Raw genomic sequence first — 56,946 nt, forward strand, 5'->3', positions numbered from 1 at the left:
ATCATTCCAAATACGTCTGTTTGGAAATGGAAGTCCAACCATTGGAAGCAAAACAAGGCGAATCAATCAATGTTGTGAGGATCTTCTTCCCGTCGGCTATATAAGATGAACTTAAAATTTTCCTAATTTGCGCTGTTGATTGTTGTTTTCCATTACAGGCGGATGCTTGTAGTCCAGACTATAAGTGCAACATCGGTGTCCAAAAGACGCCCACCGTGTTTTCTTGACACTCTAGAAAATAATGGTGGCACGGTTCACGTTTTTGTCTACTGGTTATGTTGGGGAAAGAAGTCCAAATGTCTCATATTTTCATTAATGTGACACTTGAGAAAGAAAAATCATCATTTTAAACGTGGATGCGCACATAAACGGAGTCAACTGTCACAAATCGTGCGATTTGTGACAGTTGCGTACTGAAAGTGCCCGGATTGAGGGCTGAATTGTCACATACGTGACAGGTCATAACACGACTTTCTCCAAGTGATGGCCACCGGTCACGTCTTGGTACCCTACGGCAAACGCTCTTCGTGTTGCCCGCAACCCTATCAGTGACGAACAACGTTCGGCAACGAAGTTGTCGAAGTGAGATGAACTTCAAAAGACGATCGGCAGGCATTCACGTGCAAACAGCGATCTCGATTATCAGATTCAGTGAGTTCCCTTCGTTCAATTTGAAAAATACTCTCCGCTAGGCAAATCATTGCTCTATCCAACGATCACTATTCGCTAAATGTATCAGCTTTTGCGAACGACGTGTTTAGAATGAACGCAAAAACGACGGCGCATACGACGGGCGCTTTGCTGCCCGGGCTCGTCCCGTTGATCTTCTTATGAGAAGTATGCTATTATAAGATAAGGACATTTACGGGTTACAGAAGAAATGAACGGCATTTCTTCTGTGTATGAGATAGACTGCCGTTTTTATGGAGGTGCGAACGTGATGATCACTACTGTTTTAACGATATTGTTAATTATTAACGCAATTGCATTGATTACTGTTGTACTGCTTCAATCAGGACGTAGTGCTGGACTATCGGGAGCGATTTCCGGTGGGGCAGAGCAACTAATGGGGAAACAAAAGGCGCGGGGAATCGAAGCATTCTTATCGAAATCCACCGTCGTACTGGCGATTTTATTCTTTGTAATTACCGTTTTATTAGCGTATTTCATCTAAAGGCAGTAGGGGGTCACACGCTCCCTGCTGTTTTTTTGTTTTAATCACCGAAAGAACGGGAATTCTACGATCGTCAGGTAAGAACGGAGGCGCATCACGATGATCGGATGTTTATGCTTACACGGCTTCACAGGTTCCCCCGCTGAAGTCGAACCGATTGCTGAACGGTTAAGAAGGAAGAAGGGATGGCTCGTCTATACACCGGTCCTTCCAGGTCACGGTGAAGATGATGAGCTGAAAAACGGAGAAGGATCGACTTGGATATATACCGCAGATCGCGCCGCGAACGAAATGCTCAAACATGTGGATGAACTGTATGTGATCGGCTTTTCAATGGGTGGAATGTTAGCCTGTTATTTGGCGGCGAAATATCCGATCAAGAAACTGGTGCTTGTGAATGCTGCGGCTTATTACGTAAATCGTCCACAAATCATCGAAAATGTCCGAACCTCCATGCGGGAAGGGATGAACGACCCGTGGATGGCGCTCGTTAATGATAAAGCAAAGGAAACATCAATACGTTCGGTATTTGAATTTATGAAAACCGTCCGAACCGTAAGGCCGTACGTTCGAGAAGTGACCGCCCCTGTCTTGATTGCCCAAGGAGAGAAAGACATTCTCATCCCGGAGAAGAGTGCGGCCTATTTATATGATAATATCGGATCGAAGCATAAACGACTGTACATGTATGAGCAGTCCAACCATTTTGTGTTTCAAGATGTGGAAAAGCTTCAAGTTATACGAGATATCGAGCATTTCTTGAAAGGAAACGAGACAACATGAAAATTAAAGCTCCAAAACCGTTTACGTTTGAAGGAGAAAGCAACCGAGCCGTTCTTTTGCTCCATGGGTTTACGGGCTCTTCAAATGATGTACGCATGCTCGGAAGGTATTTACAAAAGCAAGGGTATACGAGTCATGCTCCTGTATTCCCAGGGCACGGCGTGCCACCAGAACAATTGATGCAAACGGATTGGCACGACTGGTGGGCGGCTGTTGAAGAGGGGTATCAGCATCTCGTTGACCGAGGGTTTACTACGATTGCGGTTTGTGGACTGTCCCTTGGCGGTTTGCTCAGTTTGAAAGTCGGCTATACTTTTGATGTAAATGGCATCGTGCCGATGTGTGCACCTGTCATGCAACAAGGCATGAACGACAGGCTATACCAGGGCGTTGTTGATTATGCTAAGCAATACAAACAGTTTGAAAAGAAAGATGAAGAGACGATTGAAGAAGAAATGGATGAATTTGAAACGATGCCTCTTGATACATTGGCGTCGATTGATGAACTGATCTTTGATGTGCGCGACCGGCTCGCAAACATCAAACAACCAATAAAAGTGATACAAGCCGGACAAGATGACCTCGTTCCACCTGAGAACGCGGATGTGATTTACGAAGAAGTCGGCTCGAAACATCGAGATCGAGTACTTTACGAAAATGCCCCACACGTCATTACACTGTGGGAAGAGAAAGAACGTTTACATGAAGAGATCGTTGCGTTTTTAGATTCACTAGAATGGTCATCTTAAGAGAAAGGAGAGAAAACATTGAGAGAACAAGTACTCACGTTTATTCGCGATGAAGCGAATAAACCACTAAATGTAAAAGAATTGCAAGAGGCACTCGGTCACGGAGAGAGTGCCGATGAGCAAAAACAGCTCGTAAAAACGCTGAACGAACTTGAGGATGAAGGCGCACTTATCCGTACGCGCAATAATCGCTACGGATTACCCGAAAAAATGAATCTACTCAAAGGTCGTGTACAAGCTCACGCCAAAGGGTTTGCGTTTATTATTCCTGAGAACGAAGACGAAGAAGATGTGTATGTAGCTCCTGGCGATCTTGCTGGAGCGATGCATCAAGACATCGTATTCGTGCGGGTTTCTTCTCGCACGGGTGGCAATAAAGGAGACCGCGCGGAAGGTACGGTCGTACGTATTCTTGAGCGTGGGGTATCGACGGTCGTCGGCACATATCTTGATTATGAACGGTATGGCTTTGTGAAACCGGACGATAAGCATATGCAAGGCGACGTATTTATTCCAGAAGGAAGAAATCACGGTGCCGCAGAAGGCCACAAAGTTGTCGTCGAACTGACGAAGTATCCGGAGGGCCGACAAGGTGCAGAAGGTGAAATTGTACGTATTCTAGGCCATAAAAATGACCCAGGAACCGACATTTTATCGATCATCTTTAAACACGGCCTGCCTGGAGAATTTCCTGAAGAAGTTACGGAGCAAGCAGCAAACACGGCTGACACGATTGATCCAAATGAAGTAAAAAGACGACGTGACTTGCGTGAAGAAACGATTGTGACGATTGACGGTGCCGATGCGAAAGACTTAGACGATGCGGTGACGGTTGAAGAATTGGACAACGGAAATTATAAGCTCGGCGTGCACATCGCTGACGTGAGTCACTATGTGACGGAAGGGTCTCCGATTGATGTCGAGGCTGCAGACCGTGCAACGAGTTCTTATCTTGTTGACCGTGTGATACCGATGATTCCCCATCGTCTATCGAATGGGATTTGCTCGTTGAACCCACAAGTCGATCGTCTAACACTCACGTGCGAGATGGAGATCACTCCGAGTGGCGACGTCGTGAATCATGAGATTTTTGAGAGTGTTATTCGCACGAATGAACGGATGACATACACCGCTGTGAACGAGATTCTCGCTGATCGAAACGAAGAGACACGGGCGAAGTACGAAAGCCTCGTCCCCCTCTTCGAACGGATGGAGAAGCTCGCTGCCATCTTACGTAAGAAAAGATTTAAACGCGGTGCGATTGACTTTGACTTTAAAGAAGCAAAAGTGCAGATGGATGAAGAAGGGCGTCCGACGGATGTGGCGGTAATTGAACGGTCGGTGGGCGAGAAGTTGATCGAGGAGTTTATGCTTTGTGCCAACGAAACGGTCGCTGAACATTTCCACTGGTTGAAGTTGCCGTTTATCTACCGAATTCACGAGGATCCAGACGATGAAAAGCTTCAGAAGTTTTTGGAGTTCATTACGAGTTTCGGGTATGTGATGAAAGGTCGTGGCGATGCGATTCATCCCCGTGCGCTTCAGGAAGTATTGGAGACGGTGAAAGGGGAAGCGGAGGAAACCGTCATTAGTACAGTGTTGCTCCGTTCGATGCAACAAGCGAAGTACGACCCGACGAATGTCGGTCACTTCGGACTTGCGGCTGATTTCTACACACACTTCACGTCCCCGATTCGCCGTTACCCAGACTTGATTGTGCACCGTTTAATTCGTACGTATCTTGTGAACGGGCAGACGGGCAAGAAGACGACCGATCATTGGCAAGGGAAATTGCCAGAGATCGCGACGCACTCATCAGAAATGGAGCGACGAGCGGTTGATGCGGAACGTGACGTTGATGATCTGAAAAAAGCGGAATATATGCGTGACAAGATTGGTGAAGAATTCACTGGTTTTGTAAGCGGAGCGGCGAACTTCGGATTGTTTATCCGTCTGGATAATACGATTGAAGGGATGGTGCACATTAGTCACCTGACCGACGATTATTATCATTACGATGAGCGGCAATACGCACTCATTGGTGAGCGTACGGGCAATATGTACCGCATCGGTGATCAAGTCGATGTGAGCGTGTTGGAAGTGAATATGGACGAGACGACGATTGATTTTGAAATCGTCGGGATGCCAAAGCGCAAGCAACGCGCGCGTACTGCACCGAAAGTCATCCAAGGTGAGCGTGGGGACCGCCCTGGCGGCAAACGTGGAAATAACACAAAGGGCAAAGGCGGAAAAGGCCAAAAGAACCCGAAAAACAAAGGCTTCCGCTCTAATCGAAAGAAAAAGAAAAAATAAGCAGAAAGGACCGTCCGTGAGTGGACGGCCTTTTTTTGTGAATGGAGGGGACAAGCCCCTTTATTAATAAGGTCCGTAACCGATTATTTGAGCAACAATTAAAAAGATGCAGCCGATTGTTGCGTTAATCAGAACGAGTGGGAGCACCCAACGGACATATCGCCCGTATGGTATACCGGCAATGGCCAGACCAGCCATGAGTGTGGCAGAGGTTGGGAAGATGACTTTTGAAACACCGTCACCGAGCTGAAAGGCGAGTACTGCAGTTTGGCGAGTGACACCAATCATGTCGGCTAAAGGCGTCATTAGAGGCATTGTAAGTGCCGCTTGACCACTGCCTGAAGGTACAAAGAAATTAATCATCGACTGGACGGCAAAAAAACCGATTGTGCTAAGCAGCGGGGGTAACCCTTCCAGCATGTTGGCACTATAGTACAAGATCGTATCAATAAGGTTGCCTTCTTCTAGGATGACGAGTACACCGTAAGCAATACCGATAATAAGCGCTCCTTTAATCATATCAGCACACCCACTAACAAAATGATCAGCAATCTCGTTGGGCCGTTTGCGCACGATTATGGACGCGATAATACTTAGCATGAGGAAGATGCTTGCGATTTCTGTGATAAACCAGCCTAAGCTGATCACACCATAAATCATAATTATAAATGTAACGAGTAACAGAGATAAAATCGCTTTATGTGGCACGGTTAGCTTTTCAACGGTCGTGCCTTTCCCGGCGATTGCGCGTTCTTCCTCGTTACCAAACACCCCAAGGCTAGGGTTTTTCTTTATACGCATCACGTGTAGGTATATGTAGCTTACCGTTGCACCATATAAAGCAATGAACAAAATGATCCTTAACCCCATCCCTGAAAATGTCGGAAGTTCTGCGACGGTTTGCGCCACGCCAACGTTAAACGGATTCGTGATGCCCGCGGTAAACCCCATTGACATGCCGACAAACACAATGGCAAATGCCGTCAGTTTGTCAAAACCAAGCGCAAGCACGAGCGGGGTAATAATTGCAATATAGACGAGCGCGTCTTCCGCAGACCCGATCATCGCTCCAAGCAAGGCGAAGACGAGGGTCATAATTGGGATTAACAGCAGTTCTTTATTTTTAAATTTTATCGGTACGTATTGAATAAACGCATTGATGGCACCTGTACCGTTAAGAATCCCGAGTGCCCCTCCGAAGACGAGGACGAAAAAGATAATAGGAGCCCCTTCGATCATCCCAAGATGAATGCTATTAAAGATGTCCAGCAGTCCGACAGGCGTCGATTCAATAAATTGAAAAGAGTTCGGGTCAATAACAGTTCTGCCGTCTTGCTCTGTTCGCTCATATTGACCCGCAGGAACAATGTAGCTCAAGACCGAAAAAATAATGATAATCGAAAAGAGAAGAACAAATGGATTAACGCCTTTTGTTCGACTGTACATGGTTGGCTGTATCTGTTCTGGGTCATGATTCGTTTGAGGGCTGCTCATGCTTGGTTTATCCTCCTAATGGTTATACGCGTTGCATTCAATCACTTTTTCTATGAGGCGCTCAATGATGAAGGGAACTTCAACGAACGCACTGTGCGCATGAAGACGTTCTGTTTTTTTGTGTGCATCTTTTCCTCGGGGGCCGATATTAAGTACCGGACCTTGAAGCTGGCTCATTCCGTGAAAAGGAATGGTATAACTCGTTCCAAACACAGGAGTGTTCGCTTCATACGCTCGCCAGCCATCGCCGCCCGCGTCTCGGTAGGCAACATAACTCAAATCAGAGATCCCGTTGAAATATTGAATATTCTTTACAGGCAATTGATGAGCGCGTTGGGATTCAGTTTTGATGAAATCAATCCAGGCGTCGAATTGCACCGTTCTTTTTGATGACACGGCTGGATAGTAAGGCGGGGCGAAGAATGAAATAATTGCTGGACTTAAGTCATTGCAATGCCTCGCGAGCTTATCCGCAGTCAAGATTGACTTTTCTCGATCGTCAAGGTCGGTACGAGTATGAATTTCTTTTTTCCACTCGGCTACTTTCGTCTCGCCATGACGCTGTATTGCATAGGATTCCAGTTGTTCGTAATCAAGCACTTGAACGTTTCCTACCCCTTGCACGCCTTCGTCGTTACATAATGTGCGGTACGCATCATTGAGCCGTTCTGTGGCTGTATGCACTTCTTGCTGAAAGATGTCAAACACCTCATTGGCTGAGCGCTTAAATAAGAATACATTGAATAATGCAGCGGAACGATACGGTGTTTTTACGGAATACTCTTGCTTTAAATCTTTCTGATAGAGAGAAACGGGCAATGGTGTTTTCTCCTCGAAGACCGTTTCTCGTAACCGCTGGTTTAATTCCAAGTGATTCATTAAAAAAGAAGCCATATAGTTTGAAGATATACCGGCTAATGGCTCCCCGACATGGGTTTCTTTCCCATAAAATAATAGACCTGGCATAATCTTACCAATCGACCCAGAGTAGATATAATAATTGTCATCATCGGGTTTTTGCGTAAACACAGGTTCTGAGTTTAGGAACAACGTATAGGAGAAATTATACTCCTCTTTAATACGGTTCAAGTAGCCGACAGCTGCGCGCATCCCTGTAGAATTTACTTCCTCATCCGGGACGGTGAGAAGAACGATGTTGATCGGCCAACGATTGATAATCGCTTTTTCCAGGATACTTATGTGAATGGTCAGGCCGGCTTTCATATCCATCGTGCCACGTCCAAACAAATATTCCCCAGACTGAATGTCTTTTTGCACCGATGGGTGGAACTGTTCAGCGTCGCGTACAAATGCTTCGGTTAGTTCATCTACACGGAAAGCCAACGATTCATACTCCCCGTATTCCTCAACACCGACAACATCAAAGTGACTAATTAAAACAATCGTCTCTGTTGCTGATGTGTGTTTGTAATGCGCAGATAGAAATGCCTCATCTCCGGTTCTGGCACCGTGGTGCAGGTGGGAAGGGTTTGTTTTGAAATACTCCCATTGAGAGAGTAGGCTGTAGACCGCGTCGGGGAAATGTGTTTCCCCCTCGCTTTCTGAGATGCTTGGAATGGCGACGAGGTCGGTAAGTAATTTTCTTCGTTGTTCAGGTGTCCCGTAATGTTGAACAGTCATAAACTTCTCCTTCTACACTCGTAATATCGGACATGTCAGGCACGTCGGACCTCCAGTTCCTTTGTAGGAAATCTCGGCACCGCTGTATTCTATGACCGTTGCCCCTGCTGCTTCAAGTTTCGCTTTCGTCCGTGAATTCCCAGCAAGAATCACACATTTTCGAGGTGCAATCGCCAATAGGTTAGACCCTAATGTCTCGTATTCTTCATCGTCTACCTCGATCAGGGTAATGCCTTTTTCAACAAGCCACTTCCTAAACGTGACGGTCATGTAGCGGGAGTAGACAACAGCCAGGTCGTGGTCAACCATGCTGATGATTGACATTAAGTGTAAGCATTCATCGGCACCATCAGCGTGAGGAAGGTCAACGATGATGATCTCACGAACGATGTCTTGGAGTAACGTTTGCAACTGGGCAATACCTTCTTGATTCGTCCGGTACCCTCGGCCAATCGCCACAGTTTGTTCGTCCAACCAGACGATATCACCGCCCTCTGCTCGGGCACTTCCAGTGAGAGAACCGAGGATGGGAATCTTCTTCTGCTCTAAAAACCGTTGAATGGCTTCGGGTTCCTTGGCACGAGCTGTCTTGCCAGGGGATAGAAGAAGGGCACCGAGGTGAGTAAACTTGACAGAGTCGTGTGTGTAGATCGAATCCAAGCCGGTATGTTCGCTTTCAGGCAGAAGATGGACGTGTGGAACGTGTTTTCGAATTAACTGCTCAAAAGCTTCATATTCTTCCGATGCTTTTTGGTAGTTCGGCGCTGCTGTGTAGTTGTATGCTTGCCATTCTCTGTCAATGTGTGTTTGGTTGCGAAAGGCTTGTTCTGGACGTTTCAGCAAAATATGTTTGATGGGATTAACCATCGATTGAGCACCTGTTTGCATAGTTTAGGCCTCCTTTCTTTAACTAATAGCGAAGCGAAAGGCAGCTGAGACCGCCATCTTGCTTACGGAACTCACTCATCTCCACCTCGATCGTTTCATAGCCTGCATGTTCTATTTTTTCTTTCGTCTTACGATAACCTTTAGGCAGGATGACGTAATCATTCACGCGGATGCAGTTCGCTGCATAGTGTTCCTCGTCTGGAACTGTAATTTGGTTCAAATGGGAGAAATGAGCGTTGTTAATGAACTCACCAGCAACGAGGATGTTCCCTTCGCCGAGATAACTAATGCCTGTTTTTAGGTGAAAGAAAACGTCCAATGGAATAATGGTCCCGTTATAGCCGTACTTGCCGAGGATTGTTAAGAGTTGCTCGGCGCCTGTCCGATCAGTTCGTTCAGACAACCCAACATAGAAGTGGTTGTCCACTTGAAGAACATCTCCACCGTCAAGACGGCCAGGCGCTTGGATATGTTCTAATGGTCGGTCTTCTTGTTTGAGAACACGTTCAATGTGACTTGTTTCTCCGTTTCGGCTTGGTGCTCCTGGGTTGGTAATGACGATGCAAGCTTTTGTGATTACTGCGGTGTCTTCTACAAATGTGGAATCTGGGAACGATTCACTAGCTTCAAGGAGTGTCACCTCAACCCCACACGTTTTTAAGGCACGGATATAAGCAGCATGTTGATCTTCAGCGGTTGTATAGTCAGGCACTCCTAAGTCTGATGTTGTTAAACCTCCCACAAAGCTCTTTCCGATTCGTTTAGCAATGGCTTGTTTGAACATACTCGTGTCCCCCTTAGGATTGATTAAATCGCAGAACAATTTGTATGAAAGATTCAATGGCGTCTTTCATTACCCTCTCATCAATGTCGAATTTCGGATGATGGTGACCGTAGGCGCTCTTCTCTCCGCCCATTCCGATGAGAAAGTAGGATCCTTTCGCGACTTCAAGATAGTGAGAGAAATCTTCGCTACCCATCATCGGTGTCATTTCTGTGATTCGCTCTTTGGAAAATGTCTCCCCGAGGATCTTCTCCAATTCATCGGTCATCCCGGAATCATTCACTACAGCCGGTGCGCCCCATCCAATCTGAACCGTACTTGTCCCATCAAAAGACGTACAGATGCCTTCGACAACGGTTTTCATTCGATCTGCGACACGCGTGCGTGTGTCTTCGGAAAATGTTCGAAACGTCCCGCCAATCGTAACTGTGGATGGAATCACATTGTACGCTTGCCCTGCGGCTAAATGGCCAATGGAAATGACGGACGGTTCCTGGGGGTCCATTTGTCGACTAGGTATGGCTTGTAACGCCTGAATCACATGGCTTGCGATATAAGTAGGGTCTACCGCTTCGTGAGGCATTGAGCCGTGTCCGCCTTTTCCGTGTATCGTAATCGTAAAATCGTCGGCAGTCGACATGAGCGGGCCATGAGCAATGCCGATTTTTCCTTTTTCTAACGGCTGGTACAGATGAAGGCCAAAGACGGCGTCAACCCCCTCCATAACGCCTTGTTCAACGAGAATTCGGGCACCGCTCGGTAAATCCTCTTCCGAAGATTGAAAAATGAAGAGGAGGTTGTGACACACACGATCACGGTTTTCTGACAACCATTTCGCCGCGGCGAGCAAGACGGCTGTATGGCCATCGTGACCGCACATGTGCGAAACACCCTCAACGGTCGACATATAGCTCTTCTCTCCCTCTTCTTGAATGGGAAGAGCATCAATGTCTGCGCGTAATGCAATCGTTTGTTCCCCAACCGTCCCTTTCAGTCGAGCGACGACGCCGGGTTCTTTATAATCAAGGATTTCAAGGTCTAACGCTTTTAACTGTTCTTTTAAGTAGGTGGTCGTTTCATATTCATCTCCGGAAATCTCGGGATGTTGATGTAAGTACCGACGTTTTTGGATTGCCCAATGCTCTAAATGTTCTGAAACAAATGTTGTCATCTATAGTCGTCCTCCTTATTTTGTGTTATTATTCCGTATATCGGAAACAGATTTCTTTATTAGGAAATATATGCGCTTGATTTTAAAGAAAATTGTCGGAAATGTCAACAAAACTGGAGGGTGTTTGGATGCAAACGATTGACCGCGCGATGAAGGTCGCGCACAGATTATCATCTGCAGATACAAAAAAGTGGATGTCGATTTCTGACCTTGCGAGTGCGTGTGAGTTGCCAATCAGCTCGATGCACCGCTTACTCGCATCGATGACGCTTCACGGGCTCGTCGTCCAAGATGAGGTGACGAAGCATTATGCGCTCGGCAACAAATGGTTGGAGTACGGTTTACAACTGTACGATACGATGGATGTGGTCTCGTATGTCCGTCCTGAGCTTGAGCGACTCATGCAAGTGACTGAAGAAAGTGTTTATTTTAGCCAACCTGCTGGCGCGGAGGCGCTTATTATTGAAAGAATTGATTGCCCAAGCAATTCGATCCGCATTCATGATCAACTCGGAATTCGTATTCCGTTGAACATTGGTGCAGCGAATAAAACGATGCTTGCGTACATGTCAGATGAGAAAACGAATCGTTTCGTGGAGCAGCTCGTGGAGGAGGGTGAGCGGGCGCTTTTTTGTGAACAGTTGGCGCTCATTAAAGCACAAGGGTATGCGGTAAGCCACGGTGAGCGAACGGCGGGGACGACATCTTTTGCGGCACCGATCGTAACGGCTGCAACGGGGTTGGTCGGAGCGATTAGTATTGGGATTGTTAGCTTTCAATTGACGAAAGAACGGGAACGGTTTCTCATTCATCACGTTCAACAAACAGCAAAAACAATATCGAGTAAAATTGGAGGGCGCGTGTAGTGCGAAAAAGCGCAAAGGAGCCAGGGGATAGTCCCCTGGCTCCACTGTTTAATAATTGCTCAGCCAATCTTGAGCGGTGTTGGCCGCATGTTGAAGGTCAGTGAAAAACGTCGCGGCATGATAGCCATCCGCAACCCCGTGATGCACGTGCAGCGAAACGGGCATGAACAGTTGGTGCTCGCGTTCTTCGTATCGTCCTGCCGTTACAATCGGGGCGAGATAATTTCCGGCGTTTCCAACGTGAAGTTGGAACGATGAGTAGGTTACCCACGGAATCATCGATAGAGGAAATACGTTTTCCGGGATCGGTGTTTTCGGGAACATGACTCCTTTTTTGCTGTGCGCGTACACGTCTTGGACATAGGCTTCGTGAAACGAAGGGAATGACCGAGCGCGCCGCCTTGTCCAGATGTTAGAAAACGAATGCTCTCGCTCATCAAACACTGTATATATCGGTTCGACCGTGTCCCAATACCCAAGCTCTCCATCTTGCATTGTCATACGAAATGCTTGCTGCTCGTTTATTGCCTTCGTTACCGCGTAAATGAACGCAGGATAAAACGGAAAGCCATATTGTTTCGCTGCTCCTCGTAGCGTTTGTACATTCACATCTACCGTCATGCTAAAGGATGTTTGTTGCTTTGTGTAATGATTGAAGTACTCTTTTCTATGCCACTGTTCCATATTAATGGGATGGAATTTCATTCAGAACGCCTCCTAAAAAATTTGTGTTCTATATTTTGTTAGGAGGCTGATTTCTCTGCTTTTTTCATCATTCACCTCGGTTTGAGCAGCGTTATTTTTCGCTTGCCGTGTTTGAGTGCTTTCACACGTTCGTAGTCTGGGTGATCGGTCTGTTGCTTCTTGTCACTGATCAACGCTACTACAGATTGGTCGGAATCTAACGTTTCATATACGTTTTGGAGCATCTGGTGAAGGGGCTCGTCCTCTGCGGTTTGCCAGTCGACCGTATGGCCATACGGAAGATCAGCAATGACGATGTTCACACCAGCTACAATCGGTGCGGACGTTGTAATATCATGGGCGAATGCTTGAAGGGAATGAAACGGCCCCGCCTTTTGCTGGAGTTTTTCCAGTCGTTCTATACTTTCCAAAGCTTCACGGTGAGCGCTCTTCTGAAACTCATCGAAAAATGCTTTCAGTTGCTGTTTTCGGTCCTCAAGGCCTTCACGTGTGAGCAGAGACAAGTTTGATTCAGCGATTGGAACGACAGACGTGTTCACATCTGAGCCAACGATTGTCGTTATCGATCGGCCGTGCAAAAACCCCGCTGCCATCAACATGTGCGCTCCTCCGCAACAAGGATCATAGATGGTAAGCTCAGTTTTTTTGCCAATCAAGGCTCGGCAACGAAATAAAACCTCGCTCGTCAGACGTACAGGAAACGCTGTCGTCCCAGGTGCATTGCGCAGCACACGACCACTCGCAAAATCGCGATAATCGCCTGCTTCAGTTTCATATAAAAATTGCATACTACCCCTCGTTTACATGATGTGTTCTCTCTATTATAAACCGCACCGTCTTGATTTAGTAGGGGCAGGCAACCTGTCTGTTAGAAACGACGGCCACATTCAAAAAAACACGATCCGGGGATCGTGTGTGCTTACGATAAAAACGTCTTCAAGTGTGCTACAAAAGCTGCCGGGTTTTTCGCATGGACGTGGTGCCCGGCCTCTTCCACGGTCACCATCTCACAATTAGGCATTTGCTCAGCTGTGTCGTGCAGTTGGCTCGTGGCAACGTGACTCGTCTCGCCACCTCCGATGATGAGCGCGGGCATGGTTAGTTGGTTTAAATCTCCCCACCACTCGGGGTCTGGCTCGTTTAATTGCTGAAGAATTTGCGGGATAACGTGCCAATCAAACGGGAGCGGCTCATCAGGCGGGCTCGTCGGAATGTTCATCGGTTTGCTAGGCTTCGTCGGGACGGGCGTATCCTCTATCACTAATCGCTCAACCATATGAGGATGTTGTTGTGCGAACAAGTACGCGACCGTTCCGCCCATCGAATGGCCAATAAGAATGAACCGTTCGAGTTTCAAATGACTGACGAAAGCAAACACATCGGCCTGCATCTGCTCAAAAGAGTACTCGTCCGCATGTGAACTTTCTCCATGGCCGCGTTGATCTAGAGCGATGACGTAAAATTGATCGCTTACCGCTGCCGCAACACCGTCCCATGACGAGGCGTTTTGACCGAGTGCATGAAGCAAAACAACAGGTGGGGCGGATGGATCGCCGGCTGTACGGTAATGAAAAGTCTGTTCATTAATGAGAATCGTTGGCACAGAAATCACTCCTTATTTAAAGAATACATTCCCGTCTGGATGCCCGAATTCCTGCCGGGCACTTTCTGGAGCTATGGACATTACGTGAACATCTTCTCCTATGTTACGATGAGGATATGAAAATACTACGAAAAGTGCCAAGATTTGTATATGTTATTTTGCTCTGGGTTATCGTCCTCGTTCAACTCAGTCTTACATCTGTCGTTTTGTTTTCCGAAGGACGTGCGGGGAGTGGGGAACTTACAAAAATCATGATGGTCTTGCTCGTGCTGGCAATGATTGTCGGCGTGTTGGCCGGTCACAAAACGACACGCTCCCCGTGAAAAAAGCCACGGAGTAGCTGAGCCGGTACAGGGAAAAAGCAGAGGTACTCTGGGTTAGGGTAAGGTTGGTTGCGGATGTAGGTTTCTAACGGTGTTCGGCTTTGCCAATACGCTTTCATTAACGTTTCTTTCGGTGGGAGGTCATCGGTGAACATGCGAGGGCGATATTCATCACTGCCGATCGTCATTTCTTCTTCAATGTATCCGAACAGGTGAGTGACGATTTCCCGGTTGAATACATATACGTTGTCGGTCTCAAGTGGAAATTGTAGATATTGTGCAAAGTTGTAAGGGCGTGGATAAACGGCGAAAGATTTATGGAAATCCATCCACTCATCTGAGCTGCCTCGTTGTAACTCTTGAATGATCTCTGGGTAAAGGTTGCCGCCGCCTCTTGACGCCCACCCAGACATCGTGCTGCGAGACGAACCGCGGCGAAGGTCGTCGGTCAACACTTCGTCTTCTCGATACATATGATAGAAAAGCATCGGTTCACCTCTCCAACTTGTTATGAGAAACCATCAATCAAATACTCTTTTTCTTTTCGATAATGAAGAAGAAACGGTTGAATGAAAAAATGATTAAGTATGACGAAGACGACGATAAAAATAACCGAGTAATAAAACGGGTCATCAAAAAAAGGTCGCCAAGAAACGGGAAGTAAAAAGATCGGTACGTAAGGAAAAAACATTCGCCATTGTCCTTTTGACGAAAGGAAATTCTCTTCACTGCACAAGTCGCAAACGAGTCGGTCATACTTGCCGATACATTGTCGCCAACGAAATGTATTCGTACAGTTCCAACATGTAGGTAATCGCAAAACCTTTCCCTCCTTTCATGCAGACGTCTCTTTCTGAGTAGACCATTCGAACAGCAAATATCCAAAGAAGAAGCCGAAACCACTACCTAGCGTAAGAATGGTTCCCATTGAAGCCGGAAGGAACATACCGAGTAATATCCCCACACTCGTGCCAATCAGCATTCCAAAAGGCATAAACACGGCGCGCTGGTTGTCTGCATGAGTAAAGCCCTCTTCTTTTGCTTTTTTCGCGAGGCGTTTGATGACGAACACGACGAGAATGGCTACGATCAGTAGCGGCAAGACCGTCATGATAATGCCGAGTAATGTTTCCAAAGCAATCCCTCCTATGCGAACACCATTAAGTGATCAGAGTCTAAGTTAGGTTGATGACAGAGCCCAAGACGCTCCGCTAGCCGGATCGACGGTTTGTTAACAGGCTGTATACGAGCGACGACGGGAATGTGCGGGACGTGTTTTTTACCGAGGTCCAAAGCGGTTTCCGCCATTTCTTGTGCATATCCACGGCCCCATACGTGAGGGGAAAAGCGGTAATAAAGGTTTAAGATGGGTGACCCTTGCCAGTTTTCTTTGCGAATGCCCCCGAAACCAATAATCTCAGAAGTAAAAGATTCGACAACTGCCCAATACCCGAACCCCGATTCATGCCAGTTGTTTCGCCAAGTGTGTAAGGTTTCTTGTGCTTCTTGTTCGTTCGTGACCGGGATTTTCACTCGAAATTGGTTCGCTTCAGGGTGTCCTTCAATCGCGAGAACCGAGGCAACATCGTCTAGTTGTGGCATTCTCAACATTAAGTGCTCTGTGTTCACGTGTATAAACGATTCGTTCAATCCGTTCACCTCTTTGATTTGACTAGAAAAAATATTCCGGCAATGATCATGAAGACTAGACCCGCGGGAATGAAAATAAAGAGATTAATGATGCCCATAATAATGACGGTTTCCATCCAACTTGCAAAGTGATTCATCGCCTGAACAATCCGAATCGGAACGAGCATGGCGACGATCACAATCGTTAGAAAACCAACTGCGACATACAATCCACGAGCGGGCTTCGCCCGCCAATACACGGACAACAAAATCGCAATGCCAAGCAGCAAATACGGAAACAAAAGCATGACCCAAAACAACATGATGGAGCCCTCCAACATTTGCGTATGTCAAGCCGGAAAGCGATAAACCATTCTACTGTTAGACTAACAGAAAAGGGCAGTGACCAAAAGCTGAAGTATCGGGGTATTGATATTTATTGCTTATTCCCCATGATCTGAGTTGCAAGTTTCAAAATATTGACGTTAAGTATGGATTTTGATAAGTTTTGAAATTAATTAACTAATAAGTTTCTAAGATGAATATATGTAGCCATTGATTTAGGGGGATTTACTATGATGCTCAAAGTATTTGCAGCAGTTGTGTCACCTATTGTTTTCTACTTCATACTATCTATATTAGATTGGGCAAAAGAAATGTTAATATATAATAGTTTACCAACATTGTCATTAGAAGCTTTTTTTATTGTGTATGTATTTTCACTTCCTGCCTTTCTCTTAATAGCATTGCCCATTTCAATAATTTTAGACCGCATTCCCTACGGCTTACGGTGGGTAAATTACATGTTATCCGGTTTAGTCGGGGGAGTTATAGTAGTCGTTTTTAATGTTTTAAGAGGTGTTGAAAATCTCGATATTTCTTTAGAATGGGTAGTTGGATATATGATAGCAGGAGGTGCTTTTTATTGTAGCCTTAGATTACTAGAAACGTTTGATGAGAGGCTTCAAGGTAACGATGTGTAATGTGGCGTTTATCTTTTTGAAGGTGGATCTTAATAAAGGCATGAGTAAGAAAACATCCTCTCTCTTTGCCATCTTATTATAGGTGTTTAGAGGGATTGCCGAATTATTAGCGATTATTCGAGATACATAGCTCTTAATAACCCTAGTCAAAAAAACGTTATTTACTTTTTGAATGAAAGATTTTTAGAGTTCATACTTACTATTAGAACCGATCTTTTAAAGGATATGTGATTTTCTAGCTTCACATAGCCGACACAGGAGAACGCACTTTCGCCACTCCGCCACCGAAAAAAACAAGGAGCTTGGCTCCTTGCTTCAAGTGTTATACGTTTTTATACGTCCATTTGCGCCAAAGCCATTCCATCGGTCCTTGATTGAATTTCTTCAAGTAGAGTGTACTTAGTACAATCTGGATGATAAATACGGAAACGGACAGGATGACGCCAGCAAAGCTGCCGACTTGGTTAAACAGGCCGAACCCATATCCGTGGAAAATGGTGACGAAAATGAGCGTCTGCATTAGGTAATTCGTCAATGCCATGCGCCCGACTGAAGCGATCGGCTGCAGCATTTTTTGTCGTGATTCTTTCGTTAGCAGCAGTACGAGTGCAGAAAGGTAAAACAGCATTAAAATCGGCCCGGTGAATGTACGTATGCTAAAAGCTAAACTGTACGCAACGCCTCCAGGTATAGGCGTGAAGTCATGCAGGAGCGCTGTCGTTAAGATCGAGAATAAAAAGCCAATCCAAGCGCTATGGATGCAAATCTTTTTCCACGTGTTCAAATGGTCCGCAACGTTGTGGAACATTCCGGTCTTGCCCATGTACAAACCGATCAAAAAGAGTGGCAAAATGGACGGAATGACGACGAAAACATTTAATAATGTAATGATAGATTCAGGCAGGCGATGCAAAAGAATATCAAGATAACTTCCGTTTGCCATGACATCATTTGCTTGGGCATTCATCGCGGCCATTTCTTCAGTAAAATCGCCTCCAATCATGGAGCCGAGACTCATTAACCAGCTGTTAACACCCATCATTACCGCCAAAATAATGCTGTAGATGAAAAGGAGTAACGTTGCCCAAATTAAAATGGTTTTCGGTTGTCTGGAAATAAAGAAAAGCAATAGAAATCCAGTCACGCCGTACGTAAATAAAATGTCACCGTGCCAAAAGAAGAACAGGTGGACGATCCCTACGATAATTAGAAACGTAAGTCGCCGCGAGAATAAGCGATTTGCACGTAAGTTTTTCTCCGCTGCCCGTGAGTAGAATATGTAGAAGCCTAATCCAAACAAAAGCGAGAACATCGGATAAAATTTACCTTCGACAAAAAATGAAATAAATAGAGTACTCAGTGCGTTTAACGTGTCGTCTGGTAAAGGAAATCCTTCTATGAGAATGGTGAAATCCAGCTGGGCCAACGACTTGAAGTGCATCATGTTCGCAAGAACGATGCCCAAAATGGCAAACCCTCGCACAATATCAAGCGTGTGAATCCGTTCATTTGAAGAAATTCCTTGATGTTTCAAATAAAAACCCTCCTTATGTATCCATTATAAGGAGAGATGTCAGCATTTATCAAAATATTTTAATAAAAATTGTGTCTAAAATGTGTCTGAAAGGACTTACGCATTTTCAAGCATGCGCCTTAGAGCGATGCGGGCGCTGTCAGCAATATCTTCTGGAACCGAAATCTCAAATTGGTATACATCTTCACGTAACAGATCCAACGTCCATGCTAAATGTTCCAAGTCAATTCGGTTCATCGTCAAGCACGGGCACATGTTGCTGTTTAATGAAAAGACCCGTTTATCGGTGTGCTGTGCGGCTAGCCGTTTGACGAGATTCATTTCTGTGCCAATTGCCCAAGACGTTCCCGGCGCAGCGGTATGTAGACGTTCGATTATGTGATGGGTACTGCCTGCATAATCTGCTGCTTGCACAACCTCATACGTGCACTCGGGGTGGACGAGTACGTTCGTTTCCGGCTCAGTTTGCCGCAGTTCTTCAATTTGCCCGACCGTAAATTTCTCGTGCACCGAACAGTGCCCTTTCCAAAGAATGACTTGGATGTCTTCAACGCGAGCGCCGTCTGCGAGCTCCAACTCATGCGTAATTGGATTCCATACCGCCATATCGTGCAACGGGATGCCGAGATCTGCAGCTGTATTGCGACCGAGGTGCTGATCGGGAAGAAAGAGCAATCGTTGCTTTTGCGCGAGCGCCCACCGCACCATCTTGCCTGAATTGGAACTCGTCACACACGCGCCGCCGCGCTCGCCACAAAACGCTTTTATCGCGGCGGTGCTGTTCACGTACGTGAGTGGAAGAATCGTATCCCCAAATTGGTCCGTTAGCGTCTCCCACGCTCGCTCCGTTTGCGAAATGTTCGCCATGTCCGCCATCGAACAACCGGCATTCAAGTCAGGGAGCATCACACGTTGCTCGGTGTCAGTCAGAATATCAGCCGTCTCCGCCATAAAATGGACGCCGCAAAACACAATATACGGGCTCGTTCGGGTCTCGCAAACTTGCGCCAGCTGCAAAGAGTCACCCGTCACATCCGCAAACTGAATCACATCTTCACGTTGATAATGGTGCCCAGGAATGAACAGGTCGCTCCCGAACTCCCGTTTTGCTTCAACAATACGCGATATTTTTTCCTTATTACTCATCTCTCGATACTGTGCAGGTAACCTACGAATCGCTGTAAACGTCATACCGAACACTCCTTTCGTACGAGCATACTAAAATCAAGTGCTTGAACCGAATGCGTCAAAAAGCCAAGCGAAAGGTAATCAACCCCCGAACCCCGAAACGTCGCAATCGTCTCCATCGATATGCCTCCTGACGCTTCCGTTAAGATTCCCTTAGGAACAAGCGGAACGTAGCGAGCAATTTCAGCTGGCGTCGCATTATCAAACATAATCACATCCGCCCCCGCACGTACCGCCTCCTCGACCTCCGCGCCGCTCGTCGTCTCCACCTCAACCTTCACCATGTGACCCATCGCAGCCCGCGTCCGCTCCACCGCCAGTGAAATCGACCCACATGCCGCAATATGATTCTCCTTTAACATCACCGCATCATCCAAGCCGTAACGATGATTAAACCCGCCCCCCGCGCGTACCGCCGCCTTCTCCAACATACGAAGCCCCGGCGTCGTCTTCCGCGTATCACACACCCGAATCGACCGATCCCCGAGCGTGTCCACCGCAAAACGCGTCATCGACGCAATCCCACTCATTCGTTGCAATACATTCAGTGCAACCCGCTCTCCTGTCAAAAGGGGAGCAGCCGGACCACGCATCGACAAGACGTGGTCACCCTCGGTAACCGCATCCCCGTCACGATGGTGCGTTTTCATAGAAACAGACGGGTCTAGAAGCTGATAGATTCGCTCAAAAACGGCCAGTCCCGCAACAACCCCGCCCGCTTTGGCGACAACGTACGCCTCTGTTTTCTCATCTTGAAAAATGGATTCGCTCGTCAAGTCCCCGGTACCGATATCTTCAAGTAAGAAGCGGTGTAACTGTTCGTCGAGTAGCAGTTTGTTCATCGTTTTCCTCCTTCAATTGGAATGTGATTTGTTTGCCTTGCCATTTCGGGTCTGGATGGGGGTAGTCTGTCCGAATGTGTGCTCCGCGTGTCTCGTGTCGCAACTGTGCGGCGGTGGTGACGAGTTTCGCCACGGTGAAAAGGTGTTCGTCTTCGCTGCACGTTCTGTTTATCGCGGGCAATGATTCATAGCTTTCGAGATACGCTTGCATCTCGTTCAGGTCGTCTTGATTACGTTCGACACCGACCGATGCGCTCATTTTCTTTTGCAGTTCAGCGCGGTCGGGCAAACGGTGATGCACAGGCGGCGAAGAGGAGAACGATGAGCGTTTGCGCCATTCTTCGCCACTCGCGATATGTGCACTCGTCTTTTCAGCGAAAACGAGCGCTTCAAGTAATGAATTGCTCGCCAATCGGTTCGCGCCGTGAACCGATGTGCAAGCGACTTCTCCGATCGCATACAACCGTTCAATGTTCGTTTGCCCCCACGCATTCGTTTGCACGCCCCCGCACATAAAGTGAGCAGCTGGCGCAACAGGAAGCAGATCAACGGTTGGGTCGTATCCTGAGGTTAAGCAATTATGAGTAATGGACGGAAAACGTTTTGTGAAGTTCTTCACATGGCGTGCGTCAAGAAAGACAGGAGTGTCGGAACGATGAATGGCACGTGCGACAACATCTCGGCTGGCGAGATCGTCGCGGAGTATGCGTTCACCGTGGCGGTTCACGAGCACCGCTCCTTCACCCCGAACGGCCTCACTAATGAGTCCTCCACCGGCGGCTTCGAGCATCGTCGGGTGAAATTGAACGAATTCCAAATCGGCAACTGAAGCCCCTGCTCGATACGCGAGGGCGATGCCGTCACCGGTCGCAGTAGCTACGTTTGACGAGCGTGCGTATAGTTGACCGGCTCCTCCGGTAGCAAGGATCACAGCTTTTGGGTGGTCAAGTCGCCGTTTGGTCGTGTGTACAGCTGTAATTTGTCCCATTTCAGTTACAAGTTCAACGACGGTTTCATGTTCGTGTATGGTCACGCGATTTTTTACGTGTTGCAGTAGCGTAGTCGTGATTGCTTGACCGGTTTGATCTCCATTGGCGTATAGAATTCGCCGTTTGGAGTGGGCGCCTTCATGTCCAAGAGTCGGTGCAAACGGCACACCGAGCTTTTTGAGTGTTCGAGCAATTTTTGGTGCAAATCGGGTCATCATCTGAATGTATGTAGCGTTACCGTGATCATAGCCCGCTTGCATTGTGTCGGTCGCGTGAGTCAACGTGTCGTCGTTAGCGGCGACAGCTGCTGCCATCCCACCTTGTGCGCGAGTGGAGTTGCTCATTGTTGCCTGAGTTTTTGAAATGAGGACGACGTCTTCCGTTTCTGAAAGTTGTAAAGCCGCCATGAGTCCTGCAACTCCTGTCCCGATGATCACAATCATAATATTCACCAACTTTACAGTTGTCTTGTCACCTATATTTACATAAAATAAAAGAAAAAACAATGGGGAGATTGAGATGATTTATTTGGATTATAGTGCAACGACGCCAATGTCTGACACGTGCTTGCGTGTATACAATGATGTATCTCAAGCGGCGTTTGGCAATACGAACAGCGTTCATACGCGAGGGCTAGAAGCGACGGATGTATACCGAGTGGCCAATCAGCGGTTCGCTCACAGCTTAAACATTGAGGCTGACGGTGTACATTTTACCGGTTCAGGGTCGGAAGCCAATTTCTTGTCGATTGTCACGCTCGCAAAAGCGGCTCGCAAAAGAGGGAATCATATTCTTTCTGTAAAGACCGAGCATCCGTCTGTGTTGGACACGCTCGATTATTTGTCTGGGCAAGGATATGAAGTGACATTTGTGGACGTCGACGGTGAAGGAAACATTGACCCAGCACGAGTAGAGAAGGCGATCAGACGTGAAACGATTTTGGCGACATTTGCGGTTGCTTCAAGTGAGATTGGCACTGTGCAAAAGGTTGATGAGCTGAGCGAGTTGCTCCGGTCCCGTGATATACTGTTTCATAGTGATGCTGTCCAAGCTGTAGGACGCGTTCCCGTGAACTGGAACCTTTTCGATGCGATGAGCATGTCCGCACACAAGCTATACGCACCGAAAGGATTAGGGGTGGCGTACATCGCTCCCCACGTCCCGTGGCAACCGTTTTACAGTCGTTCGTCGTTTCGACCGGGAACCGTCGATGTTGCAGGAGTGGCAGCATTTGCGGTCGGGATGGAAGAAGCGATTCATCAGTTGCCGAAGGTCGAGCAGCTGGCGTTTTGGCGGGATGAAGTGATTGATCGTTTGACAACAAGTGGGCGCTTTTCCCTCGTTGGAGCGAGACAACGTTTGCCGTTTCATCTTGGGTTTCTCGTGGACGGCTGGAGCGGACAGCAGTTCATGCTCGAATGTGACCGTCAAGGCATACAAATCGCGGTCGGATCTGCTTGTCGGGCAGGGCAGACGAACACACCGGAATCTTTGCTTGCGATTGGGCTGAAACAACATGAGGCTGAACAGTTCATCCGCGTGACGTTCGGCGTCCCAACGACCCGAGCAGATGTTGAGAAAATGATCACTACTTTTGAACAAATAAGTGAGGAAAACAATGTCACAAAAAAAATTACGAGCAAGTGAGCGTCGGGAAGCGATCGTTCAATGGCTGAAAGAGGAAGGCGCACCCCTAAAGGGTGGTGAGCTTGCGGAGCGTGCAGGCGTCAGTCGTCAAGTGATTGTCCAAGACATGTCCATATTGCGGGCAAAGGAAGAACCTGTGCTCGCGACAGCGCACGGGTACATGTATATGGGTGACGGGCAAGCGAACAACGAACGGGAATGGATTGCGGTACGCCACGCGCCAGATGAAATGAAAGACGAATTGTATACGTTTGTCGATTACGGGTTAACCGTGAACACGGTCGTCATTGAACATGAAGTGTATGGTGAACTTTCTGGGCGCATCGATGTGTCCAACCGCCGTGATGTGGATGCGTTTTGTGAACGGGTAACAGACTCAGGAAGTGCGCTGCTCTCTCAGCTTACAGACGGTGTACATCTCCATCTCGTGGAAGCAAGCCGAAAAGAGCAGATCACCAATGCGAAAGCGGCGTTACGAGAAAAAGGCTTTCTCATCGAATGAATTATTTGAGCTTCTCTAGAAAGTTCCGCACACGTGAACTGTACGGTTCAAGATTATAGTCGAGGCAAAGCCCCGATTGAAGCCGGATCGGATCTCCGTAGAAATAACGCTCAAATTGCGTTTGTCTTGAACCGAAGTCACCCATCGTTAAATCTTTTGCAAGTCGAAATAAACGGATCCGATCTTTTGCCGATGCTTCGTAGCCACCCATAAATCGTTCAAGCAACGGAGCGATTTCCGAGTTAAAGTCTTTTTCGTTAGGTGTCGCAATAAAATTGCTTGCTCCGATGAGCTGGATTATTTCCACAAGTCTCCCGTACGTATTCTGATAATAGGAAACGGCCGTTTTCAGCGGAGCAGCCTTCGGAACCATCATGCCATAGGGGTTTATTTCTGCTTGCATTTCCGAAGAATATACAAAGCCGCGCATCGCTTCAAGCGCTGTAATAATTTCAGACACTTTCTGTTGAATATGTTGAAACTGACCAATTTTTAACGTATTGACCATTTCATTGGCAATGCCTAAAATCCACTCCGTTTTTACGATTTGCCGGTTGGACGCATGAAAGAGAAGCGCAGATTCAAGACCGGTGTCGAAGAAGAGACGCTTGGCGAGTTCTTCATTTTTATATAGAAATACACGCTCCCACGGAACGAACACTGAATCAAAAACGACGATCGCATCGCCTTCTTCAAATTGCGAAGAATACGGCTCGTCGAAGAGTGAATCTTTCGAATAAGACGGCCTCGCTAAAAAGGTCAATCCTTTTGTGTCAGAAGGAATGGAAAAAGCAAACAAGTAATCCTTCTCTAATCCTGCGGGCAGAACGATCACTTCATCGGTAATTCCGCCTTGAGTGGCAAGCAGTCGCGCTCCTTCAATCACAATGCCCGCGTCCGTCTCATCAACGACTTTTGCTGCAATTGGCTGCTCTTCTTCTTTTGAGAAAAAAGACGTTGATTTCTTAGCCTTTGGATTCACAAACGTATGTGTAAATGTTAGGTCTGCACGTTTCGCGTTTTCGTATAGTTGCTCAATCGCTTCACCGTATTGCTCGCCGGCAGTTGCAAAATAATCTTTCGCACAAGCAAGTGTTGTCACGATCGTATTCCCATACTCAGGAGAACGTCCGAGTAGGCCGGCATTTTCATTTGCCCATAGTTGCGTTGCCAATCGGCGTTTCGCCAAGCGTTCTCGGGTCGTCATCGGCTCCCAGGAGAAGTTCGATGACCCGTCATCCGCTTGTAAAATCGCTCGATATTCTGGTTTATGAACGAGGTCATACAAATTCGCTTTACTTTTAATGACGGATGTAAAGGCCGGGTGCTTTGTCACAGGCCCACGGATCTTTTCTCCATCAAGCCAAACGGTGCTGTTCATCGCAGCAATCCGTTCCATATATTCATTAGCGGTAACCATACCCATGTCAGTCGCCCTCCTCGGCATTACATTATGCAAACCGGTCCAGTCCGGGAACTGAAAGGAGTATAAAACATGCAAATTCGAAAAGCTGAACCCCTTGATACGGAGCGTCTTATCAAGATGCGCTGGGATTTTACAATTGAGGATCATCCCGAAAAAGAGCAAGCAGATGTACACGTGTACGAAAAGGAATGCCGCCGATTTCTTGAGGAGGCAATTGCGGGGGACCGTTGGCACATTTGGGTAGCTGAACGAGCAGGCGTTATTGTGAGTCACATTTATATCCAACTCGTCGATAAAGTTCCTCGTCCAGGAAGAGTTACTCGTCCTTTTGCGTATATGACGAATGTTTATACCGTTCCGTCTCACCGGGGAACGGGCATTGGCAGTCAATTGCTCGAACATATTCATCAGTGGGTAAAAGAACATGAGTATGAATTTATTCTCGTTTGGCCAAGTGAGGCAGGAGAGCCGTATTATAAGAAAAATGAATATACACGAGTGGAAGAACCGATGGAATACATTCCCGAATAAAAATGAGTTATACTAATTAAAAATATGATATACTTATTTTATTCGAATAATGTTTACTGGCGGAGGGACGTATGGATAGAGAACTAGCATTAGAAGTAACCCGTGTGACAGAAGGAGCTGCCTTGGCAGCAGCAAAATGGCTTGGACGTGGGGACAAGATCAAGGCAGACGGAGCAGCAACAAACGCCATGAGAGAAATTTTTGACTCGGTGAACATGAAAGGGCGCGTCGTCATCGGTGAAGGCGAAATGGACGAAGCACCTATGCTTTATATCGGTGAAGAACTAGGTACAGGCAATGGTCCAGAAGTCGACATCGCTGTTGACCCTATTGAAGGGACAACGATCGTTGCCAAAGGCTATACGAATGCGATGACCGTGCTAGCCATCGCAGACCGAGGGAAACTGCTACACGCACCGGACATGTACATGGAAAAACTAGCCGTCGGTCCAAATGCGGCCGGTAAAGTAAGCCTTAGCGATCCGATCGAGAAAACGATTGAAATCGTTGCCGAAGCAAGCAATAAAAAAGTTGAAGACGTCACGGTTATGGTGTTAGAACGCCCGCGTCATGAAGAGTTAATCGATCAGATTCGGAAAAAAGGCGCCCGTGTTAAAATGTTCTCAGACAATGACATTAGTGCATCAATTGCAACAGCACTTCCGGGCACTGGTGTTGACCTATTCGTAGGTATCGGCGGCGCCCCTGAAGGTGTCGTTGCCGCAGCCGGTCTCAAATGCCTCGGTGGTGAAATGCAAGGCCGACTCAAACCACAAAACGATGCAGAAATTGAGCGTTGTAAAGAGATGGGTATCAAAGACCCACACCGCATTCTCCAACTCGACGACCTCGTTGCCGGAGATGACGCGATTTTTTCAGCGACAGGCGTCACGTCAGGCACAATTCTCGGGGAAGCCAAGTTTCTCGGCGGAGGACTTGTCGAAACAGACTCCATCGTCATGCGCGCCAAAACGAAGACTGTTCGTTATATTAAAACCGTGCATAACCTCGAACACAAACCGTACATTATCCAAGACAACGATTAATCAATACCCGTGATCCCTAAAAACCGGATGTCCCGCTATGGGCATCCGGTTTTTACATGGGGCGGGGCAGAGGGTGGCGTCATGATCATTCCGTATTGCGATCTATATAAGTTGAACTAAAGAATTTCTTCACAAACTAATGGTAGACCACCCGTTAAATCCTAAAGTTCATCGACTTTGAGATCGATCTTAATCGTTTACAATAGACGTAGCAAGGATGGGTATCTACTGCTATTGACCTCCAAAGTGCTTGAATCGAGTTGAATCCCAATCTTGAGCAACCTCAGTTCAGCAACGTCGCCAATTCAATACCGTTGCTTGGAACGAAAGGCGGTGACGCCTGTAGAAGTTGGGCCGAGACGAGACCTCGCAGGTCGTTAGGAGGGTGCTGAAAAAATAATGTCTCATTTCCTAAGTTACTCGTTAACACGACACCGGGGCCCATCTATGTGGGGATTTCAACAACAGGGCGGGTTGCAATCGTTAAAATACCCACATAGAAGCGTCTATGTGGGTATAAAACCATTCAATGTGGGAATTTCTGTAGAAAATGGTTCCCCACATAAGAAAATCCCATCATAGCAAGTTCTATGTGGGATTTTCTATTTAGACCATGCGAAACGCTGTTATATGATTTTGAATTTCTCTTTTTCAGTGACCTCGTCGTTAGACCGAGGAGGCTCGTCCGGTCCTTGCGGCAAAGTAAACACGGTGGCAGGGGTTCGCCACCGATGTCGCCCTTGTGCTCTGGAGTACATAGAAAACACGGTGGTCGTACTTTGACCACCGATGTTGCACTTGTAGTCTGGACTACAAGCATCCGCCTGGAGTGGAAAGCAACAACAAGGTGTGCAATCAGGGAAATGTTAAGTTCATCCTATATAGATCGCCGATCTCCTAGAAACTGCCAAAGTCGATCAACCACCGTTATAGGATCCCAACCCTCTTCCGCCCTTTTTCAGAAAAATCCGCACCCATCGGCTCGATTCTTTGCTACAATATCATGGTAAAGGGATAAAGAGATAAAGCGCCAAGGAGATGGGGAGATTATGAAAAACGTTGCAATCATAGGTAGTAGCGGCGGAAACTTGTTCAATCATGGTGGGCAAGATGCGGAGAAGCTTTTACAGGAACTGCTCGTACAGTGTGAAGCTGCACATATGCAAGTGAATTACGTACAGTTTATTGGCGCAGATGCGAGCATGGACCGGGCAAAGCAGACGACAGGCGCAACGCTGTACGCGATGGTAGAAGGGGACATCCGACCAATCGAAACGGGGCATTTGCAACAAATAAACGAAGCGGTTGCCCAGTGGGATGCGAAATTGGCAGACCACATACATAGCGGAGACGTAGACGGTCTCATCGTCATGAGTGCTGATCCAAAGAACGCGAACCGAGCGGCCCTCCGCGCAGCTACCGATCGTCAAATTCCAATTGTCGGAACCGGTGGCACAGCGATGGCCGATATTCAGGCGAGTGGGGCGAACGTCATCGCAAGCTCTGGGACAACAGGAACGACAAATCGGACGAGAGCGATTTCATTCGTCGCTGCCTTAGCGAAACACGGAGGCGTCAAGTTCCGCCCGCAATTATCGAAAGATTTTAATAACAAAAATCAGAAAAACCCTCTAAAGAATATTAATATTAAAGGTATCATGATGACTTCTTTGCCAGCGTTCATTGCGATGGCACTCATTTTGGCGTTGAGCAAAGTCCCGGTCTTTTCTGGCCTCGCGGCGGTCTTTGATATCCTAATTGCGGCGCTGCCAGTCGTCATCGCCGTCGTTGCCGCCAAGCAAGTGTCGAATTTAGATGAAGTATCGATTGTGGCAGGGGTCATTGCCGGTACATTATCAATTGAAGGCGGCATTATCGGGGGAATGATCGGTGGGATTCTTGCTGGTATCTCTGTAAACGTATTGTTCATGCAAATGATTCGCTGGCGCTTTCCGATGACGACGGTGAATATCTTTGCTGGTGGTTTGGCTGGACTGGCTTCGGGGCTCATTGTCTTTTTCGTGCTAGGGCCGATTGCTTTGCAAGCCGGCGAGCTCGTGCGTTCAGGCATAGAAGGTGCAATTGCGTTCAATCCAATATTAGCCGGTACGCTTTCGGGCTTGCTCATCTGGCCAGCGATACTAGGCGGCGTGTACCATGCCGCCATCTTGCCGATCGTCTTATTTGAAATGGAAAGAACCGGCGCGAGCTTTTTGGGTGCTGTTGACCTTGTGTCACTCGTCATGGTTGCCGCAGGAATTAATCTCGCTCATGTGTTCTTCCCGAAGCAGCGAGGTCAAGCAGCGCTCGCTGCACCAGGAGTCACGATTAACCTTGGTTTCGGAACGTTCGTGGAATCGGCGTATCCGTTCATGTTTTCTAGCAAAGTCATCTTTGCTGGGGCGATTGTTTCGGCAGGGCTCGGCGGCATGATGGTCGGATTGTTCGATGTCCGAGGTACGGCTTACTTGCCGACCTTCATGGCGCCGTTTGCGTCTACAGATGCTTTCGGGTTAGTCGTCAGCATGCTGGTTGCGTTCGTATGCGCGTTTCTCGTGACCGTCGTAGCCAACCGCGTTCTCGGACGAGCCGCGCGATAATTATTCGAAAAGACGCTCTCGTACTCGATCCTTTCGCCATTCCTGTTGCTTTGCAAAAAATCGGACCCGGGCGACGATATTCTCTTCATTGTCGTGCTTCATCGTTTCAACATGGGCAGAGGCGGTGTTGAAATAATGGTAAATGGCGTGGGGAGCGTGAGCGGTGAGCAAAATCGCCAAGTCATAATGAACATGAAGAAGCCGATGATAATTCTCTTCATAAGGATTCATGACCGTGACCTGTAGCCCGTGCTCCTCCAACCGTGCCTTGTAACGATTCAGTCTCTTTGAACCGACGAGCAGCACGTGAAAACTTCCGATGTGTTGCCCCAGAGACCGGGGGCGCCGACCGGACGCTGTTTTCTTTTTTCGAGCCAACTTTTTCGTTTTTCGGACATTTAGATACAGCACTTGATTTACGTAAGCGATTTTGTTCCGAATCGTTGCGTTCACTGGCGTGCCATCGGTGACGTCTGTGTTGCTCACCGCTTGAAAGGCTTCGTTACTCAGTGTGATAAAAAACAAGCGCCCGTTCTTTTTCTCAATGTGACCGTAATGAGTATGCGGGTTGGGAGAACTGGGCGATACATTCGATACGTGTCGATGTTTTGATTTCTTCAGCTCTTCAGCGGTTTCTGCCAACCGTGCCAGTTGATTCTCCCCATTCGTGAACAATTGATCGATATTATGAGCATTCATTTCACGGCGCAGTTTTGAAACGAGTGACCCGGGCGTGTGTTTTACATCTTTCAACTCGTGTAATTCATGGATTTTGCGGTTGAGTTGCGCAATCTCCTTCTTCGCATTTGCAGAAAAAGTCGAAGGTTGGCTTTTCAACTGCCAGAGCGTTTCCTTTTGCCTTTGGTTATGCTGCTTTAGATCGCGAATTCGTTGCGATTGTTTTTGATGCAATTCCTTTATATGGTTCATATGAACGAGTTCAGTTCGTTGTGCCTCGAGTTGTGCTTGTAATGCGGATATGTGCTTTTCGGCGTGATGAAGTGTCTCTTTCGTTTCAGAATGCGATGCCCGTTCATCAGCCAATTGTACTGATTGTTCTGATATTTTTTGTTTGAAATGGTGTTGTTTTCGTTTTAATGAATCCCGTTCTGAGCGCAAGTCTTCATTTTTTTTACGCTCGCGTTTCAAATTGTTTTCGAGCTGTTTCATTTTTTTCGTTCGGTCTTTCGTTCGCTGCTCCGTTGCACGATTGACGTTGTTCATGTTAGAACGGGCAGCTACACGTTGCTCGTTTTTCTCACGGTACTTTTGGAGTAGTTCGGCTCTGTCCATGCTCACCCTCCTAGATAAAAGTCTTAGGTATAAGTATACCAGTCTCTAAAGACGTATGACAGGACAAGACAAAAAAATACATTGGGGATTTTATTTATCTGAATTATAATAATGATAAGAAAAAAATAAGGAGTGAAAGCATGAATCCGACAATGTCCATCGACCCAACCGTGCAACGAGTCCGAAGACAAACGTTAATCGACTTGCTCCAAAGAACCCGTCGACGGGTGCCAGAAAAAGTGGCGATCGTTTATGAGGGCAAGGAATACACGTATGAACAGTTAACTTTCCTCGTAAATCAAACCGCTCATACGTTCGTTTCCGGAGGCATGAAGAAAGGTGACCGGGTCGCCATCATGTCAAAAAACAGCCTCGATTTTGTAGTCGCTCAGTATGCGTTAGCGAGCATCGGTGCGGTGATGGTCCCGATTAACTACATGTTGACGGTGACTGATGTTCGTTATATTCTCCAACATGCCAAAGTGAATACCGTGCTTGGCTCCACAGAGTATGCGCCAGTACTCGATGTCTCTTCAGCAGAAATCGCGGTCGCCAACCGGTATTTGCTAGATACCGAGACAGAGCGAGAAGGGTGGCTAACCCTCGATGTGTTGCGAAAAGACCAACCGTCAACATTGGTTGAGGCGCTTATTGAAGACGATGATTTGGCACAAGTGTTGTATACGAGCGGAACTGAATCTCGACCGAAAGGGGTTATGCTCACGCATAAAAGTTTAATTAGCGAGTATGTAAGCGTTATCATTAAAGGTAAGATGGAGCCCCATGATGTTATGATTCATGCGCTGCCTCTTTACCATTGTGCACAGCTTCACGTTTTTCTCGGCCCAAGCATTTATCTCGGTTGTACGAACATCATTTTAGGTGCGCCGAAGCCAGAAGCGATCTTTGATGCGATTGAAGAAGGAGGGGCGACACAACTGTTCTGCCCACCGACCGTTTGGATTGCCCTTTTGCGCCATCCGGAATTTGCATCTAGAGATCTAGTCGCTCTTGAGAAGTGCTACTACGGAGCGGCGAGCATGCCAAGAGAAGTGTTAAAAGAATTGTCCAATCGTTTGCCGAATGCACGCTTTTGGAATTTCTACGGTCAGACCGAAGTGGCCCCACTTGCAACAGCTTTGCAGCCCGAAGATCAACTGAATAAGCTTGGTTCCGCCGGCGTGGCATCATTAAATGTAGAAACACGAATTGTTAATGAAAATGATGAGGAAGTCGCCCGCGGCGAAGTGGGGGAAATTGTACACCGGACCCCGCATGCGATGACGGGTTACCTTGATGATCCTGAGAAAACGGCAGAAGCGTTCAAAGGCGGCTGGTTCCATAGTGGAGATCTCGGATTTATGGATGAGGAAGGCTACCTCACCATCGTTGACCGTAAGAAGGATATGATCAATACTGGCGGGGTGAATGTATCCAGTCGCGAAGTGGAAGAAACGTTGTACGAGCTAGAGGGTGTATCAGAAGTTGCTGTTATCGGCACACCCGACGCGTATTGGATTGAAGCCGTTACTGCACTTGTTGTCGTTAAGCCTGAATCAGACTTGCAAGAAGAAGCGATTTCACAGTTTTGCAGAGAACGATTGTCCAAGTTCAAAATTCCAAAGCAAATAAAAGTGGTACCATCCCTACCGAAAAATCCAAGCGGCAAAGTATTAAAAAGAACCCTTCGTGACGAGTATAGCAATGAATTATAAAGAGGGGCTACCAGGGGAGGTTGTAAGTGGGGGTTGAGAAAAAGTAAGAGGGGAAAATCTCCATAAATTTCTCGAGGGTACTGTAAAAATAACGTCTCCTTTCCTAAGTTACTCGTTAATGCGAAACATCGGGGCCAATCTGTGTGGGGATTTCAACAACATGGCGGGTTGCGAATGGTAAAAATCCCATCATAGAACCTTCTATGTGGGCAAAAAACGATTCAATGTGGGGATTTCTGTAGAAAATGGTTCCCCACTCAAGAAAATCCCATCATAGGAAGGCCTATGTGGGATTTTCTACTTATAACAATCGAAATGCTATTATATGATTTACAATTTCTCTTTTTCAGTGACATCGACTTCTCTATTGAGTTTTATTTATTACGCTTCATAAACGGAACGATCTTCGGTTTTTACGTTTATAAAGGTGAGAATGAGGCCGAAAGTAATCATGGCTCCCGCCACATACGTAATCGTCGTGTAAGAAAAGCCGGCTCCGAGAAGGAAAGACCCTAGTGCCGCACCAATGGCATTCGCTAAGTTAAACACCGAAGCGGCAATTGTGCCGGATAGGGACGGCGCTTCTTTAGCGGCAAGAATGATCTTCGCATTCAGGAGCGGCGTCGTTCCGAACGTCCCCGCCCCGAAGAGAAAGCTCATCACAATGGCCATAGGTGCAAACGCCAATAAGTGTGTGAACGAAACGAGCACGACCGCTAATGCGGCGAGTGCGAGTAGCAACCGACTCGTCAAGCGGCTCGGTCTTACCGAACCGGAGACGAAGTTGCCGATCACCGCACCGAGTCCGAAGAAAAAGAGTCCGAGTGTAATGCCTGTCACATCAAAGCCGGCAAACTCCCGGTACATCGGCTCCTTGAACGTATATGCAGTGAACACACCAGAAAACCCGAGCACGATAATGGCGATCGTCATGAGGACATTTTTATTTTTTAGCATCTGCAATTCATCTTTCACTTTCGGTACTTCTGATGGCCGGATGTTTGGCGTTGTCACCAGAATCCCGATGAGCGTGAGCAATCCAAGAGCCGCCATGAACCAAAAGACGAGTCGCCAATCAAACATTCCGCCGAGAAAAGATCCGAACGGTACACCGATCATGATGGCGATCGTCAAGCCTCCTTGCACAGCGGCAATTGCCCCGGTCCGTTTCGTTGGATCAGATATGCTAATGGCGATGTACATACAAATCCCAAAGAACGGTGCATGCATCGCAGCTGAAAATAGTCTCGATAGTAATAGTATGTCGAAATTGGGAGCGGTCGCTGCCAAAATATTACTTAGAATGAACAAAATCATCAGTGCCAACAACAGTGGTTTAGGCGAGAATTTCAGCGTCACGATTCGCAGTATCGGTCCAAAAATGGCGACGCTAATCGCATACACGGTTAAAAGCAAACCTGTAGTGGATACTTCCACGTTTAAATCTTCGGCAAATTGAGTTAACAACCCCGTAACGACATATTCCGTCATGCCGACGGCAAATGTCCCTAACATAAAAACAGCAAGAATCATGTTTCTAGAGAAGTTCATACGCATGTTCAACCGCTCCCTTCGTTTTTTAATCACGAATGAACATACTAATACAAATGAAATACCGTGTCTAGTCTTTTTTTATGTTAGTTGCAACTTTACATTCACTGCAATAACATTTGCGAAAATTAAATGTATGATTCCAATGTTATTTTTGGAAGCAGATTTTAATTAGATCGTTGTTTCACCTGTACCCTCGGTATGCTAGATTGAAAAACAGGAGGGTTTTCATGATTCAAATTTCTAAGAAAAGATTTTGGCTATTTATCGGTTTGGTGATGATGCTCGGTCTTTACGCCGGTTCACTTCAGCAAACGAACAATGAGCAACAGAATTACTTGAGCCTACAAGTCAATATGTACCAAAATCAGATGCAAAATGAGGTTTATCTACTCGCTCAGATTCTCCAAACGGTGACCGAGGAGGGGGAGATCCCGCGTTCACAATGGGAACAAGTCGTTCGCGCGGTAGAGACGATCAAAGAGAACAGCCATGAGCTGGAGCGGATGGCGTTTGAGTTTCATGCAAACGCATCGTCTCCCTTGAGTCAGACGACAACAGCTACAGCTGACTTTATGCTACAAGAATTGCAGGAGATTGAACATCGAGAAGTTGACGATAACCTTGAACGAGAAGATCGGATCGAGTTTTCTGACCGAGCGCTCGTAGAACTTGATTTGATTCACGAAACCGCAACGGCTTGGTACGAGGAAATCGGTGGATATCTATCGCGTAGCCAAAGTGTTGGGCGTACATATTGGGTTGAGATGATGGAGCGGATGCACGAACCCTCTGTGCAGTACCAGCAGGAAAGATTTTCGTGAGGGGAGCAGATGTGATATGGAAGAGATTGTCATTAGTGCGCCGTTTCAAGTGACAGATGAACAAATCGAGATGATTGAAAATCAATTGAGTGAGCGGCCGTATCGCGTAACGTTTATCCGCGCAGAGAACGATTGGAAAGACACACTTGCACACATTCCACCTACAGCGAACCTGATCGTTTCTCGTGGAGGTTTGGGGGCGTTTTTACACGAGCAAACGGAATTGCCTTACGTACAAATTCCGATTACGCCGTATGACTTGTTACGTGAAGTGGCGGTCGCTACGCAAGAAGGCACTCAAGCGATTGTCGTTTTGCTTTACGCATCGCTGATTGAACAAACCGAGGCGTATACATTGTCGCTTAACGACCGGGCGGTTCACGTGCTGCGCTACCATCATGAAGATGAGTTAGAGCGCATGATTCGTGAACATCGTAGTGACGTTTTGATCGGGGACCGTAGGGCGGTCACCGCTGCCAAACAAAAAGGGATACGAGCGACATTGCTACGCTCGGGTCATGAAGCGTTGGAACAAGCCATGGACCAAGCGGTCCGTACGTTAGAAATCCAACACCGTGAACGAGCGAAGCGAAAAGAGCTCGAACTCATCATCGGTTCGATGACGCAAGCGGTGATCGTCATCGACGAGTTGGAGCACGTCAAGACGTATAACGAGCATGCGGTATCGTTATTTCCTTCTCTAAAAAAATCGAATGTTTACCGTGAGGTCGTTCGACATGAAGCGCTCCAAAAGCAAGTGGAAACGATGGAGGAGGAGCGCAAGGTTGTGACGGTTGGGGGTCAGCAGTTGATCGTGACGACTGTGTCGACGATGAGCGGGGCGATTCAATGGTTTGAGGCGATTCAAGATGTGCAGCAGTTGGAGCTTAAGATCCGAAAGGAGCTTTATGATAAAGGGCTTGTAGCGAAGCATACGTTTGCCGATGTTCTGACAGTGGATGCTGAACTGCAACAAACGATTGAAGAGGCAAAACTGTATGCTCGTTCTGAAGGGACGGTGCTCATTTATGGGGAGACAGGGACGGGTAAAGAGTTATTCGCTCAAAGCATTCATAACGCGAGCAAACGCCAACATCAACCGTTCGTATCTGTGAACTGCGGTGCCTTGAACGAAGCGTTACTTGAAAGTGAACTGTTCGGCTACGAGGAAGGGGCGTTCACCGGTGCGAGAAAGGGTGGTCGGTCAGGATTGTTGGAGCTCGCTCACGAAGGTACATTGTTTCTCGATGAGATTAATGAAATGTCCCGGTCGTTTCAAACGAAGATGCTTCGAGTGCTACAAGAACAAGAAGTACGAAGAGTGGGCGGGGAGCGCAACATCCCGATTAACGTCCGCCTCATTTGTGCGACGAACGTACCCATTGCCGAAATGATTGAGGAAGGCGAATTTAAAGCGGACTTTTATTACCGGATTGCGACGTTGCCTCTCAATATATCACCTTTACGTGACCGAAAGGAAGATATTGCTGTTTTAGCGGAACATTTTTTTCATATAGAAATGAGACGGGAGAACAGACCGATCACGTTGGCGGACAGTTCTGTGCTCGAACCATTAATCGCTTATCCTTGGTATGGGAATAGTCGAGAGCTACAAAACTGGATCCGGCGCCTCGTCATTACTTATCCTGAACAAACGTTGACACGCGCTGGGGTGGAAGCATTTCTTGAGCGGTCTACCGAACGAACCGAAGAAGTGACGGTCCGGGTATCCGAGTCTTACAAACAGATGGAAAAAGAATTGTGGCAAAAGCTATATGCTCAGTTTCGAGGAACGAAAGAGGAATTCTGCAAAACGTATGGAATTAGTTCGACGACACTTTGGAGAAGGGTTTCAGAATAGAAACGATAGATTTCATATTTGAAAGATGTGAATGCGAAAATCCTTATAGCGGCGCTTTTACGATTTGGCACGGCATTTGCATTATATACGGTCGAACATTCAAAACAAGGAGTGGAGAACCGATGAGAATTGTGTCAGTAGAAGAGCGTGCGGTACCGATTAAAAGTAACATTAGCAACGCGTATATTGATTTTAGTAAAATGACGGCTTCAATCGTTGCGGTGAAGACGGATGTGATTCGTGATGGCAAGCCGGTCGTCGGGTATGGATTCAATTCGAACGGTCGCTACGCACCGAGTGGGTTGTTGCGTGAGCGTTTTATTCCTCGGCTTATTGAAGCGAATGCTGATGATCTTGTCAATGCGGAAGGGACAAACCTCTCTCCTGAAAATATCCATCGTATTCTCATGAGCAATGAGAAGCCAGGGGGGCACGGTGAGCGAACTGTAGCGGTTGGAACGTTAGATATGGCGATTTGGGATGCGGTCGCTAAAATTGAAGAAGTGCCTCTTTACCGATGGCTCGCTGATCAGTACGGGGATGGCACTGTTGATGAACGGGTATTTGTTTATGCAGCAGGCGGATATTATTATCCAGGTAAAGGGATTAGTGAGCTGCAAGATGAAATGAAATCGTATTTAGATATGGGTTATTCAACCGTGAAAATGAAAGTCGGCGGCGTACCCATTGCTGAAGATTTGAAACGAATTGAAGCGGCGATTGATGTGGTTGGTTCTGGACGCAATCTTATGGTCGATGCGAACGGGCGCTTTACGCTTGAGCAAGCCATTGAATTCGGACGAGCGGTTGAACCGTATGAACTGTTTTGGTACGAAGAAGCTGGAGATCCTCTCGATTATCACTTGCAATCAGAGCTCTCAAAAGTGTACCCCCAAGCGATAGCAACGGGTGAGAATTTGTTTTCCGTACAAGATGCAGAGAACTTGATCCGCTACGGTGGGATGAACCCGAACACTGATTTCTTACAGTTTGACTGTGCGTTAAGCTACGGACTTGTTGAATATATGAAAATACTAGATATGCTCGAACGTCACGGGTGGTCATCAAGAAATTGCATCCCTCACGGCGGCCATCAAATGTCGTTAAACATCGCCGCGGGATTAAAGTTATACGGAAACGAATCTTATCCTGGTGTATTTCAACCATTTGGGGGATTTGCGGACACATTGGCGGTGAGCGATGGCTACGTTGCATTGCCCGAGGCGCCAGGGGTTGGTTTTGAAGCAAAAAACAACTTGTACGAACTGTTGAAAACGTTGTAGAGTGCGGGTTTTGCCGGTGGATCCCATCGGCTTTTTATTATTGCAAGATCATCAGCGCCAAGTATGGGTATAATGAAAGCGAATGATGAATGGCTAGAATAACGACAGGATGGTGTGGATCATGGTTGTAAAGCGTCCTTTTGCGAAAGGAAATACGGCAGATCTCTATCGGTGTGAACATCACGTAGTCAAAGTATTCAAAGAATATTTACCAAAAACGGAAGCTTTGTATGAGGCGCAGAAACAGCGATTAGCTTATTCAACGGGGTTGCGTGTTCCAAGAGTAGAAGACGTTATTGAAGTAGAAGGTAGACAAGCGATCGTTATGGAGTATATCGAAGGAAAGCCGATCGGCCGGCTATTACTGAAAAATGAACAACAAGATGAATTTTACATCCGGGTTTGTGTGGATGTGCACGTAGAAATCCATCAAATCCAACCTGAATTCGAATCTCTTGAACCGATGACAGGCAAATTACGGCGTCAAGTAAATGCTGCAGGCTTAGAAAAAAACGTTGAGGATGTATTGTTAAACCGATTGAGCGCCATTCAGTTTGAACCGAGGTTATGTCATGGAGATTTTCACCCGAACAATGTACTCATACATGGTGAAGACGTAACAATCATTGATTGGGTCGATGCAAGTGTTGGCGACAGGAGAGCCGATGTTGCAAGAACATACATATTAATTGCCCAGTCTTCACTGCCCTTAGCCGAGCAGTATTTGACCATCTACTGTGAAAAAGCAGGAGTCATTGAAGAAGAGATTTATCAATGGATTTCTATTATTGCCGCAGCGAGATTGTCTGAGCATCTGGAATCAGAAAGTGCAGAAATACTGAAAGAAATCCTTTATAAACATCTAAAATATTTGAGTTGAACGCGTATTATGGTAAAGCTTCTGCCTGGCTGGTAAAAAATTGAACGGTGAGTTCCATCGTTACTATAGAAGTCAATGGGGTTGCACGACTCAACTCTTTTATGTGACAATTCGCTCTTCAAACTGAGCACTTTAAGGCACCAGACGACTCATATATTTCTTATTGTGACAGTTGGCGACGTTTATGTGAGCGTTCAGGTGAGTGATGATGACTTTTCCTTGGGCAACCGTCACAAAAACGGATGTCTGCGGCAATTGGCGTCTTATTATATACCCCGAGTGAGCTGGGGGTGGAAATTTTACCGTAGAACCCTTTATGGTAAGATTCTCCTTGTTTTACAAGATCTAATGTTGGAAATCTACCCATAGAAAAGAGAGATCCTACTATAGAAAGGCCAATGGTAAAATTTTAGTCTAATAGGCTTTCGAAACTTAAAAAATCATCCCATAGTGGGTAAGCACCGAATTAAAATCACGAGAAAGATCAGCTCCCTCGTTCGTGTTAACGAGGATATTAAGTTCTACTTTTTAAGTGAAAGAACGAGACGCAAATGTTTAGTCACCTGTATTCTATGGTCAACAAGTCCCTGGCTTTAGTGGAGATCCAGTACGAGCAGATGTTCAACTTTCAATCTTTCCACCCGTAGCTATCAAACCAGGTGTCACTTCTAAAGTTGGCGAGCGCTTTTTGCACATAGTCGATCGTGTTTTCAGGTAGTTGATCGAGTGCAAACCATGCGAGCTCGTCACATTTTTCAGGCTCCATATTTTCGATTTCTCCTTGCCAAGTGTCACTTGAAACGAAAAAGTCAATTCGCTCATCATTCGCTTTTCTGTGCATGACGCCAGCAATGTGTAGATCTTTTTCTTCAATTGTAATGCCTGCTTCTTCTTTTGCTTCTCGAGCCATTGCTTCTTTAACCCTCTCGTCGCCGTCTAGATGACCGGCAACGACGCTATACTTGCCGTCTTCATAACCAGTGTTGTACCTTCTTAATAGCAAAACGTGATCTTCCTTTATAAGAAATAAGTGTACGGCAACGACCATTTTGAATCGTGACAAATAATCTCCTCCTGAAATTGAATTTTTAATTATCTAAACATATAAACGATTTAATGGCAAAGGATGTGAATACATTGATCAATCCAGAGGCAATTCCTGGTTGGATACCTGCTCACTCGAAAGAGTGGTATGCACAGTTCAGTCATCAAAAAGGGAAGTATGAGTATGAATGGCAAAGTACGGTTACAGAGCCGAATGGAGAAACGGTCTTTGATAAGCTTGTGCTAGATCACTCGGTAGGTCAGCGTGTTGTCGACATCAACAATAGCCTCGTTATTAAGTGCCACAATAACTTCTCCTTACAGATCATTTATCAGTCCTGTAATTAGAAAGCCCTCACTATATGTGACACTTTTAAATAAAGAAAAAGGCAGGGCATCTGCCCTACCCTGCAATGTCAATATTAAAGTGAGTGTCTGCCCAGTCTTTGAAATGCTGAATCTTACTGTACTCAGTCTGTAAAATCCTCGCCAATGTTTGTAGTATCCTTAGCCATCTTGAATCTTCATGCTACATAATCAGTATCAAACAGTGGAAAGCCATTGATGAACTTAGTGGAAGTGGATGCTTGACTAGTTTCATATTTGAGTATTAAATCTCCATCAAAATCTCTGCTGTAAGGAACATATGTCCTGTTTACTGAAAGTCCGCCTGTGCTTTCTTTATTTTTGAGCATGGCTTTTGCCTGAGGTGTGTTAGATGTGACATGAACATAATACCTCTTTTGATCATCCTCTAGAACTAAGTCAACACCCATAACTGAATCAACATACATATATTCAATGTGCTTAAAGTTGGGCAGTTCTTCTCTAATCACTGCCTGTAAATGCAGTTCAACAAGTCTACTCATGTAAGTTCTAGTAAGCCTTAATTTGCAACCCTCAACCATTACGGTAGTTACCTCAATATCAGGTTCAAAGTCAGTCATGTATTTGAGCATTTTGTTGACACCAGCGTTAACATATTTCTTCTGAGAAGGCAGTGCCTCATACATATGTACAAGTTCATCAAACAGGTAAATAACCTCTCCACCAAAGCTAACAATGTCCTCTACCTGATGTAATTCTGCTTTCCTTTCCTTAGAAAGAGTATGCTTGTCGAGCCTTTTAATAGGTGCGTACTCTGTTCGAGCTATGGTTTCCTCAATGTAGTTAACTGTAAATTTCATTATAATTTCCCCTGATAAAAGTAGTCAGGACTGTAATTAGTTAGAAAATTAAAGCTGTGACAGTTTGGCGTAAGTAAAACTCTGCCAATAACTAATAATTCAGCTCCTGTACTTTTGTAATGGGGAAATTGAGTAGAAAAAGGACATGGAATTATATAGTAAAAATATATGAGATATTTGTTCCGATTAAAAATTTTTTATATAGACTGTAAGTACTTCCATAGAGGTCTTTATACCCTTAAATTTTTTCCAATTTATACAATTTATAGTAAAATATGTTTGATACTTATATCCTTAGATGTTAAAACTGGTGCATCGACAATTTATTGAATAGTTGTCGAAAAAAAAGTATTTGGAGGATTCATATCATGTCTAAAGTTTCAACAGTAAGAAGAGCAAAGCGTGGAGCTATCGGTGCAATGACTTTTGTGTTAGGAGTTGGCAGTAGTTTAGCTTTCGCTAATCAAGGTAACGCACAGGCTATTAATGCAGAAGAACCTACTTTTACAGATGAAGAATTACAGCAGATTCAGGCAGACGCTGATGCAATTGAACCTTTCATAGAAAACGAAAATGGTGTTCTTTACTTTGATGAGGAAAGTGCTATTGATGCTGGTGTGGATGAAGTGTTAGTATCGGAGACGAGTACAGATATTGACAACGCAAATGCTGTCCAAGACAGCGTAGCAATTGATCGTTCAGTAGGTGTACAGCAGACATGTAATGGGCGTGGCGATGGCTTAGTTCAGGCTGAATGGGGACAGTATGTATATATGGATTCCTGTGATGCAGATACATTTTCTAACCTTTTAGTTGGCGGTGCTAGTATAGCTACAATTGCAGGAGCATTTTCATTTAGTGTACCTACAGTTGTGGCTGGAGGTCTTGCTGGTCTTGGTGCGGCAGTAGTCTCTCAAGCAAATGTTGGCAATACAGGTATTCGAATTCACATGACGCCATCAGCGGCTGTGTTTTGGATTGGTGGACAATAAGTTAAAATAAGGAGACATGTTCGACCATGAGTATACAGTCATTATCTACTTTAACAAATGTATTCAGAGTCTTGGCTATTGTTTTTGGTGTAATAACCTTGATAATGGTTACTATTAATCTAATTGGGATTAATGTCTCATCACCAATAAGCGCTCAATGGTTTGCATTCTTCGGATTATTTTGTGCATTCTTAGCCATTGCTTTGAATAAGAAAAAGGAGCGCCCTGACTAGGGTTGCTCTTTTTTACAATTAATAAAGGACATGAGAAGTAAAAGAAAGTGAAATCTGTGGAGTTACATGAGGATACTGTAGGGGCAAACTGGGATTATTTTGGTGTTAGAGTTTTATGAGGGCTTGCTCTCAGGCAATTCCCCCCTGCTCCTCCCCCCTGGTTGGGGTATCCCTTGACAATATGTAGGGGTTATGGGCAAGACTGTGTAAATAACTAATTGTTCTTACCCACTTATTGAATCCTTGACAAATTAGACTTAAAGCTGTGTAAAATCTTTGTGTATTTACTACATTTTCTTTAGCTCATCAAGCAATCCATCTAATCCTTTTTCTTCTGTTGTTACATGAGACTCTTGTACATCCTTTAGTCTTCCTTGATTCTTGAGAACAAGTTCAATAGCTTTCAGTTTGTTGCCTGACTTAACCTTGTCATTGTTAATGATCATCCTGAGCTGGCTGTAGGTGTCCGCTAGGAAACTCCTCTGCACCTCCTCTGATTGCCTCATTAGCTCCTTATTGAACCCCTCCTTCTTTTTCCAGTCATAGATAGTTGAAGGATTGACCCCTATTTCTTTAGCGATCATCTCATTAGACATGCCATTGACATCTTTATAGACCATCAATGCAATAGCTTAGTACTGCTCAGGCTTAAGTACTTCCCTTCTTGCCATTGTTACCACTTCTTTCTAAATAAATTTAATATTTTTTCTGTTGGAGGCGCTGGGCTGTTTATGAATGTTAGACTCTCACTGCTCACCAACTGCTCATCATACCGCTCTACTGTCAACTAACCATACAAAACTGTCATATCACTGCATACACAGACCTTTCAACTGTACATAAACTGACAAATAACAGAAAACACTAATGAACCTTTTACCTACTGAATATCCCAAGACCAGCAACCTACAGTGGGTGATCTATAAGCTACTGAATTACAACTACATTTCTCTGTATTTCTTGGCATATTCCCTAAATAAAAATGCCCCTGACAGCTTATATTTGACATCAGGAGTGGTAAAAGGCTCTATGGGATAGGAGACATTAAAGAGAGAGATAGGAGATTGCATGAAAGCACCTTACTGAGTAAAGTATAAATTTACAACATTTTTCATTAATTGCTTACTAACTACTCCCTAGCTTACTACATTACTAGCTATATGCTCACTGTTCATTTATTGTGCCTATACTGTATGTACTGTTAATGCTTACTTACTGAGCATTCTGTTTGTAGGATACTGCAAAAATTGTAAACGAAAGGAAGACCTGCATCTGTTAAGCATATGAGTGCTACGTTAATGCAGGTGTGCATTAACGGAAGTCGAGCGAGTATTTAATGCAAAGGCTACCTTTCGTATCCGGGAAATTCCACTCAACGGGGTGGATGTGTTGATGCCCCTCAATTTTTAAGAGCACATATCTTCAGATATGTGCTCTCACCCCTTACCCTTGCTCGGCACTCTCATAGATTTGTTCAATCACCTCGGTTACTTGCATAGCTTCTTCTGGCTGAACGACGAGTGTTTCTTGACCGAGGCACGCCCCGATAAAATTCTGAGCTTGTGCGATTTCATAAGAATCGTTGGACAGAGCCTCACCTTGCTCGGCAGCGTCTTGATACAGCTCAAGAGGGAACACGCTTATGCCGCCATCGCTGCCAGAAATCGAGATTTCTTCGGTATCTTCTTTAATGTTAGCGGCCCAGGAGCATTCCAACAATAAGGAAGCGCCTCCTTCGAAACGAATGTACGCGGTGGCGTGGTCATCAACCTCAAATGTCGCGTAGTCAACGACGCCCCAATCGTTTACGAGATGTGGGTTTTTGCTCAACCGATTGTACGTTGCGCCTGTCACTTCAACAGCTTTAAGATTGCCGATGAGCCAAAGCGCTGTGTCGAGTAAATGGCAACCGTAGTCAATGAGACTGCCGCCGCCTTGGAGCGATTTGTACGTAAACACACCCCAACCTGGTACTTTGCGCCGCCGCATCGCACGGACCCTTACGACGAGTGGGTCACCGATACTTGCCATTTGCTTTTTGGCTACCTGCACGTTGTGCATGAATCGGTAGTGAAAACCAATGGCAAGCACACACCCTGAACGTTTGGCAGCGCCGTTCATACGCGCGGCATCTGTTGAAGAGATCGCCATCGGCTTCTCGCAGAACACGTGAACGCCAGCATCGAGCGCGGCAATGGCTAAGTCGGCATGAAATGCGTTTGGCGTACAAATGCAGACGGCATCCACATGCTCGAGCATGTCTTCATAACTTGAATACACATTTGCCCCGACGGCTTCCCCAACGCGTGCCGCTTTTTCGACGTCTACATCGTACACGGCTGAGACGTCACACTTCTCTTGAAGTTGCATGAAGGTTGGGATGTGCCGATCGGTTGCGATTCCTCCTGTGCCAACAATTCCAATCTGTATTTTCATGAGCGAACCGACTTCTCAAGAGGTGAAAAGTTGCCGCGCACCGGTTGAGCTGTATTGATCGGTCGTGCCCACTCGACCCCGTTTTGGATGACGCGCTGTACGTTCGTTTCATAATACGTCGGGTACGTTTCATGACCGGGCCTAAAGTAAAAGATCTTGCCGAGACCACGCGTGAACGTGCAACCGCTTCGAAATACTTCTCCACCTTGGAACCAGCTAACAAAAATGAGCTGTTCGGGCGTCGGGATGTCAAAATGCTCCCCGTACATCTCTTCGTGTTCCAATTCGAAATACTCAGGAATCCCTGAGGCAATCGGGTGCGTCGGGTCAACGGTCCATACCCGCTCTTTTTCCCCGGCTTCGCGCCACTTTAAGTCACAGCTCGTCCCCATCAACCTTTTGAACACTTTCGAATGATGACCCGAGTGCAACACGACGAGCCCCATACCTTGACGCACACGCTCGGCAACCCGTTCTGCGACCTGATCATCCACTTCATCGTGAGCTTTATGACCCCACCAGACGAGAACGTCCGTCTCATCAAGCACCTGTACGGACAATCCGTGCTCCTCTTCATCTAAAGTTGCGGTTTTCACCGTGTAACCCGCTTCAGAAATGACGTCCTTTAGGACGTTGTGGATTCCGTTCGGATAGAGCCGAGCGACCTGGTCGTCTTCTTTTTCATGACGAAATTCATTCCATATTGTAATCAACGTTTGCACCTCCGCCCCTATCATAAATCACACGATCAGGTGCGGGAATCTCTAATCCTGTTAAAATATGAACGATCTTGCTATTATTTAGAAAAAGAATGAGGTGAATGTATGCATCCCCACGTCGTGATTTGCGGCTATTCTCATCACGCTGCACCGTTTCGGACGACAAACAATTTTGGGAAAGAAGCCCACTTGTTACGTTTACAGACCGAGGGCAAGAGTGTCGTCGTTGTGAATGGAGAAACCGTTCATCAACGAGAAGGGGATCTTTTGGTCATTGCTCCCGGGGACTCGTATGAACTATATACCGGTGACGTGCCGAGTGGAGATTATCATCTGGCTGTGGAGGGGGATGAGTTTGTAGGTTGGGATGAGCGTTTGGTTCATACCGGTGTAGACGTTCAAGTGACGACGATTTGGCAATATATGATTCTTGAGCGGAGACGACCGCGGGATGAGTGGAATGAAGAGGTGATCGCTCATTTATTGAAGACGCTCTTGTTGTTTATCGACCGAGCGAGGCAGCGGGAAGTGGCTGAGCACACTCCGTACATCGTGAGGGAGATGATGCGGTATGTGGAGCAGAATGCAACGGAAACGTTTGCGGTAGCGGATGTGGCCGTTCACGTCGGGTTGAGTACGTCACGTGCGCTTCATCTGTTTAAAGCGCATACAGGCCAGACGATTGTTGGGTACACCCATCACGTCCAGGTCGGGATTGCGAAGGAGCGGATGATGCGTACAGACCACTCGCTGCAACAAATTGCTGGAGCAGCGGGTTTTAGCAGTTATACGTACTTTTATAAGATATTTAAACGGTACACCGGGATGGCTCCCGGTGCGTATCGTTTAGGTCAGAAATTGGCCGCTCACTAGAGCAAACGACTGAGCGGACCGTCATCCGGGATTGCTTCTTGCAACGCATATAATGAAATGGGGAAGTACGTAATTCCAAATACGTACGGCAAGATGTCGTACTGATTAAAAAAGATGACGAGTGTTTTGTCAGCGACGTAAAATTGAACATCGTCTGGAATGGTGTCAAAAGGTTTAAACAGATCTTCAGTTAAATTTCGTTTTTGCAATTGTGCTTTTATGTTGTTGTTGATGAGTTTTTTGTAGTTACTTTTTGGTTTGAATAGCTCTGGCAACGTGTACAGATGACCGGTGTCGCTATCAAACGTTAACCCGTGTTCGAGTGTTGTGCCGTGCGCACCGCCGGAAAATTGATACATCGTTAACGTGAGGCTAAGCACACGCGCTTGATTGTTCTTTAACGCAAACCGTCCAGTCAAATGGGTTTCTTCTTGCCCGTACCCTTGTGTGAGCATGAGCTGCCATACTTCGTCTTGAATGGTACGATTCAATTTTACCTCTGTTGATGTGGTCGTATATCCTTCGACTTCAGGGACTAACACGTCCGTTCGTGGCTCTTCGATCTGGCCTGCAGCAATGGCAAGCGGTAAATCAGCTTTATTAACCATCTTTAATCCCTCCTGTATTAGCCTATGTTTAACCAATAGAAAGGGGAATCTTCATAATGAAAAAACGTGCAAGAGAGTATGGGTTTACGTTTGGTACGATGGAAACCGGTGAGAGGAATGCAATTACGGATGTGAGCGGTGTACGTGTCGGTCACGTGACATTGAATAGCGGCGACAGCATAAGAACGGGTGTGACAGCGATCCTTCCGCATTCGGGTAACTTGTTTCGTGAGAAAGTATTGGCAGGTGCGGCTGTAATTAATGGGTTTGGAAAAACGACCGGCTTAGTCCAACTCGAAGAGTTAGGGTTGCTGGAAAGCCCGATCATGTTAACGAATACGTTTGGCGTTCCTGCTGTCACAGAAGGCGTGTTGCAACATTTGTTTGAGCAGTGCCCTGAAATTGGCACAACAACCGGTACGGCAAATGTTGTCGTGGGGGAGTGTAACGACGGCTATTTAAATAATATTCGTGGCTTACACGTGCGGCCTGATCAAGCAATATCAGCCATTGATACAGCGAGTGACGTTGTGTTGGAAGGGGCAGTCGGTGCAGGGACAGGCATGAGTTGTCTTGGCTACAAAGGGGGCGTCGGGACGAGCTCGCGGCGTGTCGCAGGTGGCATGCTCGGTGTGCTCGTGCTATCTAATTATGGAGCGAGGAACGATACCGATGTTCCTCCAGGTTCGATTATGATGATTGTTGCGACCGATTTACCTGTCAATGAACGGCAATTACAGCGGATCGCAAAACGGACAGCATTTGGGCTTGCGCGCACGGGGTCGACGGCACATAACGGGAGTGGCGACGTAGCCATTGCTTTTTCAACCGCACATCAGGTGACGCATAATGGAGACCAGGTGGAACAGTTCGAATTTCTGCGCGATGACACGTCAGAAATGAATGATCTATTTGATGCAACGGCAAGTGCTGTAGAAGAGGCAATTTGGAATTCACTATTAATGGCAGAGACGACAACAGGTCGGGATGGGCATACACGCCGAGGACTGACTGGGGAAGAAGCAAAACAGTTACGTGCGAAGTTGCGCAGCTAAGTCGAGAACGTGCCGCCTCAGTTTGAGGCAACACGTTCGTGTCGTCCTTAATCCAATCCTGTTAGGGCAAGGATGAGCGCAACGATTGAAATAATGGGTACACTGTTCGCGAGTGGTATTGCAGTGAAAGCAAGGGTACGGATCGCACCGTGATGCGTTTTGTCAATCACTTGCAACGTTTGTCTCGTGCTAATAAATATAAATACAAATGATGCCACAATCGAAGCTACCGCAATAATTGCAGGAATGGTAATGGCAGAAACGACAGCGGTTCCTGCGTCATTTAATAAAAAGAACATCCCGACGACGAGGAGAATAATGGCAGGTGCTTCAAAGAGAGGAACTTTAATAAAGAAATTCGTCTGTTCTTTTTGTAGTACTTGTAATGCATCGGATTCATGACGTTTCGCATCATCGAGTTTGTGCTCCATTTTACGTAGCGTCATTCGAAATGCGATAATAACACCAGCTGAGCCGATGAGACTCGCAATCGCAAATAACCAAACAAATTGATCTTCCATCAATAAACCTCCCAACAGATTTTCGACACTAATCATCAATGTACCAAACCGTACCCGATTAATCTAGGGAATATATGGAATGGACGAAGGAGAGAGCAGCACATGGGTTTCCTCTGGTTACTCTTGCCAGCATTACTACTTACTGCTGGTCTAATCTATTTGATTACGAAGCGAATGGACGGGATGCAAATTGTTTATACCGGACTAGGATTTCTAGGTGTATCAGGCCTCGTCACATTACTACTATTTGTAGTCACCACGCCAATTGTCGGTTGGATCGCGCTCATTATCACATTTCCGCTAAGTGTATTATTTGTCATATACGGATATTTAGTGCGCTATATTAACATCCAATAATTTAGGATACAATAAAGAAAAAATAATGAAAGGTGTTGTGCCTCCTAACATGGTCGCAATTACTCAATTTATGTACGTGGCGCCGTTTATCCTCGTTTTAGCTGGCTTTGCTTACGTTGGAATTAATGAATACCAAACGCGTCATTTAAAAATTACAGGACTTTCACTCGTCGCCGTAGCTCTACTATCGTTTTTGATCATTTCGCTCACTGTTGACAGCTCAATGGCGGGCACGTGGGTGCTTGCTCTCGTAAGTGGTGCTGGAATTGTTATGACCGTTGTCGGCTTTGCTAAGCATGCGATCAGGTACAAACAAACCGCATAGTGGAGGGATGGGTGTGAGCGTAACCTTTCAAGAACTTTCGACAAATGGCGTCTGTTTGCGTGTGGCTCGAGCGGGTGATGATAACGGGAAACTCGTCATCTTATTGCACGGTTTTCCCGATTTTTGGTACGGGTGGCGTGAGCAAATCGACCCCCTCGTTGCTGCTGGTTTTCACGTGCTCATCCCGAACCAAAGGGGGTATGACCAAAGTGAAAAGCCGCACGGCGTAAACGCCTATCATATTGATGCTCTTCGAGATGATGTGATCGGTTTGATTGGTGCATTCGGAAGAGAACGAGCGATCATCATCGGTCACGACTGGGGCGGCGCGGTTGGTTGGCATCTAGCAACTACGCGCCCAGAATTCGTTGAGAAATTCATTCCGATTAACATTCCGCATCCGGTCGTGCTCCCTCGAGGCATGGTGAAAAACCCTACCCAACTGTTCAGAAGTTGGTATATCGCTTTTTTTCAAATGCGCAACCTTCCTGAAAAAGCATTGCAAACCGATGATTACACGTATATGAAGCTCGCTTTACAAGTATCTAGCGAACAACCCGTATTCAATGAAGAAGAAACAAAGGCGTATGAACAAAGTTGGCAGCATCCCGGTGCGTTGACGGGAATGATCAACTGGTATCGCTCAATTCCGCTAAGCATAAAAAGCATGGCGGCTAATGAGCTAGTTCGAGTCCCTACACAGATCATTTGGGGCATGAATGATCGTTTCCTCGCTCGTACTCTTGCAAAAGAGAGCCTCAAGCAGACGGTCGGTGGCAATGGCATTTTAGTCAGTGATGCCGGCCATTGGGTGCATTTGGAGCAACCAGAGATTGTAAACCGACATATCATAGCGTTTATTACGTGATTTACTGTTCGACGCCAATGCGCCTGTTAATATATAGGTGCATTGGCGTCATTTTTGTATACGGTTCGCTTAGCCGATGAGGATGGTGTCTTCAGGATATCTCACGCGATTTCTCGTTTGCTGACGTGTGAGAGCGTAAGCCATCGTTAGCGGTCCTAGCCTACCGACAAACATTGTAATCATGACGATAATTTTCCCGGCCGTCGTTAAGTCGGGCGTCAAACCCATGGACAGGCCTGTTGTACTAAAGGCAGAAACGGTTTCAAATAAGATGATGAGAAAATAGGAGTCGTGTAATCCTTCGGTAATGGACAATAGTAAGGTAACGATAATAATCCATACGAGTGAACTGATCACAACAGCAAGTGCCCGCATCACCGTTTCAACGACAATTTTCTTGCGAAATATGTGTACTTCATGACCGCTTCTGAATGTATTTAGTGTTGCAATTAATAACACTACGAATGTATTCGTTTTAATACCTCCGCCTGTTCCCCCTGAAGATGCGCCGATAAACATTAGCACAATAATAAAAAATTGGGAAGCGACGAGCATAGCGCTCACTTCAAATGTATTAAAGCCTGCACTTCGTGGAGTAGCACTTTGAAAATAAGCAGAGAGAAAACGCTCCTGCCAGGTCAAATGAGAAGCCGCTGGATTTAACAACTCAATGCTAAATATAAAAATAAAACCAATGAGCAGTAACGCACCGGAAGTAAGGAGAACAACTTTTGAGTGCAGGGAAAGCCTTTTCCACGAACGTTGCCGGTATACATCTACAAGCACCATGAAGCCAAGCCCACCAATGATAAACAGTAAAGAGAGGGTGATATTTACGACAGGATCTCCGACAAACCCTTCCATCGAGTCAGAAAACAAAGAGAAACCGGCATTATTAAAAGCGGTAATAGAGTGGAAGACTCCGTAATAAAAGGCTTGTCCCCAACCCATTTCCTGTTGCCAATGAATGGTTAATACGAGTGTGGCAATTGCTTCTAGTGAAACGGCTAAGAGAAAGATTAAAATCGCTAGACGCGAGATGTCACTAGTGGAAAACCCGCTCGTTGTTGGTTGGAGTAACAGCCGATACTGTAAGCCGATAATTTTTCCTAATATGAGGGCGACAGATACCCCGAAAACCATAAAACCAAGCCCGCCGAGTTGGACGAGAATCATAAGAACAATTTGGCCACTCATTGATAATTGACTACTCACATCTATCGTTGCGAGACCAACAACGCAAACGGCAGATACCGCCATGAACATCGCGTCGATGAGCGGGATGGGGATATCGCCATTTGCTGATGAAGGTAAGGACAAGAGGAAAGTACCTGTACCAATTAACAATAAAAAACCGATAATGATCCACTGTGGTGGGCTAAAAGAGAATTTTTTGTTTTGGCGGTCGACCATAATGAACCTCACGAACCCTTCGGAAATGTTAAGTATTATTGTTTGCCTTCGTTAGGGAAAATAACCCAACTTCTTTTGCAGTAGTGAAAATAATGACAAGCAATGGCCCGAGAAAAAAGCCAAGAGGTCCGAATGCAACAAAACCCAAATACATGGATACGAGCGTTAATAACGGTGACAGGCCGATTTGCGTGCCCATTAATTTTGGCTCTACCGTTCTACGGATGACGAGCAAAATGAGAGCAAGAATAAGCAAATGGATGGCAGTAGTGCTGTTGCCGATAATGAACTGGATCATTGCCCACGGAGCTAGAATAACGATTGAACCGATAAATGGGATAAAATCAATAATCCAAATAATCAGCGTCATAATGAGTGCTACTTCTGGTGCGATAATTAAAAGTCCAATGAAAGTAACAATGACTATAGGAATACCTACAAGAAATTGCGCTTTTAAAAAGCCGATGACGACGTGCTTGAATCGCTCAATCATATGTTTGATTTTTAGTTCGTATTGGTCAGAAAGGGAAGCGTAAAACCGTTCCATCATTTTAGGGAATTGCAGCATAAACAACAGCAATAGCACGATATAAAAAACGACATTAAAGACGAAAAGTGGCAAATGAGTTATTGCTATGTCAAACATAATGCTGATGTCTATGCGATCCGTCATGTGACGCCAATGATCCAATAACCCTTCTGAATTCCCTTCAATAAGATCAAGGAGGATAGGTGGAAATCCTTCAATCCCTTGCAAAGAATCGATCAAGCCCATCCACCATTCGTCGAGCATCACCATAAATGTGGGCAATCGCTGAATGAAAGACGTTAACTGTTCGATCATCGTTCGACCTAACAACAAACTTGCGGTGAGAATAGTCGTCAACAACCCGACAAACACAATCCAACAAGCGAATTCATGATGTATCGAAAAACGCTTAAGCAAATGAATGAGCGGCATAAGAGTAGCAGCGGTTAAAAAAGCCAATAGGACAGGAAGAGAAAATGGTATGAGTACAAGTGCAATTACGCATAGAAATGCTGCTAAAACTTTTTTGTGCATACTCGTAAAATCAACCCCTCTCTACGTCTTCATACTATTTTATGATGAGCACCTTAGCGTCATCCCCTTCAATATCCATGAGTAAAAACTGTGGCTCGTTATGCTCGCGGTGTAGCATCCCGTATTTCAATAAGACAACATCTTTAGGTAATTCCCGCCAGTTGCTTCCCCCATGTAACCACACCTCTTTTTTGTAAAGGCTTTTGGCTTGTTTCAATGTTCTTGCTTTAATCATTGCGTAGAACGGGAATTCACACTCAAAAAATTTCATCCATGGCCTCCTCACCGTAAAAAAGCCTGTCACAAAAGGGTATACTTCTCCCTTTTGTGACAGGCTCCTCCGGTTAAACAACGTCTATTTGTTTTTTTATAAGAACACAAAAAGCCTACGCTCATCTTTCTACAAGTCATCAAGAAGGGTTTCGCCACAAACGACGAACTCTTGTTTTTTTGTAGAAAAAGAACATAGGCATACGTAACGTCTGGAAGGCATTGAGTGCCCTCCATACATTACGTCTTCCAAGTTGCTTTTTCGTTACGTATTTAATCACTAGCTATTCTAAACCCTAAAATGAGAGTTTAAAATCCCCAGCATGTATGTTTTGATGTGTAAGTTGTGCTCCTTAGAATGAAATCTTACTCTTGCCATATCATAAAAGCAAATGATAATTATTGTTATATAAGATCATATTACTCAATTTTATTGGTTTATTGAAGTTTAAATAGTGATTTCTCATTAATTCTATTGTAAACACAATATATCATTGTTTTTTGTGATTTGACACCTGTGTTCTTGTGTGCGTATGATAAGCCTTGAAAATTGAAGAATGGGGCGGAAGACATGAAAACAATCAAAAAGCAACTAGAATCTGAACTAAGTGAAGCCTTTATTAAGTTTCAACGTGAACTAATCGGACGAGGACCGCAAGAAGCCAGAATATATATATTAAAAGACATGGTTATTGCAAGATTTAAAGGGGTGCTCACCGTTGAGGAGAAGCATCTCATTCATCATGCCGAAGGACAGAGTTTAGTCAAGCAAATGCGCATGTTATTAAGAGATCTCTATATTGATGATTTAAAAGCAATTGTAGAAGAAAAGACGGGTTGTGAGGTGCTTACAAGCCATAGTGATTTAAGTACAGATACTGGAGAAAGGCTGGAAGTATTTGTTGTGAACAAAAATCTAGAAAAGCAATTAGTTGAGTAAAGACAGATAACCTAATCGAAAAACTTCCTATTTAATATTGTATTCATTTTGTATATCAATTATCTTTAAATCTTAGTGCAAGTAAACCTATCTTCATCGGTATTATTTTTCATGCAACCTTTCTGTTTAGAAATAGAGGGGTTTCCTAGACGTTACTAGGTGAATTCCACAAACTTCCGACGAGTACCCTCGTTGTAACGCTCGAACACTTTTCGCAACGTGTTCTCTTCCCTCCTCATGGCGCAAGAAGAAGGGTGTCGCCATTCAAGCCATTTCATACAAATGATCTAACCCAATGATACATATTATTGAGCTTTGAATGCCTGTAACAATTTTATTAATATATCGACCATACATAGTATTAAAGGAGTGATTTGTGCTATGATTAAATGGACGAGATTGTTACGAATGGCTCTGTTATTGGTCATTCTGGTCGTCGGTTGTGATCAGAATGAATCAGTTGAGTAAGTTTCATTCCCTGCTGAAATGCCTGATGATTTCAACTTTTCCCTCACCTATGGATACGCAGGGGCGAACGGTATAGATACGTATGAGGGGACGGTTACGAAAGATTTGATTCCTAATGGCGATGTGACGATTGATTTATCGCTCACTGAGTCGGAAATGGAAGAAATATATGACCGAATGGTCGAAGTGAACCTTTTAGAGACGGCTGAATATGTGAGTGACGTCCAATGCGTAGACCCTCACGGTCAGAATCATGTTGAAATGACGATTAACGGTGAACGAGTTGAACGTGAGTGGATCTCCGCTCAGTGTGACGGAAATGACGAACAGTTGAGCGAGTGGTTGAGTTTTATACATTTTGAAGTGATTGAACCGAAAGAAGAATACCAAGCTTTACCGGATCCAGAAGGTGGGTATGATTGATGGCTACTCCCTTTTGAGCGGTTGAGGGGAGTTGTGCGTGATGGCCGAGCATAAAAGAAAGAATCACATTCCTTTTCGACTAAATATTTTGTTTGTCGGTGTGTTTATTCTTTTCTCGATCTTAATTTTACGATTAGGGTATATTCAGATCGTCCAAGGAGATTCATACGAACGGATGCTCACGAACGAAGAAGAGCAGACAGCAAATGTGGAAGCGCCGCGTGGGATCATGTATGACCGCAACAATTACGTGCTCGTTGATAACGACTTGCAGCTGGCGCTCACGTATACGAATACTCCGAATAATGACCGCGAGCGTTATGAAATCGCGCACGATCTCGTGGAATTTTTGGAGATAGAGGAAGACGACATCGAGTCAGTCAACCCGCGGGAATGGAAAGATTATTTTCTGTATACAGCGTCCATTGAACCGACCGGTGACGATGATGAAGCAGGCCCGTTGCGTGACTATGTCGCCAACATCGTAAGTAACGATGAGGCGAGCGAGCTTGAGGATGATGAAATCTACCAGTTGCAACTCGATCGTCTGAATGACGAAGAAATTATGAACAGCTATAGTGAGAGCGAACAACAAGCCGTCGTCATCTGGGCAGAGATGCTGAGCGGTTACAATCATTCGCCAAACCGCATTGCCACCGGGTTGGACGAAGAACAAGCGCACCGACTGGCAGAGATGTTGCATCATATGCCAGGCACCGATCTGATGCGTGATGCGGAGCGGATTTACCCTTATGGCGAACAGTTCACCGAATTTTTTGGCAGCATCGGTTCCATTCCGTCGGAACTTATTAGTGGGTATGTTGGGCGGGGGTACGAACGAAGTGATCAAGTCGGCGTTTCGTATCTTGAGAACGAATACGAAGAAGTGCTTCGGGGCGAGAAGGCAGTCGTGAGGACGCAACCAGACGGGAGCGTGATTACAGATGAAGGACGCCGCGGGAATGATTTACGACTTACGATTGATATGCGCTTGCAGCAAGACGTCACAGATCTTGTTAGTGATGTACTCCATAGTTATGGCGGCCACGTATTCCCAGACGGTCGTGACGCTTACGTCGTCATGATTGAACCGTCAACCGGTGATATTCTTTCCCTAGTAGGGTATAACGGGAATTTAGGAACGATTAATAACACATATGAAGTCGGGTCTTCTATTAAGGCTGCGACAGTTCTTGCTGGTTATAACTATGGCGTTATAGGTCATGGTTCAGTTATTCAAGATGCGACAATTAGCTTAGATAATACACCGGATATTAATTCGTGGACAAACATGGGGTATATTAACGATTTGGATGCGATTCGTCGGTCTTCGAACGTTTACATGGCAGAAATTTCAATGCGTTTAGCTGAAGTGAATCGTTCGACGAACCAATGGCCGAGACTTGGGGAAGCGCATAATGACTTGCGTCAACATTATGCTCAGTTTGGGTTAGGAACCGAAACTGGCATTGATCTTCCTCGGGAATCTTCAGGTTTGATTGGCACTAGCAATTCCGGTAATCTCTTGTATTTAAGCTTCGGGCAGTACGATACCTACACCCCTCTACAACTCGGGCAATTCAGTGCCACGATGGCAAATGGCGGGGAACGGATGCGCACGCGCCTCGTTCGTGATGTGCTTGAGCCGAGTATGGAAAACGGAACAGCAGGTGGGAGCATCCGCCACTATGCGCCAGAAGTCATGAACACGGTCAGCAATACGAATGCAGATTTTCAGAGAATGCAAGAAGGAATGCGGCAAGTCGTTGCCGTATCCGGACAAACCGGTGGTACTGCCTATGATGACTTTAACGGCAGCAATAGCACCGATTATACGTTAGCTGCGAAAACAGGTACCGCACAAACAACGGTGAACGGTATGGAATTGAACAACCAAACGATGGTGGCATACGCCCCGTACGATAATCCAGAAATCGCTGTCGCCGTAATCGTGCCGAGTGTCGCTTTAGATGACCACGGCAACAACTCAGGCATTGCCAATACGATGGCAAGAGAAGCGATGAATCTATTTTTTGAGCAACAAGAAAATCATAAAGCCCCTGAACTTGCCGCTGAGGAAGACCAAGTACAAGATCCAGAAGAGGTTGCTGAAGGGGACAGCTAGATGATTTTGCACACGGAAGTAAGAGGAGATGGCGTACCTGTTGTGTTTCTTCATACGGCGTCCACGATTTTGAACACGTAGTGTTCGATTTGCAAGCTGATTTCAAGGTCATTTTGCCGGATTTAAGAGCCCACGGACATTCAGCTACAGAAGATGTGGAAGATTACTATGTGAAGTGTGCAGATGATCTAAACGAGACGCTCGAACA

The 56,946-nt window shown here is 45.9% G+C and carries 57 protein-coding genes and 1 pseudogene (1 of these 58 cut by a window edge); 28 read left to right on the forward strand and 30 right to left on the reverse strand.

What is annotated here, in order from left to right; translation table 11 throughout:
- The first annotated feature begins 943 nt into the window (after nt 1–943).
- The 4 genes from secG to rnr all read left to right on the forward strand — a co-directional run bounded on the left by secG (nt 944) and on the right by rnr (nt 5,019).
- The gene (gene secG, locus ACE1TF_RS03220; protein WP_042403522.1) at nt 944–1,174 is read left to right on the forward strand and encodes a preprotein translocase subunit SecG; all 231 of its coding nucleotides are present in this window, start codon (nt 944–946) and stop codon (nt 1,172–1,174) included.
- A 99-nt stretch (nt 1,175–1,273) separates the two neighbouring features.
- On the forward strand, nt 1,274–1,957 hold the full coding sequence (locus tag ACE1TF_RS03225) for an alpha/beta hydrolase (RefSeq protein ID WP_375014193.1): 684 nt from the start codon (nt 1,274–1,276) through the stop codon (nt 1,955–1,957).
- Nucleotides 1,954–2,706: an alpha/beta hydrolase gene (locus tag ACE1TF_RS03230; RefSeq protein ID WP_042403493.1), complete on the forward strand. Its 753-nt coding sequence runs from the start codon at nt 1,954–1,956 to the stop codon at nt 2,704–2,706. Before ACE1TF_RS03225 ends, ACE1TF_RS03230 begins: the two co-directional genes overlap by 4 nt.
- An 18-nt stretch (nt 2,707–2,724) precedes the next feature.
- Nucleotides 2,725–5,019: a ribonuclease R gene (gene rnr, locus ACE1TF_RS03235; RefSeq protein ID WP_375014196.1), complete on the forward strand. Its 2,295-nt coding sequence runs from the start codon at nt 2,725–2,727 to the stop codon at nt 5,017–5,019.
- 63 nt (nt 5,020–5,082) lie between these two features.
- Here rnr and ACE1TF_RS03240 read toward each other — a convergent pair whose 3' ends face one another.
- Genes ACE1TF_RS03240 through ACE1TF_RS03260 form a run of 5 tightly spaced genes read right to left on the reverse strand, consistent with a single transcriptional unit; the run spans nt 5,083 to nt 10,997 of the window.
- Nucleotides 5,083–6,513 (reverse strand): YfcC family protein, encoded by a 1,431-nt coding sequence (locus ACE1TF_RS03240; RefSeq protein WP_375014198.1) that lies wholly within the window; start codon nt 6,511–6,513, stop codon nt 5,083–5,085.
- Nucleotides 6,514–6,528: 15 nt separating this feature from the next.
- Nucleotides 6,529–8,154 (reverse strand): M20/M25/M40 family metallo-hydrolase, encoded by a 1,626-nt coding sequence (locus ACE1TF_RS03245; protein WP_042403490.1) that lies wholly within the window; start codon nt 8,152–8,154, stop codon nt 6,529–6,531.
- Nucleotides 8,155–8,166: 12 nt separating this feature from the next.
- Nucleotides 8,167–9,042, reverse strand: coding sequence for a dimethylarginine dimethylaminohydrolase family protein (locus ACE1TF_RS03250; protein WP_375014201.1), 876 nt, complete (start codon nt 9,040–9,042; stop codon nt 8,167–8,169).
- A 22-nt stretch (nt 9,043–9,064) separates the two neighbouring features.
- Entirely contained in the window at nt 9,065–9,826 is a 762-nt protein-coding gene (locus ACE1TF_RS03255; protein ID WP_375014203.1) for a dimethylarginine dimethylaminohydrolase family protein, read from the reverse strand.
- Nucleotides 9,827–9,839: 13 nt separating this feature from the next.
- Nucleotides 9,840–10,997, reverse strand: a complete 1,158-nt coding sequence (locus ACE1TF_RS03260) for a M20 metallopeptidase family protein (RefSeq protein WP_375014205.1) — start codon at nt 10,995–10,997, stop codon at nt 9,840–9,842.
- A 128-nt stretch (nt 10,998–11,125) separates the two neighbouring features.
- On the opposite strand from ACE1TF_RS03260, the gene ACE1TF_RS03265 reads away from it, so the two are divergent.
- On the forward strand, nt 11,126–11,863 hold the full coding sequence (locus ACE1TF_RS03265) for an IclR family transcriptional regulator (protein ID WP_042403488.1): 738 nt from the start codon (nt 11,126–11,128) through the stop codon (nt 11,861–11,863).
- A gap of 48 nt (nt 11,864–11,911) precedes the next feature.
- On the opposite strand, the gene ACE1TF_RS03270 is transcribed toward ACE1TF_RS03265, so the two are convergent.
- The 3 genes from ACE1TF_RS03270 to ACE1TF_RS03280 form a co-directional block, all read right to left on the reverse strand.
- Nucleotides 11,912–12,568, reverse strand: a complete 657-nt coding sequence (locus tag ACE1TF_RS03270) for a CatA-like O-acetyltransferase (RefSeq protein WP_375014207.1) — start codon at nt 12,566–12,568, stop codon at nt 11,912–11,914.
- A 71-nt stretch (nt 12,569–12,639) separates the two neighbouring features.
- Nucleotides 12,640–13,356, reverse strand: coding sequence for a hypothetical protein (locus ACE1TF_RS03275; RefSeq protein ID WP_375014209.1), 717 nt, complete (start codon nt 13,354–13,356; stop codon nt 12,640–12,642).
- 131 nt (nt 13,357–13,487) lie between these two features.
- Entirely contained in the window at nt 13,488–14,171 is a 684-nt protein-coding gene (locus ACE1TF_RS03280) for an alpha/beta fold hydrolase (RefSeq protein ID WP_375014212.1), read from the reverse strand.
- A 116-nt stretch (nt 14,172–14,287) separates the two neighbouring features.
- On the opposite strand from ACE1TF_RS03280, the gene ACE1TF_RS03285 reads away from it, so the two are divergent.
- Nucleotides 14,288–14,494 carry a hypothetical protein gene (locus ACE1TF_RS03285; RefSeq protein WP_375014214.1) on the forward strand — a complete coding sequence of 69 codons (207 nt, stop codon included), beginning with the start codon at nt 14,288–14,290 and terminating at the stop codon, nt 14,492–14,494.
- Here the strand turns inward: ACE1TF_RS03285 and ACE1TF_RS03290 are convergent.
- From ACE1TF_RS03290 to ACE1TF_RS03310, 5 genes are read right to left on the reverse strand one after another with little or no spacing between them, the layout of a single operon-like run.
- On the reverse strand, nt 14,470–14,982 hold the full coding sequence (locus ACE1TF_RS03290; protein ID WP_375014216.1) for a hypothetical protein: 513 nt from the start codon (nt 14,980–14,982) through the stop codon (nt 14,470–14,472). The genes ACE1TF_RS03285 and ACE1TF_RS03290 overlap by 25 nt on opposite strands.
- 20 nt (nt 14,983–15,002) lie before the next feature.
- Nucleotides 15,003–15,314, reverse strand: a complete 312-nt coding sequence (locus ACE1TF_RS03295; RefSeq protein ID WP_375014218.1) for a TIGR04104 family putative zinc finger protein — start codon at nt 15,312–15,314, stop codon at nt 15,003–15,005.
- 15 nt (nt 15,315–15,329) lie between these two features.
- Nucleotides 15,330–15,629, reverse strand: a complete 300-nt coding sequence (locus tag ACE1TF_RS03300; RefSeq protein ID WP_375014220.1) for a hypothetical protein — start codon at nt 15,627–15,629, stop codon at nt 15,330–15,332.
- Between the two features lie 11 nt (nt 15,630–15,640).
- Nucleotides 15,641–16,144, reverse strand: a complete 504-nt coding sequence (locus ACE1TF_RS03305; RefSeq protein ID WP_375014222.1) for a GNAT family N-acetyltransferase — start codon at nt 16,142–16,144, stop codon at nt 15,641–15,643.
- A gap of 5 nt (nt 16,145–16,149) precedes the next feature.
- Nucleotides 16,150–16,446 carry a hypothetical protein gene (locus tag ACE1TF_RS03310; RefSeq protein ID WP_375014224.1) on the reverse strand — a complete coding sequence of 99 codons (297 nt, stop codon included), beginning with the start codon at nt 16,444–16,446 and terminating at the stop codon, nt 16,150–16,152.
- 252 nt (nt 16,447–16,698) lie between these two features.
- On the opposite strand from ACE1TF_RS03310, the gene ACE1TF_RS03315 reads away from it, so the two are divergent.
- Complete coding sequence (locus ACE1TF_RS03315) at nt 16,699–17,106, forward strand: hypothetical protein (RefSeq protein WP_375014226.1); 408 nt, start codon at nt 16,699–16,701, stop codon at nt 17,104–17,106.
- Between the two features lie 322 nt (nt 17,107–17,428).
- On the opposite strand, the gene ACE1TF_RS03320 is transcribed toward ACE1TF_RS03315, so the two are convergent.
- From ACE1TF_RS03320 to nadB, 4 genes are all read right to left on the reverse strand, one after another.
- Complete coding sequence (locus ACE1TF_RS03320; protein WP_375014228.1) at nt 17,429–18,640, reverse strand: DUF418 domain-containing protein; 1,212 nt, start codon at nt 18,638–18,640, stop codon at nt 17,429–17,431.
- 96 nt (nt 18,641–18,736) lie between these two features.
- Nucleotides 18,737–19,831, reverse strand: coding sequence for a quinolinate synthase NadA (gene nadA / locus ACE1TF_RS03325; protein ID WP_375014230.1), 1,095 nt, complete (start codon nt 19,829–19,831; stop codon nt 18,737–18,739).
- Nucleotides 19,828–20,670: a carboxylating nicotinate-nucleotide diphosphorylase gene (gene nadC, locus ACE1TF_RS03330; protein ID WP_375014232.1), complete on the reverse strand. Its 843-nt coding sequence runs from the start codon at nt 20,668–20,670 to the stop codon at nt 19,828–19,830. Before nadC ends, nadA begins: the two co-directional genes overlap by 4 nt.
- Nucleotides 20,624–22,102, reverse strand: a complete 1,479-nt coding sequence (gene nadB / locus ACE1TF_RS03335) for an L-aspartate oxidase (protein WP_375014234.1) — start codon at nt 22,100–22,102, stop codon at nt 20,624–20,626. Before nadB ends, nadC begins: the two co-directional genes overlap by 47 nt.
- A 76-nt stretch (nt 22,103–22,178) precedes the next feature.
- Here nadB and ACE1TF_RS03340 point away from each other — a divergent pair, with 76 nt between their 5' ends.
- Both ACE1TF_RS03340 and ACE1TF_RS03345 read left to right on the forward strand, forming a co-directional pair.
- The gene (locus tag ACE1TF_RS03340; RefSeq protein ID WP_375014236.1) at nt 22,179–23,306 is read left to right on the forward strand and encodes a cysteine desulfurase family protein; all 1,128 of its coding nucleotides are present in this window, start codon (nt 22,179–22,181) and stop codon (nt 23,304–23,306) included.
- A complete protein-coding gene (locus tag ACE1TF_RS03345) occupies nt 23,278–23,808 on the forward strand; it encodes a transcription repressor NadR (protein ID WP_375014238.1) in 531 nt (176 codons plus the stop codon). Before ACE1TF_RS03340 ends, ACE1TF_RS03345 begins: the two co-directional genes overlap by 29 nt.
- A gap of 1 nt (nt 23,809) precedes the next feature.
- Here the strand turns inward: ACE1TF_RS03345 and ACE1TF_RS03350 are convergent, their stop codons facing one another.
- The gene (locus ACE1TF_RS03350) at nt 23,810–25,234 is read right to left on the reverse strand and encodes a 4-hydroxyphenylacetate 3-hydroxylase family protein (protein WP_375014240.1); all 1,425 of its coding nucleotides are present in this window, start codon (nt 25,232–25,234) and stop codon (nt 23,810–23,812) included.
- Nucleotides 25,235–25,303: 69 nt separating this feature from the next.
- Between ACE1TF_RS03350 and ACE1TF_RS03355 the strand changes: the two genes are divergently transcribed.
- The 3 genes from ACE1TF_RS03355 (at nt 25,304) to ACE1TF_RS03365 (ending at nt 29,411) form a co-directional block, all read left to right on the forward strand.
- Nucleotides 25,304–25,765 (forward strand): GNAT family N-acetyltransferase, encoded by a 462-nt coding sequence (locus tag ACE1TF_RS03355; RefSeq protein ID WP_375014242.1) that lies wholly within the window; start codon nt 25,304–25,306, stop codon nt 25,763–25,765.
- Nucleotides 25,766–25,836: 71 nt separating this feature from the next.
- The gene (gene glpX / locus ACE1TF_RS03360) at nt 25,837–26,811 is read left to right on the forward strand and encodes a class II fructose-bisphosphatase (RefSeq protein ID WP_375014244.1); all 975 of its coding nucleotides are present in this window, start codon (nt 25,837–25,839) and stop codon (nt 26,809–26,811) included.
- A 1,049-nt stretch (nt 26,812–27,860) separates the two neighbouring features.
- On the forward strand, nt 27,861–29,411 hold the full coding sequence (locus ACE1TF_RS03365) for a PTS sugar transporter (RefSeq protein ID WP_375014246.1): 1,551 nt from the start codon (nt 27,861–27,863) through the stop codon (nt 29,409–29,411).
- Here ACE1TF_RS03365 and ACE1TF_RS03370 read toward each other — a convergent pair whose 3' ends face one another.
- On the reverse strand, nt 29,412–30,704 hold the full coding sequence (locus ACE1TF_RS03370; RefSeq protein WP_375014248.1) for a hypothetical protein: 1,293 nt from the start codon (nt 30,702–30,704) through the stop codon (nt 29,412–29,414).
- A 140-nt stretch (nt 30,705–30,844) separates the two neighbouring features.
- On the opposite strand from ACE1TF_RS03370, the gene ACE1TF_RS03375 reads away from it, so the two are divergent.
- Nucleotides 30,845–32,419 carry a fatty acyl-CoA synthetase gene (locus ACE1TF_RS03375; RefSeq protein ID WP_375014250.1) on the forward strand — a complete coding sequence of 525 codons (1,575 nt, stop codon included), beginning with the start codon at nt 30,845–30,847 and terminating at the stop codon, nt 32,417–32,419.
- A gap of 381 nt (nt 32,420–32,800) precedes the next feature.
- On the opposite strand, the gene ACE1TF_RS03380 is transcribed toward ACE1TF_RS03375, so the two are convergent.
- Complete coding sequence (locus tag ACE1TF_RS03380; RefSeq protein ID WP_375014252.1) at nt 32,801–33,976, reverse strand: MFS transporter; 1,176 nt, start codon at nt 33,974–33,976, stop codon at nt 32,801–32,803.
- A gap of 224 nt (nt 33,977–34,200) precedes the next feature.
- Between ACE1TF_RS03380 and ACE1TF_RS03385 the strand changes: the two genes are divergently transcribed.
- The 4 genes from ACE1TF_RS03385 to ACE1TF_RS03400 all read left to right on the forward strand — a co-directional run bounded on the left by ACE1TF_RS03385 (nt 34,201) and on the right by ACE1TF_RS03400 (nt 38,818).
- Complete coding sequence (locus ACE1TF_RS03385) at nt 34,201–34,794, forward strand: hypothetical protein (RefSeq protein WP_375014253.1); 594 nt, start codon at nt 34,201–34,203, stop codon at nt 34,792–34,794.
- A gap of 16 nt (nt 34,795–34,810) precedes the next feature.
- Entirely contained in the window at nt 34,811–36,655 is a 1,845-nt protein-coding gene (locus ACE1TF_RS03390) for a sigma 54-interacting transcriptional regulator (protein WP_375014254.1), read from the forward strand.
- Between the two features lie 122 nt (nt 36,656–36,777).
- Entirely contained in the window at nt 36,778–37,938 is a 1,161-nt protein-coding gene (locus ACE1TF_RS03395) for a mandelate racemase/muconate lactonizing enzyme family protein (protein ID WP_375014256.1), read from the forward strand.
- A 121-nt stretch (nt 37,939–38,059) separates the two neighbouring features.
- On the forward strand, nt 38,060–38,818 hold the full coding sequence (locus ACE1TF_RS03400) for a phosphotransferase family protein (RefSeq protein ID WP_375014258.1): 759 nt from the start codon (nt 38,060–38,062) through the stop codon (nt 38,816–38,818).
- Nucleotides 38,819–39,446: 628 nt separating this feature from the next.
- Here the strand turns inward: ACE1TF_RS03400 and ACE1TF_RS03405 are convergent.
- Complete coding sequence (locus ACE1TF_RS03405; protein WP_042403708.1) at nt 39,447–39,866, reverse strand: NUDIX hydrolase; 420 nt, start codon at nt 39,864–39,866, stop codon at nt 39,447–39,449.
- A gap of 89 nt (nt 39,867–39,955) precedes the next feature.
- Between ACE1TF_RS03405 and ACE1TF_RS03410 the strand changes: the two genes are divergently transcribed.
- Nucleotides 39,956–40,210: a hypothetical protein gene (locus tag ACE1TF_RS03410; protein WP_375014260.1), complete on the forward strand. Its 255-nt coding sequence runs from the start codon at nt 39,956–39,958 to the stop codon at nt 40,208–40,210.
- A 176-nt stretch (nt 40,211–40,386) separates the two neighbouring features.
- On the opposite strand, the gene ACE1TF_RS03415 is transcribed toward ACE1TF_RS03410, so the two are convergent.
- Nucleotides 40,387–41,049 (reverse strand): hypothetical protein, encoded by a 663-nt coding sequence (locus tag ACE1TF_RS03415; protein ID WP_375014262.1) that lies wholly within the window; start codon nt 41,047–41,049, stop codon nt 40,387–40,389.
- A 368-nt stretch (nt 41,050–41,417) separates the two neighbouring features.
- Between ACE1TF_RS03415 and ACE1TF_RS03420 the strand changes: the two genes are divergently transcribed.
- Nucleotides 41,418–42,041 carry a hypothetical protein gene (locus tag ACE1TF_RS03420; RefSeq protein WP_375014264.1) on the forward strand — a complete coding sequence of 208 codons (624 nt, stop codon included), beginning with the start codon at nt 41,418–41,420 and terminating at the stop codon, nt 42,039–42,041.
- 520 nt (nt 42,042–42,561) lie between these two features.
- Here ACE1TF_RS03420 and ACE1TF_RS03425 read toward each other — a convergent pair.
- From ACE1TF_RS03425 to ACE1TF_RS03435, 3 genes are all read right to left on the reverse strand, one after another.
- Nucleotides 42,562–42,894, reverse strand: a complete 333-nt coding sequence (locus ACE1TF_RS03425; protein WP_375014265.1) for a phBC6A51 family helix-turn-helix protein — start codon at nt 42,892–42,894, stop codon at nt 42,562–42,564.
- A gap of 823 nt (nt 42,895–43,717) precedes the next feature.
- Entirely contained in the window at nt 43,718–44,710 is a 993-nt protein-coding gene (locus tag ACE1TF_RS03430; RefSeq protein WP_375014267.1) for a Gfo/Idh/MocA family protein, read from the reverse strand.
- A complete protein-coding gene (locus ACE1TF_RS03435) occupies nt 44,707–45,423 on the reverse strand; it encodes a ThuA domain-containing protein (protein ID WP_375014269.1) in 717 nt (238 codons plus the stop codon). Before ACE1TF_RS03435 ends, ACE1TF_RS03430 begins: the two co-directional genes overlap by 4 nt.
- Before the next feature lie 111 nt (nt 45,424–45,534).
- Between ACE1TF_RS03435 and ACE1TF_RS03440 the strand changes: the two genes are divergently transcribed.
- Nucleotides 45,535–46,302 carry a helix-turn-helix domain-containing protein gene (locus ACE1TF_RS03440; protein ID WP_375014271.1) on the forward strand — a complete coding sequence of 256 codons (768 nt, stop codon included), beginning with the start codon at nt 45,535–45,537 and terminating at the stop codon, nt 46,300–46,302.
- Here the strand turns inward: ACE1TF_RS03440 and ACE1TF_RS03445 are convergent.
- Complete coding sequence (locus ACE1TF_RS03445) at nt 46,299–46,910, reverse strand: DUF3298 and DUF4163 domain-containing protein (protein WP_375014273.1); 612 nt, start codon at nt 46,908–46,910, stop codon at nt 46,299–46,301. The two genes, ACE1TF_RS03440 and ACE1TF_RS03445, sit on opposite strands and share 4 nt — an antisense overlap.
- A 56-nt stretch (nt 46,911–46,966) precedes the next feature.
- Here ACE1TF_RS03445 and ACE1TF_RS03450 point away from each other — a divergent pair, with 56 nt between their 5' ends.
- Nucleotides 46,967–47,965, forward strand: coding sequence for a DmpA family aminopeptidase (locus tag ACE1TF_RS03450; RefSeq protein ID WP_375014275.1), 999 nt, complete (start codon nt 46,967–46,969; stop codon nt 47,963–47,965).
- A gap of 47 nt (nt 47,966–48,012) precedes the next feature.
- Here the strand turns inward: ACE1TF_RS03450 and ACE1TF_RS03455 are convergent, their stop codons facing one another.
- Nucleotides 48,013–48,486 carry a hypothetical protein gene (locus tag ACE1TF_RS03455; RefSeq protein ID WP_042403702.1) on the reverse strand — a complete coding sequence of 158 codons (474 nt, stop codon included), beginning with the start codon at nt 48,484–48,486 and terminating at the stop codon, nt 48,013–48,015.
- A gap of 102 nt (nt 48,487–48,588) precedes the next feature.
- On the opposite strand from ACE1TF_RS03455, the gene ACE1TF_RS03460 reads away from it, so the two are divergent.
- Genes ACE1TF_RS03460 through ACE1TF_RS03470 form a run of 3 tightly spaced genes read left to right on the forward strand, consistent with a single transcriptional unit; the run spans nt 48,589 to nt 50,036 of the window.
- Complete coding sequence (locus ACE1TF_RS03460; protein WP_042403700.1) at nt 48,589–48,843, forward strand: hypothetical protein; 255 nt, start codon at nt 48,589–48,591, stop codon at nt 48,841–48,843.
- Between the two features lie 49 nt (nt 48,844–48,892).
- Nucleotides 48,893–49,168, forward strand: a complete 276-nt coding sequence (locus ACE1TF_RS03465; protein ID WP_375014278.1) for a hypothetical protein — start codon at nt 48,893–48,895, stop codon at nt 49,166–49,168.
- 13 nt (nt 49,169–49,181) lie between these two features.
- Entirely contained in the window at nt 49,182–50,036 is an 855-nt protein-coding gene (locus ACE1TF_RS03470) for an alpha/beta fold hydrolase (RefSeq protein ID WP_375014280.1), read from the forward strand.
- A 69-nt stretch (nt 50,037–50,105) separates the two neighbouring features.
- Here ACE1TF_RS03470 and ACE1TF_RS03475 read toward each other — a convergent pair whose 3' ends face one another.
- From ACE1TF_RS03475 to ACE1TF_RS03485, 3 genes are read right to left on the reverse strand one after another with little or no spacing between them, the layout of a single operon-like run.
- Nucleotides 50,106–51,449: a TrkH family potassium uptake protein gene (locus ACE1TF_RS03475; RefSeq protein ID WP_375014282.1), complete on the reverse strand. Its 1,344-nt coding sequence runs from the start codon at nt 51,447–51,449 to the stop codon at nt 50,106–50,108.
- A gap of 28 nt (nt 51,450–51,477) precedes the next feature.
- Nucleotides 51,478–52,512, reverse strand: a complete 1,035-nt coding sequence (gene ytvI, locus ACE1TF_RS03480; protein ID WP_375014284.1) for a sporulation integral membrane protein YtvI — start codon at nt 52,510–52,512, stop codon at nt 51,478–51,480.
- A 34-nt stretch (nt 52,513–52,546) separates the two neighbouring features.
- The gene (locus ACE1TF_RS03485) at nt 52,547–52,783 is read right to left on the reverse strand and encodes a hypothetical protein (protein ID WP_375014286.1); all 237 of its coding nucleotides are present in this window, start codon (nt 52,781–52,783) and stop codon (nt 52,547–52,549) included.
- Nucleotides 52,784–53,353: 570 nt separating this feature from the next.
- On the opposite strand from ACE1TF_RS03485, the gene ACE1TF_RS03490 reads away from it, so the two are divergent.
- The 4 genes and pseudogenes from ACE1TF_RS03490 to ACE1TF_RS03505 all read left to right on the forward strand — a co-directional run.
- Nucleotides 53,354–53,722 carry a Na-translocating system protein MpsC family protein gene (locus ACE1TF_RS03490; RefSeq protein ID WP_375014288.1) on the forward strand — a complete coding sequence of 123 codons (369 nt, stop codon included), beginning with the start codon at nt 53,354–53,356 and terminating at the stop codon, nt 53,720–53,722.
- A gap of 486 nt (nt 53,723–54,208) precedes the next feature.
- Entirely contained in the window at nt 54,209–54,613 is a 405-nt protein-coding gene (locus tag ACE1TF_RS03495) for a hypothetical protein (RefSeq protein ID WP_375014290.1), read from the forward strand.
- 40 nt (nt 54,614–54,653) lie between these two features.
- Nucleotides 54,654–56,738, forward strand: a complete 2,085-nt coding sequence (locus tag ACE1TF_RS03500) for a peptidoglycan D,D-transpeptidase FtsI family protein (protein WP_375014291.1) — start codon at nt 54,654–54,656, stop codon at nt 56,736–56,738.
- A gap of 77 nt (nt 56,739–56,815) precedes the next feature.
- A pseudogene (locus ACE1TF_RS03505) lies at nt 56,816–56,946 on the forward strand (alpha/beta fold hydrolase); its annotated part runs 490 nt beyond the window's last position; the annotation flags it as partial.

The sequence above is a fragment of the Geomicrobium sp. JSM 1781026 genome (assembly GCF_041949955.1).
In the GTDB taxonomy this organism is placed as follows: domain Bacteria; phylum Bacillota; class Bacilli; order Bacillales; family Marinococcaceae; genus Geomicrobium_A.

Coding starts and splice junctions, on each gene's coding strand:
- ACE1TF_RS03225 (WP_375014193.1), top strand. CDS start 1,274: ATGATCGGATGTTTATGCTTACACGGCTTCACAGGTTCCCCCGCTGAA.
- ACE1TF_RS03230 (WP_042403493.1), top strand. CDS start 1,954: ATGAAAATTAAAGCTCCAAAACCGTTTACGTTTGAAGGAGAAAGCAAC.
- ACE1TF_RS03240 (WP_375014198.1), bottom strand. CDS start 6,513: ATGAGCAGCCCTCAAACGAATCATGACCCAGAACAGATACAGCCAACC.
- ACE1TF_RS03245 (WP_042403490.1), bottom strand. CDS start 8,154: ATGACTGTTCAACATTACGGGACACCTGAACAACGAAGAAAATTACTT.
- ACE1TF_RS03250 (WP_375014201.1), bottom strand. CDS start 9,042: ATGCAAACAGGTGCTCAATCGATGGTTAATCCCATCAAACATATTTTG.
- ACE1TF_RS03255 (WP_375014203.1), bottom strand. CDS start 9,826: ATGTTCAAACAAGCCATTGCTAAACGAATCGGAAAGAGCTTTGTGGGA.
- ACE1TF_RS03260 (WP_375014205.1), bottom strand. CDS start 10,997: ATGACAACATTTGTTTCAGAACATTTAGAGCATTGGGCAATCCAAAAA.
- ACE1TF_RS03265 (WP_042403488.1), top strand. CDS start 11,126: ATGCAAACGATTGACCGCGCGATGAAGGTCGCGCACAGATTATCATCT.
- ACE1TF_RS03270 (WP_375014207.1), bottom strand. CDS start 12,568: ATGAAATTCCATCCCATTAATATGGAACAGTGGCATAGAAAAGAGTAC.
- ACE1TF_RS03275 (WP_375014209.1), bottom strand. CDS start 13,356: ATGCAATTTTTATATGAAACTGAAGCAGGCGATTATCGCGATTTTGCG.
- ACE1TF_RS03285 (WP_375014214.1), top strand. CDS start 14,288: ATGAAAATACTACGAAAAGTGCCAAGATTTGTATATGTTATTTTGCTC.
- ACE1TF_RS03290 (WP_375014216.1), bottom strand. CDS start 14,982: ATGCTTTTCTATCATATGTATCGAGAAGACGAAGTGTTGACCGACGAC.
- ACE1TF_RS03310 (WP_375014224.1), bottom strand. CDS start 16,446: ATGTTGTTTTGGGTCATGCTTTTGTTTCCGTATTTGCTGCTTGGCATT.
- ACE1TF_RS03315 (WP_375014226.1), top strand. CDS start 16,699: ATGATGCTCAAAGTATTTGCAGCAGTTGTGTCACCTATTGTTTTCTAC.
- nadA (WP_375014230.1), bottom strand. CDS start 19,831: ATGACGTTTACAGCGATTCGTAGGTTACCTGCACAGTATCGAGAGATG.
- nadC (WP_375014232.1), bottom strand. CDS start 20,670: ATGAACAAACTGCTACTCGACGAACAGTTACACCGCTTCTTACTTGAA.
- nadB (WP_375014234.1), bottom strand. CDS start 22,102: ATGATTGTGATCATCGGGACAGGAGTTGCAGGACTCATGGCGGCTTTA.
- ACE1TF_RS03340 (WP_375014236.1), top strand. CDS start 22,179: ATGATTTATTTGGATTATAGTGCAACGACGCCAATGTCTGACACGTGC.
- ACE1TF_RS03345 (WP_375014238.1), top strand. CDS start 23,278: ATGTCACAAAAAAAATTACGAGCAAGTGAGCGTCGGGAAGCGATCGTT.
- ACE1TF_RS03350 (WP_375014240.1), bottom strand. CDS start 25,234: ATGGGTATGGTTACCGCTAATGAATATATGGAACGGATTGCTGCGATG.
- ACE1TF_RS03355 (WP_375014242.1), top strand. CDS start 25,304: ATGCAAATTCGAAAAGCTGAACCCCTTGATACGGAGCGTCTTATCAAG.
- glpX (WP_375014244.1), top strand. CDS start 25,837: ATGGATAGAGAACTAGCATTAGAAGTAACCCGTGTGACAGAAGGAGCT.
- ACE1TF_RS03365 (WP_375014246.1), top strand. CDS start 27,861: ATGAAAAACGTTGCAATCATAGGTAGTAGCGGCGGAAACTTGTTCAAT.
- ACE1TF_RS03370 (WP_375014248.1), bottom strand. CDS start 30,704: ATGGACAGAGCCGAACTACTCCAAAAGTACCGTGAGAAAAACGAGCAA.
- ACE1TF_RS03375 (WP_375014250.1), top strand. CDS start 30,845: ATGAATCCGACAATGTCCATCGACCCAACCGTGCAACGAGTCCGAAGA.
- ACE1TF_RS03380 (WP_375014252.1), bottom strand. CDS start 33,976: ATGCGTATGAACTTCTCTAGAAACATGATTCTTGCTGTTTTTATGTTA.
- ACE1TF_RS03385 (WP_375014253.1), top strand. CDS start 34,201: ATGATTCAAATTTCTAAGAAAAGATTTTGGCTATTTATCGGTTTGGTG.
- ACE1TF_RS03390 (WP_375014254.1), top strand. CDS start 34,811: ATGGAAGAGATTGTCATTAGTGCGCCGTTTCAAGTGACAGATGAACAA.
- ACE1TF_RS03395 (WP_375014256.1), top strand. CDS start 36,778: ATGAGAATTGTGTCAGTAGAAGAGCGTGCGGTACCGATTAAAAGTAAC.
- ACE1TF_RS03400 (WP_375014258.1), top strand. CDS start 38,060: ATGGTTGTAAAGCGTCCTTTTGCGAAAGGAAATACGGCAGATCTCTAT.
- ACE1TF_RS03405 (WP_042403708.1), bottom strand. CDS start 39,866: ATGGTCGTTGCCGTACACTTATTTCTTATAAAGGAAGATCACGTTTTG.
- ACE1TF_RS03415 (WP_375014262.1), bottom strand. CDS start 41,049: ATGAAATTTACAGTTAACTACATTGAGGAAACCATAGCTCGAACAGAG.
- ACE1TF_RS03420 (WP_375014264.1), top strand. CDS start 41,418: ATGTCTAAAGTTTCAACAGTAAGAAGAGCAAAGCGTGGAGCTATCGGT.
- ACE1TF_RS03425 (WP_375014265.1), bottom strand. CDS start 42,894: ATGGTCTATAAAGATGTCAATGGCATGTCTAATGAGATGATCGCTAAA.
- ACE1TF_RS03430 (WP_375014267.1), bottom strand. CDS start 44,710: ATGAAAATACAGATTGGAATTGTTGGCACAGGAGGAATCGCAACCGAT.
- ACE1TF_RS03440 (WP_375014271.1), top strand. CDS start 45,535: ATGCATCCCCACGTCGTGATTTGCGGCTATTCTCATCACGCTGCACCG.
- ACE1TF_RS03445 (WP_375014273.1), bottom strand. CDS start 46,910: ATGGTTAATAAAGCTGATTTACCGCTTGCCATTGCTGCAGGCCAGATC.
- ACE1TF_RS03450 (WP_375014275.1), top strand. CDS start 46,967: ATGAAAAAACGTGCAAGAGAGTATGGGTTTACGTTTGGTACGATGGAA.
- ACE1TF_RS03455 (WP_042403702.1), bottom strand. CDS start 48,486: ATGGAAGATCAATTTGTTTGGTTATTTGCGATTGCGAGTCTCATCGGC.
- ACE1TF_RS03460 (WP_042403700.1), top strand. CDS start 48,589: ATGGGTTTCCTCTGGTTACTCTTGCCAGCATTACTACTTACTGCTGGT.
- ACE1TF_RS03465 (WP_375014278.1), top strand. CDS start 48,893: ATGGTCGCAATTACTCAATTTATGTACGTGGCGCCGTTTATCCTCGTT.
- ACE1TF_RS03475 (WP_375014282.1), bottom strand. CDS start 51,449: ATGGTCGACCGCCAAAACAAAAAATTCTCTTTTAGCCCACCACAGTGG.
- ytvI (WP_375014284.1), bottom strand. CDS start 52,512: ATGCACAAAAAAGTTTTAGCAGCATTTCTATGCGTAATTGCACTTGTA.
- ACE1TF_RS03485 (WP_375014286.1), bottom strand. CDS start 52,783: ATGAAATTTTTTGAGTGTGAATTCCCGTTCTACGCAATGATTAAAGCA.
- ACE1TF_RS03490 (WP_375014288.1), top strand. CDS start 53,354: ATGAAAACAATCAAAAAGCAACTAGAATCTGAACTAAGTGAAGCCTTT.
- ACE1TF_RS03495 (WP_375014290.1), top strand. CDS start 54,209: ATGCCTGATGATTTCAACTTTTCCCTCACCTATGGATACGCAGGGGCG.
- ACE1TF_RS03500 (WP_375014291.1), top strand. CDS start 54,654: ATGGCCGAGCATAAAAGAAAGAATCACATTCCTTTTCGACTAAATATT.